The sequence below is a fragment of the Nostoc sp. PA-18-2419 genome, assembly GCF_005869855.1.
Taxonomy (GTDB): Bacteria; Cyanobacteriota; Cyanobacteriia; order Cyanobacteriales; family Nostocaceae; genus Nostoc.
This window is the reverse complement of sequence record NZ_SZNH01000037.1, coordinates 1-57,671: the sequence shown is the minus strand read 5'-3', so window position 1 is coordinate 57,671 and position 57,671 is coordinate 1. Positions and strand designations below refer to the sequence as shown.

Sequence of the window (57,671 nt, the reverse complement as noted above, 5' to 3'; positions counted from 1 at the left end):
TAGTTCGCGTTCTAAAGATGAAGCGGTGAAAAATGCTCATTTGAAACGGGATTTAAAAACAGCAGCTGAACAAGGTGATATTGAAAAAGTTAAGCAGCTAACTTTAGCAGATTTTGTCGTTACAAATGCACAAGCTGACGTAACCAATACTACACAATCTGCTGATGAGGCTAAGACTTGGGCAAATATAAAATTTAAAAATAGAGAGACGAAGCTTTAAGTTTGCTGTTCATCTTTGTCAGCATCTCCCAAGTACAGCCTGATAAACTCTTCTGCTGCGGCTGGATTAATTTTCTTCAGTGCATCTCGAATTTCTAGCAGCGTCTCAGCAACAGGATCTCTAATCTCGTTTACCCATCGGTGAACATTTGGTCGTCCTGTTCCTATCGTTACTGCTAACTTGTTTTGGCTAATACCGTAGATTTCCAACACCTGTTTCAGCGCTTTTCCTGCTTTTCCCATGCCTTTGATTGTGTCAAAGGCACATAACCAAGTAAATGTTACCTATTGGTAACTAAAAGTGTAAGATAGTTATGTTACCTAATGGTAACAGAGTATCTCACCAACAATCAGGTAAATCTCAATGACTAAAAGCTTTTTGGCAGATACCTTTCCAACTACCTCGCCACTTGTTTGTGCCAACGAATCTCAGGAAACAACACCAAGGAGAGAGTCTGTAAAAATAGTAATTTATGGTTCTAAAACAGGTGTTAACAACACAATTTTCACCCTTCACAAGTTGGGTTTTGCTCAAGTTAATGAATGGAGTCCTTTATTACCTAGTCCCAACCCTGGAGAAGTGATGAGTATCTTAACTAAGCACATTATGACAACGTGACTGTAATTCGACTAGTAAAAAATATGGTAGGGTGGGCAATGCACACCCTATAAAAATAACGGGATAATATTGGGTGAATTTCATTGGCCATATATTTTATTCTTAAATATCAATGATATTTCTTGAACTTGTACTACAAAACTTTGGCCCTTACTCTGGAAGACAAGTAATCAATCTTGACCCAAGAAAAGATGAAAATCCGCGCCCAATTATCCTTTTAGGTGGGATGAATGGTGGGGGAAAAACTACACTGATGGATGCTATTCGTCTAGCTCTTTATGGTCATCGTGCTCAATGTTCTACCCGTGGGAATTTGAGTTATAGCGATTTTCTGAACCAATGTGTTAATAGTAAAGCTAACCCTGCTGACAAAACCCGGATTGAATTAGTTTTTGAACACATTGAAGATGATAAACCAGTAAAATATCGGATTGTCAGAACTTGGGCAAAAAATCCTAAAGATGGTAAAGATTCTTTGGGAATTTTAGGCGATGATGATACTTGGCCTGTTGAATCTTTGGTGAATACTTGGGATGACTATATAGAAAATCTACTGCCATTAGGAATTTCTAATTTATTTCTTTTCGATGGTGAACAAGTAAGAAATCTTGCAGAACAGGAATCACCACCACTAATTGTAATTGAAGCTATTCGCGGACTTTTAGGACTAGAATTATCTGACCGATTAGCAGTTGATTTGGAGATTTTAGTCAACCGCAAACGTAAAGAAATGGCTGATACTAAAGATTTAGCTAATATAGAAGAAATTGAAAAAAGGTTAACGCAGCAGCAAGAAGATTATTTAGTTAGAGAAGAGAAATTAGCCCATTTAAAAAGTCAACTTGAAGAATTAGAAACCATACAGCGAGAAGTTTTAGATAAATTTGTTTCGGAAGGGGGTAAAATCGCTGCTGAACGCAATCAACTAGAACAACAACAAAAAGAGAAAACTGCCGCAGCAGAAAACATTCGGCAGTCAATGTGTGAATTAGCTGCTGATGTGCTACCTTTAGAGCTAATTTCTAATTTACTGAATCAGGTACAAGCACAGGGAGCAAATGAATTTCGCTATCAACAGGTACAGTTAGCTAGAGATGTTTTACTTGAACGAGACAAACGGTTACTCAACTGGCTAAGTGAATTAGCGATCGCTTCTGATAAAGTTGATAAAATTAACTCTTTTTTAGCTAAAGATATTGATAGCTTATATACAGCCAACTCCCAATCAGAATCACCTTGGTTATTAGCTGATGAGGAAAGTTTGAGTCAATTAGATAATGTAAGATATTATTTGCAAAATGCTTTAAATACTACCAAAGAAAAATTAAATGTTCTCAAAATTTTAGAAGAAGAAATTATCAATTTAGCAAGACAAGTGCAAACAGCAGCAGAACCAGAAACCTATAAAAAGCTGCGCGAAGCTGTGGAAGAAGCACAAAATAAAGTTTCTGAAGCTAAAGTAAATTATGAGATAACTCGCCAGAAGTTAGCTGAGTTAGCAACTGCACTTGACAAGACCAAAAAAGAATTACAAGAATATACTGTAGAAAATATTGAACGTAAAAATAAAGATCATATTATTACCTCAGTGGCGAAAGTTCAAGAAACGCTCAAGATTTTCCGGGAAAAATTAACCTTAAGAAAGCTTAATAAATTAGAGGAAGAAGTTAAAAATTGCTTCCTTTATCTCCTCCACAAATCAGATTTAGTGCATCGCATCGCCATTGATAGCAATACTTTTGGACTTCACTTGTACGATTTCAATGGTAAACCAGTCCCTAAACATCGCCTCTCGGCGGGCGAAAAACAACTACTAGCGATCGCCTTCCTCTGGGGTTTAGCCAAAATCTCTGGACACCGATTACCAGTAGCAATCGATACGCCACTAGGTAGACTAGACTCTTCCCACCGCAGTAACTTAGTTGAACGTTATTTTCCATCTGCTAGTCACCAAGTAATTTTGTTATCTACCGACACCGAGATTGGAAAGAAAGAAGTTGAAGCACTGCGAGAAAACGAAGCGATCGCCCGCGAATACCTACTCAAATACGACTCCTCCAGCCGTCAAACAACAGTCATAAAAAACCAATATTTTTGGTAGTAGATATCGTCTAAAAAAGATATTTACAATATATTTAACAACCATTGAAAAGTAAATAAGCAATCATGAACTCACCACATTTACTAAAAATAGAGCGTGACCTACGTGGTTTGTCATTATAAGAATTAGAATGGATATTAAAAATTATTACAAGAAAAGTGCAAGAAAAGAAGCAAATTATAGATAAATTTATTAATGTCAAATATATGAATGAACAATTAGCTTTAACGGCTAGTGATTTAGATATCAAAACAGAAATTATCTCTATAAATAATGAATAAAAATTTTTAGGAAGATTATGGAATTCCCCATCGAAAGAATAAAACTATCCCAAACAGCCAAAGACCAACTTACCAAACTCAGACGCAGCACCAAAATCGACCAATGGAATATCCTATGTCGTTGGGCATTTTGTCGTTCCCTAGCAGAAGTAACCGCACCCTCACCTGTCCCAATTCCCCAGGATAGCAACGTCGAAATGACTTGGCGCGTCTTTGGCGGCGAAATGTCTGATATTCTCCTCCTCGCCCTCAAGCAACGCTGTCACAACGACGGTTATCCCACCGATAAAGAAACCCTCGCCACCCAATTTCGCTTACATTTGCATCGCGGTATTGGCTATTTAGCAGGCGATCCAAATATCAAGAAAATTGAAGATTTAATTGAACTGGCCATTAAACCTTGAAAGAATATTAGCTGCTGGGTGTCTTAATTACGAATTACGAATTACGAATTACGAATTAGTATTATGCCTGAAGCGCTAGAAATCGAGCGTCATAGAGCTGCGATCGCTCGTACTGATTTATCTCGCCCCGTGCGATTGGCAATAGAATGGGCAATCCTGAATCAAGATACCACTTTTTTTGATTACGGTTGCGGCTATGGTGGTGATGTCCAGCGAGTAAAGAACTTAGGCTATACCAGTGCAGGCTGGGACCCTTACTACCATCCTGATGTACCACGTACCAGAGCCGATGTGGTCAATTTGGGTTACGTCCTCAACGTCATTGAAGACTCAGAAGAACGCCGTCAAAGCCTCCGCCAAGCCTGGGAACTCACCGGGAAAGTTTTAATTGTCGCGGCTCAAATTCTGATTAACGCTCCCAGCAAAACCCAACTTGCTTACAATGATGGCATTGTGACGCGCCGCAATACTTTTCAGAAATATTACCAACAAGAAGAACTCAAAACTTATATTGATGAGGTGCTAAATGTCGATGCAGTACCGATAGCACTAGGTGTCTACTTTGTTTTTCGAGATGAAGCTGAAAAAGAAAGTTACAAAGCTATCCGCTTCTTTTCTGCAACTTCTACACCGCGAGTCCGCATCCCCATTAAGCGGTTTGAAGACTATCAAGAACAACTGCAACCATTAATGGCTTTTTTTACCAAACGCGGTAGACTACCTGCCAAAGGCGAATTGGAAAATGAACAGGAATTACTAAGCGAATTTGGTAACTTTCGCCGCGCCTTTGGGGTAGTTTTACAAGCTACCGACGAAGCAGAATGGGATGCGATCGCTTACCGTCGTTCTCTCGATATCCAAGTTTATCTCGCTCTCACCCACTTTGATAAACGTCCTGCATGGCAAAAGCTAGCGCCAGAAATGCGTCACGATATTAAAGCCTTTTTTAGTAGCTATGAAGAAGCTTGTCAAGTAGCTGACCAAAAGCTTTTCAGCTTAGGCAAATCTGGGGTGATTCAAACTGCTTGCGAAAAAAGCAAAATTGGTAAACATACGCGCGCTGCCCTCTACGTTCATGTTTCGGCACTTGCTGCACTTGACCCCATACTCCGAATTTGTGAAGGCTGCGCTAGCCGTACCATTGGGCGTGTCGATGAAGCCACATTAATCAAATATCACACAGATAAGCCGCAAATATCCTATCTGTCTTACCCGAAATTCGACACCGATCCGCATCCAGCATTAAAAGCCAGTATCAGTATTGATTTAAAAACCCTCTTTATAACTCATCGAGACTACGAAAATAGGGCAAATCCGCCAATTTTACACCGTAAGGAAACATTTGTTACCAGCAACTACCCATGCTATGAAGAATTTGCTAAACTCACCCAACAAGAACAAGAATTAGGGCTGCTCAAAGACAAAAGCGACATTGGCACTCGTGAGGGTTGGGAAAAATGCCTTGCTGCCCACGGGGTAGAAATCAGGGCACATCAGGTTTATTCAATTAAGGAAAATTAAGGAATAATCACACTGTTAAAGTATTGCTGATATGTATTTTAAATAAAGTAAATCTTAGCAGATTTGTGTGCTTACAGGAAATTAGATAGTAGTTATGGCAAGATAACTCCAATTCAATTAAATAAAAAGGAATCTTCAAGATTGTGCAAGTAAATAATTCGCTGCTACAAATTTTTGGCAGCCCGAAGATGGGAGCTTTATTATTTCTAGGCTTTTCATCAGGGTTGCCGTTATATTTAACCAGTCAAACATTACAAGCATGGTTGACTAAAGAAGGAATCAGCTTGGCAGCGATCGCCGCTTTTAGTTTAGTCAAGCTGCCTTATTCTTTAAAATTTCTCTGGTCGCCTTTATTAGATAGATTTGTACCGCCTTTTTTGGGGCGGCGTCGAGGTTGGCTGGTAATTACACAAGTAGCATTACTATTAAGTATAGCTGTCATGGCTCTACAACACCCATCCCAAGGGCTACAACCTTTAATAATTGCTACTGTGGCCGTTGCCTTTTTGAGCGCTAGCCAAGACATTTTAGTTGATGCTTACCGCACTGATGTAGTGGAAGTAGAAGAAACAGGTGCTGGAGCATCTATTTACTTATTGGGTTATCGCATTGCCATTCTTGTAACCGGTTATGTCACCCTATTTTTGGCAGACAGAATGCCTTGGCAAGCTGTTTACTTGTTGATGTCGCTGTTGATGCTCGTAGGACTAATAACTTCTATTTTTGCACCAGAACCAGCTCAACGCGATCGTCCGCCTCAGACTTTATCTGCCGCAGTTAAATTACCTTTTATTGAATTTTTTCAGCGTCATGGCTGGCTACAAGGACTTTTAATCCTGATATTCATTGTAATCTACAAGTTGGGGGACTCTTTACTAAAGAATGTATCTACCCCATTTTTGTTAGATAAAGGTTTACATTTCACTCAAACCGATATCGCATTTCCTGGTGCATTAGGAATTTTCGCCACTATTGTTGGCACTTTGGCAGCAGGAGCAGTCATGACCAAAATTGGTGTTAATCGATCGCTCTGGATATTCGCCATCATGCAAGCTCTTGGTAACTTGGCTTTCTTTGCGTTAGCAGTAGTAGGTAAAAACTTTTATCTAATGTTAGCTGCCGTTAATATAGAACAATTCTGTGCAGGTTTAGAAACAGCTGCTTTTGTCGCATTTTTGATGAGTCTTTGTAACCAAAGCTTTTCAGCTACACAGTACGCCTTGCTTTCCAGTTTACAGGCTTTTAGTAGAGATATTCTCACGGCTCCAGCAGGTACATGGGCACAAACTACGGGCTGGTCTATATTCTTTCTACTGACAGCGATAGCTGCTTTACCGGGATTATTATTATTGCCATTCTTTGCACCTTGGAATCCGAAGCCAGTGGTAGTATTATCCAGACCAGGATTAGAGAATGAAGACGAGGATATATGGGGAATCAAGTAGTTATTGCTGTCGGCACATTTATTCTCTTACTCACTGGTTTATTACTTGGGTATGTTCTCTCACAGTTAGTTCTGGGATTTCTAGCATTTAACCTCCTAACTTTTTTGGGAACACTCAGCCTAATTTTAATTTTTGGCACACTGTATTACGTTTTATTTTGGCAATTGCGGAGAGAGCAGTCTCGCCCATCATTATCACCTAATCGCACAATACCAAACCAACCACAAGAGGATGTATCTGATAGCTATCTCAAAAACAGGTTAATTGCGAGGTTATCTGGTGATACCGCTGCTGCCGAAAGGTTAATTGAACAGGCAAAACAGACTTATCCAGGGATGCCAGAAAATTGGTATTGCGAGAGAGTGCTTGATGACCTAGAGCGCGGACAATAGTAGTGGGGACTGGAAAGATGGGGAGATTGGAAGCAGAAAAGCACAGGGAGATGAGGGGATAGGGAGATGGCGACAAAGAAAATAATTCCTAACCGGAGCTTTCGGAGTCTCCGGTGAGGCTCAACACTCAACAGTCATCAGTCAACATTTCCAAAGTTAACAGTCATACCATTTTCCAAAAATAATCATACAGATCCAAACTCAGGAACCGAGATTAAATCAGACTTTCTTAATTACGAATTACTGTCTTCGAAGCGGTAGCGATAGCGAAGCGTTAGCGACGGAGGAGCGTCGGAACGAGCGTCATTACGAATTGGTATCACTATTCCCAATGCCCCATTCCCCATATCTAGAAAATCGCTAAAATAAACCAAGAATACTTTACAAATCTTCAGCTAGGTTCTCATAAAAGCTGTTAACTAAGTAGAATAGTCTGGAAAAACAAAACTATGTTAAGAAAAATTAAATAGACTTAAACCCTCTTCCCTCCTGCCTCATCCCAACGATAAATATTCACACCGACCTACTTATCTGCAATTAAAATATGGCTATTTTCCGTCAATACATTGCCCCACTGCTTGTAGTTTTGGTATTTGTGTTTGCTCTAGTAGCAGTCAGCGCTCGGATCTTTTTACCCTCCGATATGGCAGCACCAGCACCAATTGAAGAGGTGGGCATAAATTCTCAACCTACTGCTAGTGATATACCACCAGCAGTACAAAACTCAGCTAACTAAGTCAATCAACGTCACAAGTGTCTGAGCAATTACTAACTGGGTATTTTATTCGCCGTGGCTCAACTTTGGATCGGGCGCTGCTGCTGAAATTTATGCAGCGGACTTACCAAGATATTTTTCCTAATCAGGATTTTTCCCACTTAGAACAAACAGTTAGGCAATACTTCTCCAGTGACACCCCCTTGTGGTGGGTAGATGAAGATCAGGAGCAGGGGAGATGGGGAGCAGGGGAAGTAAATTCTTCCTCATCTCCCTCATTTCCCCATTCCCCCATCGCCTGCGTCTGGGTAGGCAATGCTATAGATCAAGTACAGGGTAACCGTCATGCTCATATATTTGTCCTCTATGTTGCACCAGAATATCGGCGGCGAGGTATTGGTACGGCCTTGATGCAATATGTGGAAAATTGGGCTATTCAAAGGGGCGATCGCCAAATCGGCTTACAAGTTTTTCAATCAAACAAGCCTGCATTAAATCTTTACGATCGGTTAGGTTATCAAACCCAATCGCTATGGATGGTAAAATTCCTGAGTGCAGAAAAATAAATTAGAGAATAGCGATAAAATACTTTAGCGTCTTTTGTTATGGCGGTTCTCGTTTGGATCGAAGTCAACGACGGACAAGGGATGTACAATAACGCAACTGATATATATAAGGCATTAACTGATTGGCGCGGGGGATTATATCTTAATCCCCAAAAGGGATTGAAATGAAATTATGTATGACGAAGACGATCTAAGCCTACTTGATACACAGGAGCTAGAAAGCCCCTTAGATAAGATAGAGCCGCTAACTGCTTCCTCAGAAGTGCCCAAGCCCGATCCAGAAGTAATGTTAGCCCTGCTAAATAATCCCCAGCCCCAGCAACGAATGTTAGCGGCGCGTGCTTTTTGCGATCTTGAAGATGCTCGCGCTACTCCCCATCTGATTCGTTTGTTAACTGATACCTGTCCTTTAATTCGGGTGAGTGCAGCTTATGGCATCGGACGCAATCCGAGTTCTGAGGCGGTAAGTCCGTTAATCGCTCAATTGGAGCGGGATTGGAATGGCTATGTGCGTAAAGGCATTGTTTGGGCTTTAGGAAACTGTCGCGATCGCCGTTCTTTAGCACCCCTAGCAGATGCCTTAAGAACTGACATTTCCGCAGTGCGTTTGTGGGCTGCTAGTGCCTTAGCACAAATGGCACAAGTGAGTTATGAAGCAATTATTGGGGCAATACCGCCATTAATAGAAGCTTTAGTCCAAGATCCAGTTGCAGCAGTACGGAGCAACTGCGCTTGGGCAATTGGTCAACTGTGCCGCGAACTGCCTTCTAACGTAGTTTATGCTACAGCGATCGATGCTCTAATTCAAGCTTTTGCCGAAGACCAAGATTTGGGAGTACGGGAAGACGCCAAAGCCTCACTCTTAGGAGTAGGCGATCCCCGTGGCTTGCAGTTGATTGAAACTCTTGAACAAGAAGGGTGGTTTTGATTTGGCCATAAGCCAAACAAGGAGTGTTACAGGAGTGGTCGGGATGGGAAACTTTTTTATAATCTCCCTATACTCCCTACACTCCGTCATTTCCCTGTTGGTGAGCGTTTGCGTACCGTCTCGTAGAGAAGTCGAACCACATCCCCCTCATTCTTTAGTCACTATCACCTACAGACTTAATCAAATTTAGATCGTAGGGGCGTTCTGTGTCGTCCTCACCCAAATATTCACCATTTTGAATTTCCAAAATCACTAACGGAATATGACCTGGATTTTCTACCTTATGCAGTGTTGCAGCAGGAACATAAGTTGACTGGTTGCGATTTAGTAGTGTTTCCTGGTCTCCACAAGTTACTTTTGCTACACCTGAAACTACAACCCAATGTTCATTACGATGATAATGAATTTGCGGTTTAATGCTGTGCCTGGGCTTAATTTCAATGCGACTAATTCTATAGGTTTTTCCTTCCTCAATCACCTCCACATTACCCCAATATCGCGTACCTGAATGTGAAGACGCTTCATTAATATTTGATTGAGTATTATTTTCATTCATAGCCATAACTAATTTCTCAACTCAATGATTATTAATATTTTTCAAAAATCTACCGTAAAGAAGATGAAAGTGGATAAGCAGATGGTCACTATATTTCTGTTGATTTGTAACTGTTGTAAATTTACCCCAGTTAGTTCATTTGCCGACTGAAATTTGGAATTTAGAATTGTTCACTCTCCTGTATACTGAATCCGATAAATCCGGTTATTGGCTTCTTCTGTGACTAATAGACTGCCGTCTGGCAACACAACTAAACCCACGGGTCGTCCCCAAGTAGTTGGTACAGAAGGATTGAGCAAAAATCCGGTCAGAAAATCTTCATAGTAGCCTTGGGGTCGTCCTTTTGCATCAAAGGGAACAAACACAACTTTGTAACCAGTACCGCGATCGCGGTTCCAAGAACCACGAAAAGCAGCAAAAGCACCGTTACGATATTTTTGGGGAAATGTTTTACCATCATAAAACTGCAAACCCAATGCTGCCGAGTGGGCTTGAAAAAGCACATCAGGCGTTTTAGTACGGGCTGCTAAGTCGGGGCGTTTACTTTGGTCTTTATTTTTTTGACGCGGATCGAGGTTTTTTGGCGTCAGGTAAGCATAAGGCCAGCCATAGAATTCTCCCTGTCGAATGCGTGTAAAATAATCTGGCACCAAATCATCACCGATTCCATCCCGTTCGTTGACAGTAGTGTAAAGTTCTTTAGTTACAGGATGAAAGTCTAAACCAACAGGATTACGCAAACCAGAAGCGAAGGTCTTTTGCTGGGAACCATCCAAATTCATTACCTGCACCGAAGCCCGTGGTGAGGATTCTTCAGCCACGTTGGTTCCCGAACCAATTGAAACATATAATTTATTTCCATTAGGTGAGACAACAACATTACGCGTCCAATGATTGTTATAACCTTGAGCGGGTAAGTCAGCAATTTTTTGTCCCTTGCCTGTAATCCGGTTTTGATTTGGAGTATAGGGAAAACGTAACACAGCATCTGTGTTCCCAAGAAAGAAGGAATCACCTGCAAAAGCCATGCCAAAGGGTCGATTGAGTCCGTTGTCCCTATTAGCAAAGGTTTCTTTAACATCGGCTACACCGTCGCCGTTGCTGTCACGCAATAAACGAATGCGGTTTTGCCCAGTTTCAGTGACCAGTACATCACCACTGGGGGTCAAAGCAAGCCACCGTGGAGCATCTAGACCTTCGGCAAAAACGTTAACTGTAAACCCTGGTGGTACGCGTAGCACTGGGTCTTGCGGAATTGGTACAACGTCAGGTCGCTTGGAGGCACTTTCTGTTGCGAAAGGTGCTGGTAAGTTCTTAAGATTGATTCGGATAGGTTTAGGTGAAAATACTTCAGTCCGGATAGTATTTTTCGACTGTGTAGGATTTTGTGCTAGTTCTGCATTAGGTACAGATGTTTGCGGTGGAAAATTATCTGAGTCAGCGCGAGTCTGGTTACATGCTACTAAGGTGAGTAAAAAAACTGGCAGCAAGAAACGCGCAGGAGCTTTCATGGCAGTAAACACTAGACATAATTTTCTAATTTAGACTTGCGACTCAAGAATTGTCGCCAGTCTAAAGTCCGATTTTTATTAGAAATATTAGGGAGTAAGGAGTAAAAAATAAATATTTAGGCATACTTTACTCAGTCCTCAATCCCACTCTTTATACATATAAACATTTATTGGTCAACAAAAAATTTTCAAATTCGGCTGCTGGTAACGGACGACTAAATAAAAAACCTTGCATAAAATTACACTTGTGTTGGCGCAAAAAAGCTAGTTCTGCTTCTGTCTCTACACCTTCAGCAACTACATTTAGGTTGAGGTTATGAGCCATTTGAATTAATGCCTTGGTAATCGCTGATTTTTGAGGATCAGTGGCAACATTATGGATAAAATAACGGTCGATTTTTAAAGTATTAATTGGTAAACTTTTCAGATAAATTAGAGAAGAATAACCTGTGCCAAAATCATCTATCGCTATTTTTACACCCAAAGTTCGTAATTTGTTCATAGTAGCAACTGCACTATTTACATCTTGCAGAATCATGCTTTCTGTAATTTCTAATTCTAGACACTCTGCTTGCAAATCATTGGTTTCAATAAAATTAATTATCTCTTGAATAAAATTTTTTTGATTAAATTCAATAACTGATAAATTTACAGCAATATTTAATGAGTAAATTCCCAGATTACGCCAATTTTTAATTTGTTCACAAACTCTTTTTAATACCCATTTACCAATCGGAATAATTAAACCTGTAGACTCAGCTAAGGGAATAAATTCTGTAGGATAAATTATTCCCAATTCTGGACTTTGCCAGCGCAACAAACTTTCAGCAGCTACTATTTTTCCAGAAGCAATATCCACTATTGGTTGATAATAAATCTCAAACTCTTGAAATTTTTTTTGTTTAATTGTCTGATGTAAGCTAATTTGTAATAACTGCATTTTCGGAGACAAGTTGTCAATTGCAGTTAGCAAAGAAAAATATCTTTTTAAAGTAGTATGCTTTTCCAATCTGTTCATGATGGCACTTAATAACTCAGTCCGAGTGAATGGCTTAGTTATATAGTCGTCTGCACCCATATCCATGCCTCGACGAAAGTCTGATTTGGCAGATTTAGCAGTAAGAAAAATGAAGGGAATTGTTGCTGTCATTGCGTCTTGACGTAATGCTGTTAGCACGCCATAACCGTCAAGTTCTGGCATCATCATGTCACACAAAATTAAATCGGGAACTTCAGAAATAGCTAAATGTACCCCGATTTTGCCATTGGCAGCACCAAGAGTTTCAAAATCTTCAGCTTCTAATAAATCTAAAATATTTTCTCTAACTGATTCTTCATCTTCAATTATTAAAATTTTTGGCATAATTAACCTCTATTTATATTTGATTATTTAATGATATAATCACAGAAAATTTAGTCAACCGAACCCATAAGCTGTACAAGATCGTGCTTTGTCAAGTACTCGACTAACTGCGAACAAGAGCCTACCAAGACACTTTTGCTCTGTGTTGCCATCAAAGCGATCGCATCTGATAATCATTAGCAGCAAACAGTCAATTATTGACTCTAAGCTTTCTAGTCCGACAAACTGAGATAAAGCTTGCATAGATTATTACTATAGCTATTATCAAACGATAGTTATCTAAAGCCGCTCACTTAGTATTTTCTAATATTTTGACGTTAAATAATTAGTAATCTTTGAAGTATAAACACTGGAAAAGTAGTGAAGAAATACAAAGTAGTTTCTACTTAGTTGTGAATTGAGCATGGAATTCATCGGCTCTAAGGGTGCAGAGGAGAAAACTTTTCTCCCCCACTCTTAAGTTTTCTCATTGCTACTAACGCAACTCTATCCGCCTTTCGCCGTAACGCAATAGCCTTTCTATAGTTGCAAGACGATTTTCCCAGACTTTGACTTGATAAAAATTTGACTTGAGTTGTTGCTTCATCAATACTCGAAATTGAGACTCAAAGCGAGTCAAGGAGGCTTTCGCTACTAGTAGTTTACTACCAGAAGGCGCGGTGGCAAGCTGATTTAAAGCAATACGTAAAACTTCTGCTTGGTTGTTAAAATCTGAAATCGTTTGAGCAGGCATTGGTAGTCCATCGTTTTGCAAAACAAATTTCCATTCCCGTTGTAGCGCTGCATAACGAATTGCAGCACTTTGAAAAGGCTGACGCTCAGGAATAGGTTCATTTGCTGTAGATTGAACTCTACCTTGGGTGCTAATAAAAAGTTTTTCTAGCTCGTTGTTAAAATTATCTGCGGCAAAGAGTGCATAACCGCTAACCGGCAAATCTCTGACTAATTGGAGTTGGTCGAATGCCCCAATTGTTGGCAAAGAAAGTAAGCGAATTCCTGGTACTAATAAGGTGGCTCCTAATTGTTTAGAGGCAATCCAAGGTTGAGCCAGTCGTTGAAAGCGCGATGTATCCAAAGCATAAGTCATGGGAACGATTAAATCTACATCCCCTCGCCTTGCCCAAGTTTCCCAGTTTTGTTGAATTTTTTGAATCCGCTCCATTTGTGGTAGCGGAAAGACTGCAACCGATAAAATTAAATTTGCTCGCTTTTGTCGCAACTGCTGTGATACTTGAGCAACAAAGCTATCAACTTGTTCGGTACGAAATGTTGTCCATTTTTGCCACAGTTCTGGCTGGCTGGGAGAAATACTTACTGGATCTACACCAGTTAGTTGCTGAAACTGCACTCTTGCAGCTTTACCATAACCGTAGGTTCGACCTGCAAGTGGGTCTTGGAAGGGATAACGAATGTAATCTAGCTGTAGGCCATCCACATCATAGCGAGTGACGATTTCTGTGTAGAGTTTGAGCAAATACTGGCGCACTTCCGGGTTAGCTGGGTCTAAGAATGGCTTAGTCTGACCAATAGGAATCATGTTGCCCAGGTTATCGTAGTTTGCCCAATCGGGATGAACTGCCAGTACTGGCCCTGGGTAATTAAGATTAACGTTGATAATCTCATTGTGACGTTGGTTACCAGCCGCAAAAGTCCAAACCCAAGCGTGTAATTCCATATTCCGCTCATGGGCTAGTTTGACTGCATCTGCTAAAGGGTCCCAACCGCGAATMAATGGGTTTTGTTCTTTGGCAACTTGGCTAGGATAAATTGTATAGCCAGCATTCACAGTTTCAAAAAAGACAGTATTAATCCCGGTTGCTGCCAGTCGGTCAAAAACCTGAGCTAGTCCTGCCTTACTACCAGCCCGGACAATCGTCCCTCGGTCTAACCAAATAGCCCGGATTTCTGGCTGAGCTAGCCTTCGATCTACAGGAAACTGCTGCCACAAAATTTTCTTTGCAACTAGCCACTGCTGACGAGCCAAAGCGTAGTTTTTTTGGGCAATCAATTGGGGTAAGTTTTTAACAATTACTTTCGCCTGTGCTAAGGCTTGCTCTTTGCTGTTAACTAATGCCCCTGGTCTGGTAGAAGCTAATTGTGTTTCCTGTTTGACAGACTGGACATCTACACTCCCCAAATCTCCAGAAACTTCTCCAAGATTAGCAGCATTAGCTGAGACTGCCGCTAAATTGGCGCTTTCTACCCGACCAATCAGATTTTCTAACTCCTGCTGGAGAGCGATCGCTTCGTTTTGATTAATCGGCTCATTCGAGTTGGGTACAATATCTAGACGCACTGCTTGTTCTAATTGGTCAATGGCCTCTTGGGAAGTTGGCGGTTTAACTACAGGAAGCGGCCTCGGTTGGGGAGCAGTGGCAGTTTTTGGAGGAATGGGGGACGGAGATGAGGCAGATGAGAAAGATGAACTGCCCCTCTGCCCCTCTCTCCCCCCTATCCCCAGAGGGGACCCCGAGTCCCCCCTGCCCCCCTGCCCCCCTACTGCCGCCACAGTGGTAGAGCAGGTTTGAGAAGCTCCTTCTATTTTTTTCATCCGATTTGATGGTGCTAGTGCCATCAAATAGTAATTGACGCTAGATTTTAACCAAGCACTATCTAACTCTGCTGCTGAGGCTGTATTTGTTCCCCAGCGCCAGCCCAAAAATGTGGAACGTTCGGTTGTAACTACTGCCGCAGGATTATCTTGGGAATTCCAAGTGGCAGGAGATTGAGCGCCCACATCATTGGGAATTACAACACCACCACGCACTTTGCCAAAGAGTTCAGCTTGATTTGTCCATCCTGGGATTTTGGTTTTTGCAGGTTTGATTTCTTGTGTATCACTGAGGCTAAATCCCCAGTAACCTCCCAAGAGCGATCGCAATAACTGGCGCACTCCTGGAGCTGACAAACTACCCATCGGGCCGGTAGCAATTAAGCGCCCTCCCTTACTCATCCATTCTTCTAGGGCAATCGCTTGGGTTGGGTTTAATGTCTCTAGATTTGGCAAAAATAATATCCGGCGATCGCCCCAATCCGCCACATTTCTGACATTATCTAGAGGAATTACACAATATTTCACCCCAGCTGTTTGTAGGCGATCGGTTATCCCTGTCCATTGATTTGCATTTTCTTGGCTATACACTACGCTCAATACAGGTTCTTCTGTTACCGCCTTTACTGGTAAAATACTAAATAAATTTAAAATTAAAATTTCTAACCCAAAAATCAATAGTTTTCTAGTTTTTTTTATTTCTAATTTTAGATATTTTCGGTTTTGCTGATGCTTCACCCTTTACTCCTTACTTAATAATTAATTTATTTATTAATCATAATTCATTCAAGACATAATAGACTATTAGTAAAGCTACTTAGCGAATCTGGCTAATTAATCTAGTGGCTCAATCATCATCAAAAATGCCAAGCTAGATATTCAAATTTTCACAGGCGATTACACATAAATAGTCAGCTATTGCATTGTAAATTTAATTCTGTTCTTAACTAACTGTTTATAATTATTTTCATTTATAAATTCTCATAGGTGCTTGTGTAATTGCAGATAATTTTCACTAAACTCTAAAATTAAGAATGTTATTTTTGTTAGAGTTATTTGCTTTTGTTCGTTGGAATTTAAAAAAGTAATAAGTAGCTAAACCTTGAAAAACGTCAGATATAATCTTTGCGATTACTTAGCTACCCTTCTCTTCTCTACCTTGGGCTGCGCCAACGAGACAGTACGCCCAGCCTTGCTTAACAGTAGGGGTACGGGAAGCCGCTTCTCTACACTCCGTTTTTCTCGTAATGACATTTTACAGTTTAATTAGGTTGAGCTACTTACTATTACTACCTGGAACGATACCAAATAGAGAGTTAATACTTTGAATAATTACCTGCTAAAGTAAAGCTTTTTGTCGTTATTTTAACACTCAGAAAAAACAGTATTTAATTAATAAAAATAAAAAAATTATACAAATATTTAAAGGTAACTAATGGCAATCGCCACAGCTAAACTTCCAATAATTTTTAATCGATATTTCCAGTGATTATTGGGTAGTGAGAATACAATCAACTGAAAATTTACAACTCCTGTTACCACAATTAGTAAGTCTTAATTTTGCTTAATTAATTTTCTAAAATACTAAATAATAAAAGTTCCAGGTTCCAGAATCTTGTTAAATTGTATATGCTAAGAATCTAACAAAAATCAGCTAAGCAATACAAGTATTAATTAAATCTTCCACCCCTGCTACTGGTAAGATATTTGTCTTTAATTTACTTGCTAAATCTGCAACACCCATATCATCTAAAAATACTAATTCACCATGCTTTAACATGACTTTTGGTAGCAAAATACCATCACCTAAATCTTGCCCTGCTAAATTCAAAAGCAAGTCATGACCAGTTAGTAATCCTGTAACACTAATATCTTGTCCCCAGTAATCACTAGATAAAGCACGCATATTGACTTCTAAACCTTCAACCAAATTTAAACGCTTCAAAATCGGTTGAAATGCTTTTTCTACAGTATTACCTACTACCCAAGTAAGTTTTCTTTGAGGATAGATTTTTACTGGTAATAATTCTGCCGCAGCGGTAGCAAATTGTTTGAGAAATAATTGAATCGAACCAACACCGTTATCAATTTGGGGATATTCTTCATATTCAGATTCGCTTGGTAATTCCTCGCCTGCAATCAAAAACCACTCATCGGCTAACCAAGCAACGCTAGAGTCGAATTGCTGGCGAAATTGTTGCGAAAGCATTTTGACTTGGGAAATCACTTCTTTAGCTTTTTCCCTAGTTACAGGTATAAGTTTATCTTCTTGGGGACGAAATCGTGTCAATCCAACTGGTACAACCGCCACTGATGCCACTGTAGGCACTTCACTAGTATGAAAGGAGGCTAAATCTTTGAGAGTTTGTTCGAGATGTTCGCCATCATTTATGCCAGGACAAACAACGACTTGGGCATGAATTTGGAGTCGCCTTTGTTGAAACCACTTAAGTTGTTGCAAAATTTGTCCTGCACGCGGATTTTTTAGCAATCTAATTCTTACATCCGCCTCCGTGGCATGAACGGAAACATATAACGGAGACAAACGCATTTGTTCAATGCGTCGCCATTCTCTTTCTGGTAGATTGGTGAGAGTCAGATAAGAGCCGTACAAAAAGCTCAGGCGGTAATCGTCATCTTTTAAATACAAACTAGAACGCTTACCTGGTGGTTGTTGGTCGATAAAGCAAAAGGGACAGTGGTTATTGCACTGAATTAAGCCATCAAATAAGGCAGTTGCAAATTCTAGCCCCAAGTCTTGGTCATAGTCTTTTTCGATTTCAATGTGATGGGTTTTACCAACAGCGTCTAAAACTTCTAGTTCCAAGACTTCATCAGCACATAAAAATTGATAATCAATTAAATCGCGGGGACGCGTACCATTAATAGCAACGATCGCATCCCCCGCTTCAAAGCCAATCTCTGCGGCTATGGAATCAGGTAATACTCTGGTAATGCAGGCAGGTTGAATGGTAGTCATTGGTCATTAGTCATTAGTCATTGGTCATTCTTACAAAGTTATGATCGGAGGAAACCTCCGCTCAGACTTTGCGCTTGGTCATTGGTCATTAGTCATTTGCTTTGGACGAAGGACTAATGACAAAGGACTATTAACTATTTTGCAAAAATCCTCTAGCGATCGCACCCAGGATTACCGCCCCAAATCCCAAGCGATACCACACAAATATCCAAGTGTTTTTAGTTTGAAGATATCGCAACAACCAGGCGATCGATATATATGAAAATACAAACGCTGATAGAGTTCCTACTAATACCACTACTAAGTCAATTTTTCCCAGCGCCTCTTTAAAAAATTCATATAAAGTAGCAATTGTTAAGGTGGGAATTCCTAATAGAAAGGAAAATCTCGCTGCTGTTTGCCTCTCTAGCCCCAAAAATAATCCAGTTGTTAAGGTTGAGCCAGAACGCGATACACCCGGTACTAAAGCTAACATTTGCCCTAGCCCGATTAGCAATCCATCAACAATTGTTACAGAGTTAAAATCTCGTTTGCGACTGCCTAATTTTTCAGCTGTACCTAGTAAAAGCGCCATCACGATTGAAGCGATGGCGATGGTAGTCATACTATTAATCGTTGAATTTTCGTCGTTTAGTGCTTTTTTAAGGATAAATCCCCCGACTAAAGCAGGCAAGGTTCCTATTGCTATCCCCACTAATAATTTCCATTCTTCTCGCTGCCAGTCTTTTTGACGAATAGCTTTCCAGCCTCCTGTCAATATCAGGGTAATATCTGTCCAAAAATAGATTAAGACTGCAATCACACTGCCAAATTGAATTGTTGCTAGAAAAGCTTTCGATCCGAGTGTTTCCCAGTGAAAAGCCTGAGTGAACACTTGCAGATGAGCTGTACTACTAATCGGCAAAAATTCTGTGATTCCTTGAACAATGCCTAGAATAAATGCTTGAAACAGTTGCTCTATTAAGTTAACTGGACTGGAAGCTACAGCTAGATGCTCCCCTCCCACATGTAGCAGTTGGGGGAATAGCGAATTTGTCACCATTAATTGAGACTCCTAAATATACATACTTTTGTGAATTATCCAACTTTACGTTGTTGTCATCAGTTCTTCCGGGCGACATCCAACCTACATAAAATCCAGGTAAAATAAAAATGCCCCCCAAGGGGATTTTGATTTATGATATTTTAAGTAAAATAAAGTTTAGTAACAAATATTAAAAATTTTGATTAATAATACATTGTCCTCTTATATCACTGCTACTAATTGTACTGATACAGAGTTGGATGTATCTGTAACTAAGCATAGAGATATCGTGCAATTGGAGTCTACACTTTCGTCTTCTCCTTCTTTGGCTTTATTTATCTCTACTCGACAAACATGGCTAGTATTTGTGGTGGCGGTATTTTTGGTATCAGTGCCCGTATTTATAGAAGCACCAATAGTGCGATCGCTACCAAGTTTGAGTTTAGCGCTGACAGGATTTTGGGTGTGGCTAAGTTTTAGATTAATGTCACGTCCTGCAACATATCTCTGGGGAGATTTGCTCTTTGGGTTTAGTTGGAGTTGGTTAGCAGGAGCAATTTACTGGGGTTGGTTACGTTGGGAACCTTTATGGCATCTACCAGTGGAGTCTATCGGTTTACCATTTGCTTGTTGGTGTTTGGCAAGGAATTGGGGAAAGGTAGGTAGCTGGTTTTATTTAGGTTCTCTATTCGGTACAGTTTTAACAGATGTATATTTTTATATTGTAGATTTGCTGCCTTATTGGCGGCAAATCATGATAGCAGATGCAAATACTACGTCACAAATTTTACAAAATGCTTTAATACAGGTAGAAACACCTTGGGGACAAGCTTGGGCAATAATTCTTGCCCTAGTGCTGCTAACAGTGGGAATTTTATCTTTAGGCCGAACCCAAAGACACTGGTATGCCTTTGGTGGTGCGGTTATAAGCACAATTTTAGTAGACAGCTTATTTTTGCTAGCGGCGATCGCTGCGTGAAAATAACAAAACTTTTTCTAAACGAATCTACGGCACATCAGTTATGATGCTGTAGATAATTTCTAAATTAAGAAATATTACAATAATTATTCCCCAGCATAAAACCACCTTTACTAGAATTTACGGTATTAGACATCCTAGAACCTCGTATCCGCCTGGGAACTAGAATCAGCCGCCCCGAAAAGATTTAGTTTAGCCTAGGAATGATACCGTAATTTATAGATGCAAGGGTGTTGCCATTAGAGCAGGCACTCTTACCAGTAAAAAAATTTTAGCAAAATTACAGTCAAACCCAGTAACAGTAAATATTGTGGATATTAATACGCTGTATATTAGTTTCTGATGACTGCTGTGTTGATTAAGCTATCAGGTTTTGTCCTTTGTCCTCTAACGTAGACGCATTAGCGGCTTCTCTACGAGACGCACTCGCGTTCGCTCAGTACAAGTGACTAATGACCACTGACAGATGTTAGCTTAAAACTTTTATTTCTGTTTGATGAAAAGAGGTAAAAAAATCGTGAAAGGATTGATGCGTTTATTAACAGTGTTTAGCTTGTTACTTGGTTGTTGGGGATGGCTGGGAACAACTCAGATAGCCCAAGCTGCTAGTTTCAACAGCTTTGCTTTTCCCCAAGTTCCAGTTCTGGCAATTGAGCGGCAGAATAGGGCAGACAAGAAGTTAGCAACGGAATTCGGTAAAAAAATTGATTTGAATAATACCAATGTCCGAGCTTTTCAACAGTATCCAGGGCTTTATCCCACCCTTGCAAAGCTGATCATTAAAAATGCTCCCTACCAAAGCATAGACGATGTATTAAATATTCAAGGATTGAGCGATCGCCAAAAACAAACCCTGCAAACCAACTTCGATCACTTCACCGTCACAGAACCAGAGTCTGCCTTCATTGAGGGAGATGATCGGTTTAACAACGGTATCTACAGATAACTGCATATTGCAGCTAATGTAGCAAATAGTAGCCCACTCCTGATTCTAAAGAGTGGGATATTCTATTAGAAATAAGGAGGATGAGGTAGTATTTATTTTCTTCTTTATTTCCCCTACTTCCTCATCTTTCCCTACTCCCTCATCCCCCATTTCCCCCTCCCCTTAACCTTGCCTCAAATAGATATTCCAAGCCAATTTGATGTTTTAGTAGTCGGCGCTGGAGCCGCTGGACTTTATACAGCGCTGTGTCTACCAGAGTCCTTGCGAGTCGGGTTGATTACCAAAGAAACTGTGGCTTTGTCTGCTAGTGATTGGGCACAAGGTGGTATTGCCGCAGCGGTTGCCCCAGAAGATTCTCCAAAGCTGCACATTGAAGATACAATCCGGGCAGGTGCAGGTTTATGCGATCGCGCTGCTGTGGAATTTCTCGCTGAACATGCCCCTAGCTGCATTCAGTCTTTAGTTAACTTGGGGGTTGCTTTTGACCGTCACGGTCAAGCTTTGGCTTTAACTTTGGAAGCCGCCCATTCTCGCCACCGCGTTCTCCACGCCGCCGACACCACAGGACGAGAAGTTACCACAACCCTCACCGCCCAAGTTCTGCGCCGCCAAAATATTCAAGTCATTCAGCAAGCTTTGGCTTTGAGTTTGTGGATTGAACCCCAAAGTCATCACTGTCAAGGAATTAGTCTGTTTTATCAAGGTAAAATCACATGGGTAAGAGCTGGTGCTGTGGTATTAGCAACTGGTGGCGGGGGTCAGGTATTTGCCCAAACCACAAACCCGGCTGTGAGTACAGGTGATGGCGTAGCGATCGCATCTCGGGCTGGGGCTATCCTGTGCGATTTAGAATTTGTCCAATTTCATCCCACTGCGCTTACTAAACCGGGTGCAGATCGCTTTTTGATTAGCGAAGCTGTACGCGGCGAGGGGGCACACCTAATCGATAACCAAGGGCGGCGTTTTGCCTTTGACTACCACCCAGCTGGTGAACTCGCGCCCAGAGATATAGTCAGTAGAGCGATTTTTAGCCATTTACAACGTACTGCCTTGGATCTGGCCACTGCCCATGTGTGGTTAGATATGCGCCCCATTCCCGCCGACAAGATTCGTCACCGCTTTCCTAACATCATCAAAGTTTGTCAGCATTGGGGTATTGATGTCTTCAATGAACCAATTCCTGTAGCCCCTGCTGCGCATTACTGGATGGGTGGGATTGTTGCAGATTTAATGAATCGCACTAATATTCCCGGTTTATACGCAGTCGGTGAAACTGCCAGTACCGGAGTACATGGAGCCAATCGCCTTGCGAGTAATTCTCTACTAGAATGTATTGTGTTCGGTGCCCAGATGGCTAATATTGAGTTGGCAGACATTGGGCTACCCTTAGAAACACCAGTACTACCATTGCGGAAATTTACGGCTGATGCCAGCGAGTGGCAGACTCAGCAAGCACATTTAGAAACACTTAGGGAAAAGTTACCGCGTTTAGTGTGGCAACATGCTGGTATTTGCCGGGAACAGTCAGGGTTAGAAACTGCGATCGCTACTGTAGAATCTTGGCAGCAAGATTTCGCTGCCTTACCTTTAACTCAATTTTTGCTAGCTTTACGTCCAGCAGAACCAGCTAGTTTTGACCTCCCAGATGTTGAAGCGCAATTGCGACTTTGGGCAGAAACCCGCAATTTATTAGATGTAGCTAATTTAATTCTCAAAAGTGCGGCTTTTAGAACCGAAAGCCGGGGCGGACACTATCGTTTAGACTATCCTCAACCAGATTCAAATTGGCAAGTCCATACACTTGTACAAACACACCACTGGTGGAAATCTTCACTATTGCTTGAAATTTCAGGTACGGCGTTGTAGCCAAGTCGCTGATAGGTAAGTCTATATTATATTCAGTTGAAGGCGTGCCATCAGGGCTGAGACTCTGATATAAAAATTTTTGTAATAAGTGATTAGCCAAACTCGTAAAGAAGTTGAGGTTCTTGAGAGCTGAGTGTTAATAGTCAACCGTCACCGATGAACAGCCAACACAAAAATATAGCAGTTCCCAGTGTAGATTAGGACATAATGACAAGCGTTAATCTCAGGAATAGTAAGGTTTTTACCTTCTGCCTTCTATCTCCTGCCTCCTGCTATATATACTTTTTTAAATGTGGAACAGCTTAGCAAATAATAAGTGTATTTAAGCCCGCTTCTTTTAGAGATTTGCAAAGGGGTTGTGAAGAATCTATCGAACTCAGATTAAGTTAGGAGCGTCCTTGGAGACTTTGAAAGCTCCGTTAGAAATTATATATTCTCCTTCGGTCCCCCAATCCCCAGTCCCTTTTCATCTTACTTGCCGCAAAATCCAAAATTAATCTTAGCGAGTACCACTACCATGCTGACTGTCAGGACCACCATAATTTGGCGGGATATACGTGTCTTTTAAATCCGGAGAATTGACTTTGCGAGCGATTAAAGTATTGTTGGCATTAGGGCTAAGACTAGTAGCACTTGCGGTACTGAACACACCCGTATAACCCACAATTTTGGGTATTGCTATGTAAATACCTATACAAATTATTATAAACTTTATTATTTGTAAGTTAGTTTTCATTATCATCAGTATTTTTACTAATTTTTATTTAGGAAAGTATCATTTTTTAAGTACGTATATTTACTAAAATAAATTTAGAATATTCTAAAATTTATTAGTTTATGCTCGTAATCGACAAGTAATTGTGCTATTAATTTGCAGAGTAAAATCAATTTGCTGGTATTAATTATTCTTAATACTTAAGAAATATTCCTAAATGTCTTATTTATGCATCAGCCTTAAGTTAGATATTTTGATTAATTGCCATGAGCAGTTTACCTAATTCACTATTTATTAATAATATCTTAATAATTTTAAGTATAAACACTAAGTTCATAAATAACTACCCCTAAAATGATATAAAATAATACTTTAAAGTTTTAATAGTGTTCTCTTAAATAAAGTAAAGAAATATAAAGCTAAAAATCTATAAGTCTTACACTTCAAGCTTTACAGAAGTTGCTTAACTGTTTATATATGTAATATTTTACTTAAGTATATAAAATTATTTTATTGTAAAAATACTTACTTAAAAAAATTAGATGTTTTAATTACTGATATTAACTAATTTCTTTCTTACCTCTTCGCGCGACTTGAGCTTGAAGAGATAAAAGCCTTGTTAGGTTTGGATTTTGGCTAAAAAGCTACCTCTGAAATAATATGCAATGCTTTGACAAAACAGAGCTTGGGATGCCTCTCAAGCTAAAGTTGCCACAAAATTTGTATAAATAATTACTCTAATATATAAAATTTAGGAGCTTAGCTCGTGCAAAATTAGGCAAATTCGTAGCGATTTTTACCTGAGCGTTTAGCACGATACATTGCTGCATCTGCTTGTTTCATCAAAGTTTCACTGTCTTGACTGTTGTATGGATAGACACTAATACCAATACTGGCAGAGACTCGGATTGCATACCCATCTAAAACAATAGGCGTGGTAATACCGCTTAAAATTTTTTCGGCGACTTTAGCAGCTACTTGTACATTGGGAATTGCTCGTAGAATCACAGTAAATTCATCCCCACCCAACCGAGAAACTGTATCACTAGCCCGCAAAGAATTGCTGAGTCGGTCAGCGATAGTCATCAGCAGGCGATCGCCCATCTCATGCCCTAAAGTATCATTAACTTGCTTAAACCCATCTAGATCGATAAACAGCAGTCCCAGTAACAAGTTATTATGTTGCGCCCAGTGGAGCGACTCGTAAAGTTGTTCGGCAAAAAATTTGCGATTGGATAAACCGGTCAGGGGATCGTGATATGCTAAATAACGCAAATGGTCTTCTTTGAGTTTTAATTCATTGTTAGAGCGAAATAACTCAGCAGCAGTACGCTTGAGTTCTTCCTCCATCAACTTACGTTGAGTAATATCTCGGATTACCCCAACTAAAAAGAAATTGCCAGCTGAATCTTTGTGGAGCGATCGCTTAGTGGCAATTAGATGAGTCTGACCATTTGCATTTGTAAATTCTTCTTCGTTTTCGTGGGGTTGCTGAGTCCGAAAAACCAGCTCATCCTGTTGTCGAAATACATTGGCTTCATGCTTAGGGAAAAAGTCATAATCTGACTTTTCAATTAATAACTTATTCGGATAACCGATGAATCGACAATATGCCTCATTTAAAACAATCCACTGATGTTGTTCATTTTTCACAAAGATTGGATCGGGAATCGTGTTGATTACGTGATGTAAAAACTCCCTAGAGCGTTTCCACTCTTCCTGTATATGGGCGATATGACTCGTCATCCAAATAGCTGAAATCCCAAAAGTAAATAGCCCAGGAATCAGCGGTATCCACCAACCAGATAAAAAAGCTACATAGGCACTGATGGTTAATACAAAGCAACAAACGAGGACACTGAGGAAGCTTTTGGTTACATCTTGTATCCGCCATGTCGTAATAGCGCCTGCATAAGACCAGACAAAAATCCACAAGTATTCCAGTAATTCAGCCCAGACTTTGAGTAATGGTCTTCCTTCAAGAGCTGCTGAGATTAACTCACTAATAAAATAAGCTTGTAATTGGATACCAGCCACAGGCTTTGCTGTACCCATCAAGCTGCTGGAATAAGGAATAAATACAAAATCCTGGAGACTAGGTGCAGTAGAACCAATAAGTATAATCCGATCTTTAATTAAGTTTCCTGAGACTTTATCTGCGAGTACATCGCTCATTGATACCTGGCGAAAATGAGAAAATTCTACAGATGGATTTTGAGATTTGGGTTTGGGAAAATTAGACAAAATTTGGTAGCCTCTGGCATCAGCTCCAACATAAGCACCATCATTAGCTTCAAAACGAGTAAATACCGCTTTACCCAATTGCAAATACTCAGGGTTACTTTTTGCTTGGGTAGGAATAATGTCCTCTGATTTTAAATACAATAAAGCCAGCTTCAAAGCAAAACTTTCGTGTACCTTATCCTTAACGTGCCAATACAATAAGCTGCGACGTACTTTGCCATCAGGGTCGTACAGCACGTTATTAAAACCCACTTGCTGCTTATTGAGTCCCAGTGGAGGTAAAACTGTAAGGTTTTTTTCATTTGTCAATAGTTCAATACCAATTAAATTTGGCATTGACTGATAAACATTACGTAATTCCTGATGACCAGGCTCTACTGGCAAGTTTCGGTAGATATCCAAGCCTATAGCACGTGGTTTGTGGACATTTAATTTTTCTAACAACTGGGCAATATTCCGATCTGGAATTGGCCAGGAACCTACTTGGTCTAAGTAGGCTTCATCAATCACAACGATAGTAATACGTTCTTCTGGCGGTTCATTTGGACGTAAACGAAAAAATTGATCCAAGCCTGCCAATTCTAAAGATTGTAATAATCCGATGGAGCGCAAAAGCAGGACACAGACTGCAACGCCAGCAGCAGTCATCATTTCCTTGTGTTCTCGACTAAGCGATTGTTTCAGTCCAATGATTAACTTTAGAAAATGCTTGCCTAGCTGTTGATTCATTAAGCCGCTCCCAAAGTTCTAAAACTCGGCTTGTAACTCGCATTCTGAAAACTTCCAGAAACATCTAGGGACTGTTCTTTGCTTCTACACAAATGTTGAGGAAGGTAATTTTGCTCATTGGATTTGCGTTTTTTCACTAATAACAAAAGCATATTGAGAGTAACTTCAACAGACACACTTTGGCGTTTGACCAAATAATTACTAATTCGTAATACTCGCCTTTGGCGAGAAGCAAGCTACGTAATTCGTAATTATTTGGGTACAAGCCCTCACCAAATATGCAGATTTGGTGGTCAACAAGACAGTGTACGAGGTAAGGCCCCCACTGATTGTAACTACGAATTACTGTCTTCGTAGCTAAGCCGTGTCCTCGAGCGTCATTATCAATTACGAATTATTTTGATGCTGACATAATTACACTCGAAGGCGGCTTCCATGTGCTGCAAAAATAAATTAAAGTACACATTGCATGAGAGCCGATATACTTAATCAAGTTCCTTCAGCTTGAGATGTTTGTAGGTGAAAGCCGCAAGAAAGTTGATACAGCGGATTCTAAGTTTTGAATTAGACAAACTTGGTCTGAAAGCAAAGCATTAAGCCTGTTTTACGTCTGAATACTCAATAAAGAATTGAGTATTGGATAACACTTATTACCTATGACCAATATTACCAAAAACAAAAAAGTTAACCGGAAACGGACTTGCTGTCTTTATCCAGTTAACTATGGAATCTAAAAGCCAAGTCGCCAGAAATAGGCTTGTTAGCAATTACTTAAAATATTTGAAGTTACGAGGGCCTGTGTAACCAGAAACTTTTGCTAGTTCCTCTAAATTTTGCACTCCGCTATAGCTTTTCGCATTAATAATCCAAGTCGGGAAGCCTTCAATTTTTGCAGCTTTGCACAATTCTGGTTGAGCTTTGAGTCCTTCGGGAGCACACTCTACCTTAATATTATTGTTGATTTCTTGATAAGCTTGTTTGCCAAACAGCATCTTTTGTTCGTGGCAGTGAGGACACCAATAAGCGACGTATTCCTTAGCACCTATCTTCACCAGATGTTGTGCTAGGGCTATTTCTGCCTCACCAGAAGTAGTGGTAATTTCCCACCCGCCTATTGCTGGGTTAGGATCTACGTTGGGAGCAAAGGAAATTTTTACAGGTTGTCCAGAAGTTCCAGGTGTAACATCTGATTGATTGACGCCAGCATAAATGCCCAAAGTACCAATCAGCGTCACCATCGCAACAATAATGCCAGTAAAAAAGATTTGTCCAATATCCTCCCAAGTACGACCAATAATTGTTAGTACCAAAAGACTAGTGGAGAACAAAGCTGAGCCGATACAGTAAGGACAAACGGCTTTGATTTGGAATGTTAGTAGGTACATTAAGTAGCCGCTAAATACACACATAGCGATCGCACCCACCAACAACAGCCACCAAGTCCAATTTTCCAGCTGCTTGCGACTATTATTCTCCTTTGAGTTAAATGCTAAGGGAGCCAAAGCGAATATCACCATACTGGTGTATGCCAAAAACCCAAACAAAGCTAATGGCTGACCAAAAACTGTTGCCCAAGGACTAGAAAGCACATCATTACAGCCTTTGACACCAGCCTGTGCCACACAAGCTGCACTGCCTCCTATTAACTTTTCTATAGTGAGATAACCTGTTGTCAGGGCACCACATCCAGCGATGGCGGCAATCAATGGACGTGACCACTTATGAATCCAAGGAGTAGAACGGCGGCGAATCATAAACTGCGTATTGGGTACTGGGGAAGGTGGGGCCCCTGAAGGGGATAAGGGTAATGGGGAAGGTGGGGCCCCTGAAGGGGATAGGGGGTAATGGGGATTGAGTACTGGGGATTGGGCATTCAGGAAACTTTTTCTAGTCACTAGTCTCCAGTCCCGATTCTCTACTCCCCACTCCCTAAGAATGTAATTTCACTTGTCCTGCTGACTTGCTTTCACCTTTGGAGTTCCAACTGCGACGTGCAGCTTCCACAAATTGACTGACACGAATCGGGTCAATTGGTTGCTCTATCCGTCCGTGACGTTTCAAAGAACTGGAAACTATGACACCATCTGCTGCCTGCATCAATGTATCAATATTTTCCCAATTAGCCCCACTACCGATGAACACTGGCGTTCCAACTGCGGCACCACAAGCTAGTTCCAAATCTTCTAAGTTAGGAGGGCTACCAGTAGCCCAACCAGACAAAATTACTCCGTCTGCTAAACCCCTTTCAATGGTGTCTTTCACGGCGACTGTGAGATTAGGAGAACTCAAAGGACGGGCGTGCTTCACTAACACATCGGCCAGGATTTTAACATCGCTGCCTAACTCCCGTCGATAGCGGAGTAGTTGATGGGCTTCTCCCTCTATTAATCCCTGATCGGTTGCCATTACCCCTGTGAGAACGTTAACACGGATAAATTGTGCCTGGACACAGCTAGCGATCGCCATTGCACTTTTGGCGTCGTTTCGCAACACATTTAACCCCACAGGTAATGTCACCAAATTCTGTATCCGCTGCACCACAATGGTCATAGCACTCACAACCACTGGATCTACTTGGTTTTTAGTAAAGGGCGCGTCGAAAAAATTCTCTATAATCATGCCGTCAACCCCTCCACTTGCCAAAGCTGCAGCTTCTTGTTCGGCACGGTCAATTACCGCTTTCAAGCTACCTCCCCAACGGGGTGAGGTTGGCAGTGGTAGCAGGTGAACCACGCCAATAATCGGTGAGCGAGTTTTAAATAGCTGATATAAGTCCACGTCTTTAATTATTGCGAGGGATTGGGGATTAGAGACTAGAGATTAGAGGCTAGTACTACAAGGACCCAAATATACCTACAATTCAAAATACCTGAAAAGCTTAACTCATCAGCTTTTTTAATTTTGAATGATTTTACATAAGTCAATTTTACAAAACTCAGAATTCAGAACTCACAAGTGAATAATTCAGAATTCAGCATTCCTAAATACCCCATTCCCTTCATTAACATTAAATCTGTTTTTATGTTGGTCAGTTTGCTGCCTCCTTCTTAAGATGGAAATTGGCGTCAAACATGTCATAAGATATGTTAAGATAAAACTTGGCTACAAGAGGAGTTTGCCACTCACAACATGCGAGGCAGCTTTCCGTGGTTTAGGCGTCTCGTCCGCGCCCAGTCGTAGGACTTAGCCATTCGCCAGGGTAGCATTACTGCTTTATGGGCCTAGTCGCGAAGGCGATTTCCCTGAGGGTAGCGACTTCTCACAACAAGCCTTTTAGGCGGCTTCCCGATGGGTAGATTAAAAACGCATACGCCGTGGTAATGTAAAATACCAATAGGCGAATTGTTAAATAACATTACAAGTGTCAAATGTACCCAAAGACACTTCAATATACCCTGGGGAACAAATTGATAGGAATATCATAACATGACCTCTATTTTTATTATCAATAGGGTTATAGCTTAATGGGCATTTGCTGACAGTGGGAATTTGCCGCTGTTAATGTTCTCATGAGGATACTGATAGTAAAAAAGTAAAGTTAGTACTAGAACGATTTGATTAGAAAAAAACTGAAGATGTTTTCAAAATATGGGTGAAAAGCCAACAATTGCCATTTCTCACTTGGGCTGCGAGAAAAATCGAATTGATACAGAACACATGCTGGGAATGCTGGTAGAGGCAGGGTATGGTGTAGATACAAATGAAGAGTTAGCAGATTACGTTATTGTTAATACGTGTAGTTTTATTGAAGCAGCAAGACTTGAATCTGTCAGAACTTTGGTAGAACTGGCAGAAGCAAATAAAAAAATTGTGATTACTGGCTGTATGGCGCAACATTTTCAAGAACAACTTTTGGATGAGTTGCCCGAGGCAGTAGCAGTGGTAGGTACAGGCGATTATCAGAAAATTGTAAATGTAATTGAGCGTGTAGAACAAGGCGAACGGGTCAAACAGGTTAGTATCGAACCAACCTACATTGCCGACGAAACTACACCGCGCTATCGCACTACAACAGAAGGTGTAGCTTACCTCAGGGTTGCTGAAGGATGTGATTATCGTTGTGCGTTTTGTATAATTCCTCATTTAAGAGGAAACCAGCGATCGCGTACTATTGAATCGATAGTCGCTGAAGCTGAGCAGTTAGTTAGTCAAGGGGTACAAGAAATTATTTTAATTTCCCAAATCACGACTAATTACGGTCTGGATATTTATGGTCAGCCAAAGTTAGCCGAATTACTGCGTGCTTTGGGGAAAGTAAATATACCGTGGATCAGAATCCACTATGCTTATCCCACGGGATTGACACTAGATGTAATAGCCGCAATCAAAGAAACACCCAACGTCCTGCCGTATCTCGATTTGCCCTTGCAACATTCTCATGGAGAGATTCTCCGCGCCATGAACCGTCCCTGGCAAGGGCGTGTAAATGATGGGATTATAAATCGCATTAAAACGGCGCTACCAACAGCCGTACTGCGGACAACATTTATTGTTGGTTTTCCCGGAGAAACAAGCGAGCATTTTGAGCATTTACTAGAGTTCGTCCAACGGCATGAATTCGATCATGTTGGCGTGTTCACCTTTTCGCCAGAAGAAGGAACCCCCGCCTACAAGCTGCCAAATCAGTTATCTCAAGAAGTGATGGACGAACGCCGAGACCAACTGATGGAACTCCAGCAACCGATTTCCCAAAAGAAAAATCAACTGGAAGTAGGCAAAATTGTCGATGTCCTGATTGAGCAAGAAAATCCTGAAAGTGGTGAATTAATCGGTCGTTCAGGTAGATTTTCCCCAGAGGTCGATGGTCAAGTCTATGTCCAAGGACAGGCAAAGTTAGGAACCATCGTGCCAGTAGCGATTCACCACGCTGATACATACGACCTATACGGTCAAGTCAATAACTAAATTGTTATTTGTCCAAAGTCCAGTTGTCAGTTGTCGTTTGTAAATAAATAATGACCAATGACTAATCCAAAAATCCTTAGAGAAAATTTAGGAGAATTAATGAATCTTTCGTTTCAAGAATTAGGTATTTCCCAAGAACGCGTCGAGCAATTAGAAAAAATTGGCTTTACTACACCTACTAGTATTCAAACCCAAGCAATTCCTCAACTGTTGGCTGGTCGTGATGTGGTGGGTCAATCTCAAACTGGGACGGGTAAAACAGCAGCATTTTCACTGCCAATTTTAGAACGGCTGGATATTAATCAAAAAGCTGTGCAAGCCTTGGTTTTAACACCAACTCGTGAATTAGCGATGCAAGTTCACGATGCGATCGCTCAGTTTATCGGTAATGAAGGATTGCGGGTGTTAGCAATCTACGGTGGTCAATCAATTGAGCGGCAAATTTTACAACTCAAACGTGGCGTTCATATCGTCGTTGGCACCCCAGGGCGGGTAATAGATTTGCTTGATCGGGGCTGTTTAAAGCTCGATCAAGTGAAATGGTTTGTCTTAGATGAAGCCGATGAAATGTTAAGCATGGGCTTTATTGATGATGTGGTAAAAATCCTTTCCCAAGCACCTACAGAACGGCAAACAGCTTTATTCTCAGCTACAATGCCACCATCGATTCGCCAATTGGTGAACAAGTTTTTGCGATCCCCAGCGACAGTCACCGTTGAGCAACCAAAAGCTGCCCCCAACAAAATTAATCAGGTAGCTTACCTGATCCCCCGCCATTGGACAAAAGCCAAAGCTTTACAGCCGATTCTGGAAATGGAAGACCCAGAAACAGCTTTAATCTTTGTTCGCACTAGACGTACTGCCGCTGAACTCACCAATCAACTGCAAGCTGCTGGTCATAGTGTTGATGAATATCACGGTGACTTGTCCCAACAAGCCCGGGAGCGGTTACTGAGCAGGTTCCGAAATCGTCAAGTGCGTTGGGTGGTAGCAACTGATATTGCCGCACGTGGATTAGATGTCGATCAACTTTCTCATGTGATCAACTACGACTTACCCGATAGCGTAGAAACATACGTGCATCGCATTGGTCGTACTGGTCGTGCTGGTAAAGAAGGAACCGCAATTTCTTTAGTACAGCCATTTGAGCGGCGCAAGCAGCAGACATTTGAACGTCATAACCGCCAAGCTTGGCAAGTGCTGTCAATTCCCACACGGGCACAAATTGAAGCACGGCACATTCTGAAATTGCAGGAGCAAGTTAGGGAAGCCTTGGCTGGCGAACGTTTAGCTTCATTTTTGCCGATTGTCAGCGAATTGATTGAAAAATATGATGCTCAGGCGATCGCCGCAGCTGCATTGCAAATCGCTTACGATCAAACTCGTCCTGCTTGGTTGCAATCTGAGGTAGAAATTCCTCAAGAGGAACCCGCCACTCCCAAACCGAGACTTGCCAAGCGCCAATCTTCTGGTGAGCGTCCCCGTTCTGCTTGGAAATCAGATAGTGTTGTTGGGGAAGAAGAAAGAAGTGGTACTCCCAAGCCTAAACTGCGGACAAGCCGTCGTGATGCTTCTGTCTCACCTACTCAAAAGTTAGGTTCACCTACAGCTAGGGAATCTGCTTCTTAGTTAAAAGTTAATAAGTTTTGGATTTTAGATTTTTACTTCAATCCAAAATTCTAAATTCAAAATCTAAAATTGACACAGTTAAGAGTTAAGAGTTAGGAGTTAAAATGTTGACTTTGGACTCTTGACTTTTTGACTTTTTAGCTAACTTTGCTGGGAACTTACAGTTTCACTAACTATAGTCCCCTGCTTTTATGTACTTCAAAAATACTACAGCCAAGGACGGCTAACTTTTTCTAACTCTTGAATTTCATCCTCGTTCAATCTCCAACCCAAAGCCCCAGCATTTTGACGTACCTGTTCGGCTGTCTTCACCCCTGCAATCGGAATGACGTTACCCTGAGAAATTAACCAGTTGAGAGCAACTTGGGCTGGGGTGCGATCGTATTTTTCTCCAAAGTTATGCAGCAAAGATATTACTGGTGCAATTTTTTGTAAGCCTTGTTTACTAAATCGTGGGTCTATTTTTCTTGCACCAGTAGGGGTTTCGGCACTATCAATACTGTATTTACCTGTCAGCAATCCCTGAGCTAAAGGACTATAAGCCAAAAGAGTCACACCCAACTCACGGGCAGTTGCGAGAATGTCCTTGCTTTCAATTTGACGACTGAGTAAAGAATAACGTACTTGGTTCACAGCCAAAGGTACTCCACGATCTGCCAATATTTGATGGGCATCTCGCATTTGCTCTGCTGAGTAATTACTCACACCGACTGCGGCAATTCTACCCCGCTTCACTTCATCGGCTAAGGCGTTCATCAGAGTTTTTTGACTTAAAAAGAAGGCAAAAGGCCAATGTACTTGGTAGAGGGCAATTTGCTCTACTTGTAGGCGTTTGAGACTCTGTGTTAAAGCATCACAGACAGATTGACCAGTAAATCGCCAGGGTAGGGGGCCAAATTTTGTGGCGATTTGCACAGGTTGTTGTGTCTGTTGCATAAATTGCCCCAACAATTTCTCTGATAATCCCATTCCGTAAACTTCGGCAGTGTCAAAAAAGTTTACACCAGCTTGTAGCGCTGCGATGAAGGCTTCTTTTAACTGTTCTGGACCGTAGTCATTGCCATAATTCCAAAAAAGTTTGTCGCCCCAAGCCCAAGTACCTATACACAAAGGTGTAACAACTGGGCCATTTTGCCCTAATGTAATAGTTTCCATGTTGGCAAAATTTAATTTATTTACATTTCTTTACTTTTTTAGTGTAGCGTTACAGACAAAATTGGGGACTTTGCTGTTTGAGAATATGAATTTATCTCACGCAGAAGCCCAGACCCCATAACCCTGTTCTGTCACTCTCCGAAAACATTTGCCATTTGTGAATTCTAGAGCTTTTATCTACCAGGCGATCGCTCGATTATTTTCTAATAACAAATACAAGACCTATTTTTTTCTAATAGTAAAGCCTGTATTGACCGACTGATATAGCTTTCAAAGATTGGTTACTCGGAAAGTGACAAAAGAGGGATAAGTTGGGATTTTTCAAAGCTAATCCTGCTTAGCTTGATTGCAAGGTCGTGGTTCACTAATCGAACCTGTACTTGACTTTCATGTGTGTTGTTTATAAAGTTAATGACTCTTAAAATCCTTAAGAAAAATTATGAAAAACTGGATTCCACCTATTCTCTTTTCATCCACCTCTAATAAAGAATTAGGTTTAGAATATGGGATTAAAAAAAATCCACAAAGTGGTGAAAGGTTTACCTACTGTATTGATAGAGCGCAATTTCAACCGTTAAATTGGGTTACAGGCAATTTAGAACTTAAAAAATATTTAGAAACTCAAGGCTTTAAAAATGTTGTAATTGAAGAGTTGAATGGTTGGATAGGCTTGGAAAAGATAGCTCTTGCAGATTTCGGTTGATAAATTAACACTAAAACTAGTTCAAAAAGTAAATCAGGAAAGCGCTTAAAAATTTGATAGTAGATGGAGTCTCGTTTCACTACTTCATCCTAAAATTCTCTAGTTATCCGATCGCAAATTTCAAGCAAGCCATAAAAATTAATCTTAACTAGGCTCTAGCGTGTGCTAACCGAGGTTTTGCTTATGTTGGGAAGATAAGCAGGGTACGTTCGCAACTTCCACTTTTCGTTCGCTCCTTTGCAACAGGTAGGGTTTATCTTTATTTAAAGAGAGAGATTAAGTCCTATTAAGCATACGAAAAAGTAGCTATGGCAAGCGGTGAAGTATTTGATACCCAAACAAAATCCCTATCTGTGCTAAGAGTAAACCTGCTGACCATGTTTCGGCTAGGTTTGTTTCAAATGGGGTTGAGCATGATGTCCATCTTGACTCTGGGAGTACTCAACAGAGTCATGATTCAAGAAATAGCAATTCCAGCAACGCTAGTCTCAGTAGTTTTAGCACTGCCCTTATTTGTTGCTCCTTCGCGTATCTGGTTCGGGCAGATTTCAGATGCCAAGCCGTTATGGGGTTCCCATCGCACGGCTTATGTTTGGGTGGGGGCGGCGATATTTGCGATCGCCGCATTTTTAGCTGTACAAGTAATGTGGCAGCTCGACTTTGCTGCAAGTAGTGCAGGCGGCTGGGTATGGACAACCCAAACAATTGGCTGGACAGCACTTCTGTCCCTTGTCTTCGCAGTTTACGGTCTAGGAATTTGTGTTAGTAGTACTGCTTTTGCTGCTTTGTTGGTAGATATATCTGAAGAAGATAACCGTTCTAAAGTAGTTGGTGTAGTTTGGTCGATGCTGATGGTGGGGATCATTATCGGGGCGATTCTCAGTTCCAGCTTGCTCAAACAATTAACACCCGAAGCAACCGTAGCCACCTTACAAGCATCAGTCAACAGATTATTTATTACCGTCCCAGTAATTGTATTGGCTTTGGCATTCATAGCGACATTGGGCGTAGAAAAAAAATATTCCCAATATTTAAGCCGTTCTACAGTAGTGAACCGAGAAGACAGCATTACTCTAGGCAATGCTTGGAAAATCTTGACAGCTAGTCGGCAAACAGGTTTGTTTTTCACCTTTTTACTGGTGATGACCATTAGCTTGTTCATGCAAGACCCGATTTTAGAACCTTACGCTGGTCAAGTATTTAAAATGCCTTTGGCTGAAAGTACTAAACTGAATGCTTTTTACGGAATAGGTATACTAATTGGSTACGTTATCACTGGGTTTTTGGTGGTGCCACTTTTGGGTAAGCGCAGAACTGCACGCCTGGGCTGTATTTTAGTAGCATTCGCCGCCGGATTGCTAGCTATATCAGGATTTTCTGCTAATCCAGGCTTCCTGAAATTTGGTTTAGTTTTGTTTGGTCTGGCCGCAGGTTTCTTAACTACCGCAGCAATTAGCTTGATGTTAGATTTGACAGCAGMCGAAGCCGCAGGTACGTTTATTGGGGCTTGGGGGTTAGCGCAGTCGATATCCAGAGGATTAGCAGTGGTCATCGGTGGTACCCTGTTGGATCTGGGGCGCAATCTGCTACCAAACTTAGTTTTAGCTTATGGACTAGTATTTGCCTTAGAAGCTGTGGGAATGGTGCTGTCGATTTGGTTTCTCAATCGGGTAAATGTCGCAGAATTTCAAACAAATACAAAGCTTGCGATCGCTTCTGTTCTAGAAAGTGATTTAGACTAAATTGGGGCATGAGGCATGGGGCATTGGGCATTAGTTATTAGACGATTGATAAATGACAAATGACAAATGACAACTAACCATGAATGATTTTTGGACAACAATTCTTGATTTTGCCCAAACTACCACTACCAGAGTGGGCAAACAGCTAATGCAAGATTTTGGACAAGTACAGGCTTCACAAAAAGCCGATGGTACTTTGGTGACGCAAGCCGATAAATGGGCAGATCAAGAAATTCGGGATGCGATCGCTTCTAATTTCTCTGGTTACGGCATTTTGAGCGAAGAAAGCGAACGCTCTTTTCCCGGTACAGAATGGTGCTGGGTAATTGACCCCCTCGATGGTACAACCAACTTCACACGCGGCATTCCCATCTGGTCAATTTCTCTAGGTTTACTGTATCAAGGCATTCCAATTTTTGGTTATGTTTACGCACCACCCCTGAATCAAGCTTTTCATGGTTTTTGGGCAGGTTCATCTGGTTTAGCAACACCAACTGGAGCATTTCTCAACCATCACCCCATCCACACCAGTAGTGATAGTCCTACCAATAATCATTTTTTTAACCTCTGTTCCCGGAGTACCGCAATTATCCGCAACGGCTTTCCCTGCAAAATTCGCATGTTGGGTGTGGCTAGCTATAACTTTTTGACAGTTGCAACTGGGGCGACTCTGGGTGGGATTGAGGCGACACCAAAAGTTTGGGACTTAGCAGGGGCTTGGGTAATTGTCCAAGCTGCTGGCGGTGTCTGGTTGTCACTTAATTCTGAACCGTTTCCGCTGTCACCGGGAGAAGATTATAGCGATCGCTCTTTTCCCACCCTCGTAGTTAGCCGCCCAGAATTGGTTCCGGTATTTGAACCTTTTCTAGAAAGCGTAAAAATTTAAGTAGCTAATTGGCTGCCTATAAACAAAATTTCTTTTGTCAAAAAGTTTTTTAGGCAGCATACTATACATAAAACTAAATGAAACCTTTGTTAAAGAGCGGTTTCAGTATACTTAAAACTCTTGTCCTTCATTTAGCAAGTGACAGTACCAGTATAAATGCTAATTTGCACTATGTTGGGCTTACTTTAGGCTAGGTCACTAAGTATATACAGCAAATTGCAAGTAAGTGAGGTACAAAATCCAAGACTGATTCATCACAGGTAAACAGTTTCTACCTCCTGTCTCCAGCAAGAACTGCCTCAAAACCCGTAACTTTGTACTTCATGCAAATGAAAACTGCTGTAAAACTTTATGTTGTCTAATCTCGATTTGATTCAAGAATTTATCCGAAACTCTATCCATAAAAAAGACATTTTGTTGTCAAACCCTTCTTTGACAGCGCAAACAGTTTATAAAACCAACCAACTAAGTGCAAAATCTGAGGGCATGATTGCGATCGCCCAAATATCTAATACACTATGTGAATTCTCAATTTATCCAAACTCATCCCATTGGGAATTAATAAATCAGGCATTAGCAGAATGTAGTTATCTTCTCAAAGGAGAAATTGATAGTCGGGGTTTCTATCAGTATCAATACTGTGAAATTCCCAAAGGCTATCAAATGCAGTGTACTAAATCTGTGCTGCTATGGCGGGCTTGGTGGAAATATCGCAAGTATACTTTGCGACCAGGAATTCCCTTGGAACTTTTGATTAGGACACGAGAGTCATGGTATCCAATCAGAGATTTAATTATTAGTGACGGACTTCTTTATATAAAAACCTTAGGAAGCGAGATAGCACTTGACTCGAATGACCTAGTTACTTGGTTAAAAAAAATCGAGGTAAGTTAATGCAACCTAATACTATTTTGGATTTTTTAATTTTAAATTTTAGATTGTAGATTATCTCTTTTAAGAAACAATCTTATACTATTTCACGAGCGGATATCGTGTGCCAACAACCATAGCTTAATAATATTTATTTCAGCTTCTTAATACTGCTATCTTGGTTTTGCTTCTTTCGCCCTTCTTGGAGGCGCGCTTGCATTAAAGACTCACATTTAATTACATTTATTTGGCTAAGTACGCTTTGATGCGAACAAATCTTGCTTCAACTGACCACAAGCCTTTTCTATTGCATCTATACTACCTGGATTCACTAGACCATAATAATCAAACATATAAATTCGGTTGTTTTGAGTCGCTTGTAATTGCTTCCAAAAAGCCTCCTTTTTTAAATAATCTAAAAGCCCTGCTTCCGAATTACCTTGTGGAGGATTAACCAAAATTATCACCTCTGGATTTGCTTCTAAAACTTTCTCAGCCGAAAGCGTCACATAGCCACCAACTGGACTTTTTCCTTGTAATTCTGCTGCCAGATTTTTCACCTTAAATTTCGTTAGTATATCTCCCGCCCAACTATTTTTATTCGGGGCTAAAATTGGTTGACGACTAACTAGCACCAAACCTGTAAGACTCTGATTAGGCTGTTCTATCAAGAAAGTTTTGTAACGATTTAACAAAGGCTGAGGATTAGCATTAATTAACTTAGCCAGTGTTTTAGTCAACTCTTCTAAAGATTCCCAGTTATTAACCTGAGTAAGCAAAGTTGGAATTCCTAATTGCTTAATTTTTTGAATTGGAATAGTAGAAAAACCTTCTGCGCCAATAACTAAATCAGGTTTTAGTGCTACAATTTTTTCTAAATTAGGATAATTTTGACCTTCACTAACACGAGGAATATTTTTAAATCGAGGGTCATTATTAAATAATTTACTACCAGTAATTCCAACTATTTTTGTTTGGTCGAGTTCAGCGATAATGTCAGCAGAAAGAGAAGAAAGAGCAACAACTCTTTTGGCCGATTCTTTTGGTAATTGCGGAGAATTTATATTAGTACTTTCAGTAGTATTTCCTACTTTTGGTTGTGGATACTGAGTAGTTGCAGTTGTGCAAGCAATTAAAACAATACTTAAAAAAATTGCTAAGGTAGATAAAAACCAACGACGATACATATTAAAATTCCTTTTAGTAAAAATGGCGTGAAAAACAAACTCAGCACCATATTTAAAAATAGCAAATACAACTTCTATATGATTTATATTTAATTTTTCTAATATATAAAATGTTTATGACTTAAGTAAAAGTTACTACTAATAATTAAGTTTAAAAATTTTTGAGTTAATAATATCAAATGCAATTTAACTGCAATGCGACTTATAACTGACGGTGCAAACATTAATAAAAGAAAACGCAATTGCTAGCTTTACTTAAGTGAATAATTTACTATTTAACTTACTTCGTCTCCATCCAATTTTCACCAACACGCGCATCCACTACTAACGGTACACTCAATTGTACTGCGTTTTCCATTACTGATTTAATTTGTGGTTGTAATTCTTCCAACTCACCAGGAGGAATTTCAAATACTAATTCATCGTGAACTTGTAATAATAAACGTGCCTGATATTTCTGCAACACCTCATGCAGTTCCACCATCGCAATTTTGATAATATCAGCGTTGGAACCTTGAATTGGTGCATTAGCAGCGGAGCGTAGTAAACCGGCATCATAAGCACCCAAATTCTTCAATTTACTCAAATCAATATCTTCTGGGTTACTGCCTTTTAATTTGCGTAAACTGTTGTTAGTAAATTCAAAATAACGACGACGACCAAGAATAGTTTCTACATAACCTTGAGCGATCGCTTGTTTTTTCATTCGCTCCAAATATGCAAAAACTTGAGGATATCGTTGATTAAACCGCTTAATAAACTCGTTGGCAATATTCTTATCTATCCCAGTTGAACGGGAAAATCTTAGAGAACCCATTCCATAAATTACACCAAAATTAATCGTTTTTGCTACTCCTCGTTCTTGTGAGGTAATATTTTCTTTTTCAAATACTAATCGCGCCGTCACAGTATGAACATCTTCATTTTGCTGATATGCTTGCACTAATATCGGCTCTTGACTCAAATGAGCCAAAATTCGCAATTCTATTTGTGAGTAATCAGCAGCCATCATTAACCAACCTGGTTCTGGCAAAAATGCCTTCCGAATTTGACGACTAAAAGCTGTACGGATAGGGATATTTTGCAAATTCGGATTAGAAGAAGATAATCTACCAGTTGATGTTGCTGCTTGATTAAAATCAGTATGCACCCGATAAGTATCTGGACGCACTAAAGCTGGTAATGCATCTACGTAAGTAGACTTTAATTTAGATAAAGTGCGGTACTCAGTGATGGTCTCAACAAATCCAGTTTGATCGATTTCTTGAAGTTTCTCTAACGTTGCTGCATCTGTAGAATAGCCGGTTTGAATTTTCCGAGAATATTTGGTACTTAATCCCAATTTTTCAAACAATATTTGGCTCAATTGTTTAGGAGAACCCAAGTTAAAGTTTTCCCCGGCTATTTCAGTAGCTTTCTGTTTTAATCTGACTAACTCTGTTTCTAAATGCTGTGAAAGTTCTTGTAAATAAGCTGAATTAATGCGGACACCTGTGTATTCCATTTGCGCTAAAACTGCTTCTAGCGGTTGTTCTACTTTCACTAGTAGCTTAGACAAAGCTGGAGTTTTCTCCATTTCTGCACGCAATTTCGGCACTAAACCAAAGGTAGAATAAACATCCATACCACAGTAATCTGCTACTGAGGGAATATCTATATCAGCGATGGTTTTGCCTTTCGGAACTAAATCTAAATAGCTTTTTGCCGTTATTCCCAAATATCGCTGTGCTAAATCCATCAAATTATGGCTAGAATCTGGATTTAGCAGATAACTTGCCAGCATTGGATCGAATACCACTCCATCTAAGTTAATTCCTTGACACTTGAAAACTAAACGGTCGAATTTCGCATTCTGTAAAGTTTTGGGATAATTAGCACTTTCAAGAATTGGACGTAGTGCCTCTAGCACTACATCTTGATTCAAATTTTCTCCGATTTTGTGACCAAGAGGAATGTACGCTACTTCATCTGGTTTCATTCCCCAGCAGCAACCAATTCCTACTAATTCAGCATCTCTTGGTTCTAAATCGGTGGTTTCAGTGTCCCAAGCAACAGGTATTTCTGGATTGGTGAACTTTTGCAAAACTTTAATTAATTTAGTCAGTTTGGCTTCAGTATTAATGATGCGCGGTTCGATTGATGAAGAAGTAGGTTTTTCTTGTGCAGCTTGTGTTTCAGCAAAACTAAAAAATGAAAGAGCCACGTCTTCAAATTCGGTTTCTACATCAGCTTTTTCTGCTTTTTGTGCTTCTGCAACTGTACCACCAAAACGTTGCTGGAGGTCGTTTATTTTACCTAAAAAAGACTTAAACTCTAACTTTTCTAAAATTTCTGAGAGGACGCTTGTATCAAATCCTTTTAATTTGCTATCTTCTAAATCAATTTCTAGAGGAACATCCAAAATAATAGTTGCCAAATAACGAGATTTCTGGGCATCTTCTTTACCTGCTGCCAACTTTTTATGAGTTGCACCGGGAATTTCATCTAAGGCAGCATAAACATTATCCAGCGAACCATAGGTATTTAACAACTGTACTGCTGTCTTTTCTCCAATTCCTTTAACTCCAGGAATATTATCCGATTTATCACCACAAAGAGCTTTGAAATCAATAATTTGTGAAGGTAAAACTCCTAATTTTTCTTTAACTTGCACTGCTTCAAATTCTGTAATACTATTTGTAGACCGCTTCAAGGCATCTGGACTAAAATTCAGAACAGTGATTTCTTTTTCAGCATCTATCAGTTGAAATAAATCGCGATCGCCAGTGAGAATCTTTACCCTATATCCAGCAGCAGTTACTCGTTGTGATAAAGTTCCCAAAACATCATCTGCCTCATAACCAGGAGCAGTGTAAATTGGTAAATTCAAGCCATTGAGCAACTCGTGCAGATTTTCTAAATCGGGAATAAAGTCTTCTGGTGTTTCTTTGCGATCAGCTTTATATGTATCATCAGTTTCATGCCTGAAGGTTGGCAAACCCAAATCAAAGGCTACAGCCATTGCTTGAGGCTGTTGTGTTGCCATTACCTCTAACAAGCACTTAATAAAACCAAAACATACACTTGTGGGAATACCCGTCTTTGTACGTAGTCCTCCATCTCGCCCTTTAGCGAAGGCAAAGTATGAACGATAAGCCAAGGAGTGTCCATCTACGAGGATGAACGTCGGACGTGTCGGGGTTGCAGTAACAGAAGTTTGAGACATAGCCTTATTTTAGCTAGAAGCTTCGTTATTTACATCTTGCATCAGTTGGTTTCTCGAAATTCGTATCTGCTGGGATAGCTTTCTTCACAAAATTTCATATAACTGCCAAAAATATATGTTTGTTAAAGCAAATTGAACATCAAAACTTTATATAAATTTCGGTGTATTTATCAAGCCTAGAAGCAAAATTTCCGAGTTACAAATAATTTAGTAATCCCGTGTTCACTCGGCTTATAAAAGCATCTTCCATTATGACAACAAAACTTTTGAACATTCTAGGTGCTGCCACAACTGTGGCAGGAATTGTTGCAACTTCTGGAATAGCTAATGCAGCTTCTCTCTCATACACTAATTCTACCAATTATCAATTTACAGATATCATTGATGCACCATTGAGTGTGCAAAAATTTAACTCATCTCTGGGCAAACTCCAAGGTGTAACCATAGAATTTACTGGTGATATCCTTGGTAATGCAGGTTTTGAAAATAGAAGTCCAACCCCAAGTCAAGCTACAGTAAATCTTGGCAGTCAATTGAACTTACAATTAAATAATCAATCTTTGTTAGCACTGAATCCACAATATACTTCCAGTTACCAAGTTGCTAAATATGATGGTGTCACTGATTATAGTGGCAAATCTGGCAAGACTTTTTCAGACTTAACTGCTACACAGTCTGGTACTAAGTCTTTCACTGATACGCAATTCTTGCAGTCTTTCATTGGTAATGGCAACGTAAACTTTTTGTTCTCGGCTTTAGCCGACTCGCTAGTTACAGGATCGGGCAACATGAGATCCTATATTGATACATATGCAAAAGCAAGTATTAAAGTAACTTATAATTATGAAGAGTTAAAGTCTGTACCTGAAGCATCAACTACCCTTGGAATAGGTTTAGTTGCTGGGCTTTGTCTATTGTCACAACGTAAAAAAAGCTCAATCAAGGTGTTAAATTCATAAACTTTACTAAAATAGGTAGTTTTCATTCAATCTATCAATCTAATTATCTAACTTAAATGTAAATCCCCGATTTTTTCGAGAATCGGGTTTTTTTATTGCGACTATAGCAATCCTGTTTGAGTTGTGAAATTAGTTGGTAGGCAATAGTCTTTACTGGTCGCTAGATAACTGCTAATACCAATTTGTAAGATGATTATGACAAATTCACTAAGGCTATTCCCAATCTAAATCTGTCTTGAAAAGTAACCTTCCTATCCTAAAAAGTGACGTGCCTGCGTTGAAGAGAGCTGATTAACAGTTCAGCGCAAGCCGGTGAGTTGTGACTTTTCGCAAAATCTCAAATCAAAAATGGTATAACCTCTTACTGGAACTTTAAATTTAAGGAATTTATGTATAAAGCATCTACCACACATCTGGAATCGACTGACAATCAAACTGCTGCACAAGATATTAAACTACTGGTTGTAGATATAGATGGCACAATCGCTGGACGCTCTAACACCATCACCCAACCTGTAAAGCAAGCGCTGATTGCAGTACAAGCACAAGGAATTCCAGTGGCGATCGCTACAGGTCGCATGTATCGTTCAGCCTTACGCTTTCACCAAGAAATTGGCTCTACCTTGCCATTAATGGTCTATCAAGGAGCCTGGATTCAAGATCCTACAACCCAAAAAATTCATCGTCATTTAGTACTTTCTAGAGAAATTTCTCACCAACTAMTCGACTATTTTGAACAACCCGAATTGCGACGGCTTTTATCTGTCCACTTTTACGTCAATGACCAACTCTACGTCCGGGAATTAACCAAAGAAACCGAAATTTATGCACAACGTTCTGGTATTACCCCAATTCCTGTAGGTGATTTGCGTCAAGTCTTAACGAATGAACCGACCAAAATTCTCGCTTTGTGTGATGACACAAATTTCATCAGCCAGGTATTGGGGAATTTGCGCCGCCAATACACACCTGCTGAACTTTACTTAACAACATCTGTTGCCACCTTCCTAGAAGCAACTAACGCTTCTGTAAATAAGGGAACTGCTGTACGCTACCTAACCGAAGAATTACTAGGATTACAAATAGCCAACGTCATGGCTATTGGCGATAACTTCAACGATTTAGAAATGCTAGAGTATGTTGGTTTTGGCATAGCTATGGGAAACGCACCAGTCCCAGTACAAGCGATCGCTCAGTGGGTAGCTCCTAGTGTAGAGGAAGACGGAGTAGCAGTAGCAATCGAAAAGTTTTTGCTTAACTGACCAAATAATTACTAATTTTTAATTCCTAACGTAAAGTTATAGCCCCTTAACTCGTTAATGGAGATTAAAAAATATAATTCCTTTTTTCAAGCCCCGACTTCAGTTGTGGGCTAACTAAGTACGAATTACGAATTATAAATTACGAATTATCTTGACAGCACTTTTTCAAACCTAATCCATATCAATCAGAAAGGACACCGACGACTGGCCGTGTTTCGTCTCGGTGCCCCTGCTGGTTCGCTCCTCACACACCTGCTAATGTAGCCGAGGTGATGCATTGAGTCAATAGCTGTGATGAAAGTTTTTATAACTCCAATGGCGCAAAAATTCCCAGGTTTTCCTCTAGGACAAATTTTAGTACTGACTGAGTAGCCATAAGCAATCCCAGCCTGGCTTGGGCTACCTCTGGCGAGACGATTTTGACTTCACCCCAAATGCGGCAATTACGCCAAAAGTTTTCAAAAGCTTGGCTCAAATTTAATGCTGCCTTTTCCCATTTCACAGAACCCCTAACATCAGGACACTCTATGTTGTCCACTATCCTCACTAACTCGCTGATTAGATGACGCTCATCTGGGTGATTTAGCCGCAATCTTTGATTGCAATTGACCCAAGGTATGGGGTTGGGGGAGATTAGACTCCAAATTGGACTGCTATTTACAAGTGGTTCTCTAAGTTGAATCAATCGTTCTCGGTGAGCCAGCAGCACTAGCGAACAGCAGCGCGCATGGGCATACTGAACAGGAAATAATGAATTGGGCATTGAGAGTGTGGCAGGGGTGGGGTGAAATTCTCTCCCTATTTCCCCACTCCCTAGCTCCCCCTTGCCAACTGCCAAACTTTGTAACCAAGTCCCTAAGGCTGAGTCAGTTAATTCAAAATGTATCCAACCAGGGGTAACTATCTGCACGTTAAAAACGTCGCCAAAGGTTGCCGATAGATGAAAGGCGATCGCCCTGGCAAGCTCCATCGCTTTTCGATTCTGAGAGTCTGACACTTGCAAGGCCACACTTGAGGTATACAAAATCTTGTTATTATTTCTATCTTTGTGTAGAGGTATTCTTTTTAGTTGTATGTCTTTATTTTTAATATCTTCAGTATTTATACTTAAAAATTCGCTTATACACTCATATAATAGCTGTTTTAATGATGTGTATTTAAAGGTTTGTATTTTTTTACACAAATGAATTTACGTAATTAGTTCTGTAAACTATATTTGTTAATTTGCTGTCACCTATCTCCGGATATAGGTTTAATCTAGATGAAGAAAAATGAGAGTAGGATAAAATTTGATGAATAATCGATGAACAGTGAGTAAACTTTACTACCATCATTGTACAGTAGGAAGTATAACAAAAGAATAGAGAGTAATTTTTTGCTTTCTATTCTTTGATGGCTGGCGCTGTTAGGCGTTAAGCCTGCATCGCCAACACAAAGACACTCCTTGCACCTTTTGATCACGTCTTTGTCTTCAGCCGAACGCTCTTTGTTACCTATGCAATCTCCATCCTCTTTTTCTGAGGCATCACGGCCTTTTTTAACTTGGCAACGGATTCTTGACTGGGCTCAAGAACACTATCGCTGCCGCACCTTCAGCAAAGATGAGCGCATTCCAGCCCGACCTGGATTGCTATATTTGGTGCAAAGGGGTGCGATCCGTATGGTAGGAACCGCCCAGGTTAGTGCGACTGCTAGCCAGTTAACGTCTCGACGAATCAATAGAACTCCAGAAGAAGCGTTTTTGGGTTTTGTTGGAGCGGGACAGCCATTTGAAATTGTTGCTCAGTCACCATTCACACTCCAGGCTTACGCCCATGTCGATCAAACTGCGGTGCTGTGGATGTACTGGCACGACCTAGACAACTGGCCTCACTTCCGCCGCGAAGTTATGGATGCCTTTAGATATCAGCACCAGCGCAAGCTGCTGTGGCTGAGTGCTTTGGGACAACGCCGTACAATTGACCGACTCTTAGGATTTCTCACATTGTTGATTGAGGAATATGGTGAGCCGGCAATGAGCGACACCGATCCTGATGTAATTCGCGGTTATTGTCTGCCTTTTCCCCTTACTCATGCCCAAATTGGTAGCGCGATTGGTTCGACTCGTGTCACCGTCACCCGCTTAATGGGCAAGCTGCGTCAACGCGGTTTAATCCTCACTCAAGGCGATAATCTTATTTGCTTACCAGCAGAGTCGATTAATAGAGCCAGCTAAAGCACACTTCAGAGCGGCGATTTCCGCCACTCTGTCTGAGTGCGATAGATTACGCCCGACCACAGGTGATCGCAGTGTCAGCGAATTTTGACAAACCCAGCTTGAGTAATCAGTTCTTGCCCCTGCTCAGTCAGCAGTAAGTTGGCGTAAGCGACACCTGCTTGCTGCTCAGTCTGACCATTCTGTTTAACCACCACAAACAGATTACGGGTAATCGGGTATTTTCCTGATTGGAAAGCCTCAGTGTTCAATTTGTTTCGTTTACCAGGACATTCAGACGGGAGGACAAATGGTTCTTGGTAAGGAGCAATATATTGTCCTTGTGTGCGCCCCAACGGCAAGGCTTTAATCGAACATTGAGGAATCACCTCTGGGGCAGAAGCGTAGTAAATACCACCAGGATTACCAGCCAGTTTTTGCAAGGCTTGGGTGGTTGTGGAGATAAACTCTACATTGGAGCTAAAAGCTTGACCACCCAAGATGTCTTGAGCGAAAAGTTCTACCGTGCCACCATCAACAATCCGCCGGGAATAAGGCTTAATTGGGATATTTGAACCGCCCACCTGGCTCCAATTATTGATTTTGCCAGTGTAAATTAACTTTAACTGGTCTACTGTCAGTCCTGGAATATTGAGGTTTGGGTTAACTGCGACTGCCAAACCATCAATTGCTACAGGAATTTGTTTCAAAGTAAACCCACGCTGCTGGGCGCGGTTAAACTCTTGGTCTAAAATTGGTCGAGAAGACTGGGCAAAAGCTAGTTGACCATCTATTAGCGACTGAATACCAGTACCAGAACCAGGAGATGCATTGCTCGGTTCTACATAACGCAGCCTAAATTCTGGTCGCGCTACTTGAATTGCCGGGTCAACTACTAATCGAATCGGCGCCCAAGATGTACTGCCTCCGTAATTGAATAATCCAGTCGGAACATCCTGCACTGAGGCGAAAGTCCTGGCACTCAGCTGTCCGGTTGCAGGTTGGGGTGTGTTGGTGCTAGGAGAATTAATTTGATTTAGGTTAACACCAGATTTTCTGGTGAACCACCAAAAACCACCAGCTATTAATCCAACCGTAATTAAGATAGATAAAACAAGAATAGGTATTTCATTTTTTTGGGACATAACAAATTTTCCCCGCGTCCATTTAATACCGGGTACTGGGTAGTGAGAAGACAGTTCCCTAATCCCTAATCCCTAGTCCCTAATCCCCAGTGCCCTCATCTCACTGGCTCAAAATCATACCCAGTACGAGAGCGAGAACCAGGAACAATTTTTACAAGTTGGACTGGGGCATTGCGATCGCCTGATGCTAAAAACCGAATTGTACCAGAAGCGCCAGTGGCAGAAAAGTCAGATGACAAAAGTGCTTGTTGGACTCCAGCTCGCGTGGGATTGCGTTCTAATGCTGCAATTAGAGCGACAGTGGCGTCATAGCTGAGGGCACTTCGCCAACTTACATMAGCGCCCCATAACTGCCGCGATTTCTGGGGAAAATCTGACTTCGGATCGCTATCAATATGCCAGGCAACTGCTAATACCATCCCCACAGCTTGTTCTCTGCCAATTTCCAAAGTTTTAGCGGTGTAAACATCATCTCCCCCCAGCAGAGTTAACCGTTTCTGGTTAATTTGAACTACTTGCAGCGCTTTATCCAAAGTTTCAGTATTAGCAGCTAACATCAACACTTGTGCACCTTGCTTCGTTGCTTGTTCTACGCTTTTAGCCGCGCTAAAATCCGCCCTGGATAAGTCAAATTCGCTGGCTACCTGTCCACCCTCTAAGGAAACGGATGAGACAAACTCTGACTTTAAAGACTGGCTATAGTTACTCTGAGAATTAAAGAAAACCACTGCATTTTTTTTCTGCAAGGTTCTTACCATGTAGTTAGCTAAAGTTCTCGCAGCCATAAAATCACTAGGAACCGTGCGAAAAACATAACCGCTAAAGTTAGAAATTTTGACAGATGTACTAGTCGGAGATATAGCTACAAGTTGTCCAGAAGTATAGATAGTACCTGCGGCTAAGGTGGAATCGCTAGTATTCGGTCCAACTACACCTAATACTTCGGAATTGCTGACTAGGCTGGAAGCGATTTGCTTGGCTATTTCTGGATTGTTGTCATCGCTAGCTATTCCTACTCTCAACGGTACTCCCTTGACTCCTCCAGAGCTATTAACTTGATTTTGGGCTTGGGCTATCCCACGTAAAATTTCTAAAGAAGTATTGGGATCAGTGCCGAATGGTACAGAAGCCACGATGGTATAGCTCTTGGAAGAACCGATACGGGCATTGTTAAGAAAAATTAACGTTTCTGGATCGTTTCGGTTGAGTTTTAGAGCAGCTGTGAAATTGGCGATCGCTTTCTCATAACTTTTAGCTGCGATCGCCTGTACTCCCTCTTTTTTTGCCGGAGAAATTTGACTTGGGATTAAAGTTTTTTCGCCAAAACTAATGCGGTCTTTTAAAGGTACATTGCTCGCTGGTTCTAGCGATTTCTCAGTGATACTATTACTAATATTGACCCCATTTTTAGTAAACCACCAAACACCAACCCCGACTATTCCAACTGTCAGCAAGAGAGCCAACACTAAAACTACGGTTTCATTTTTTTGTGACATGAATAAATTTTTATCAAATTCATTTATTAATTTTTATTGATTTTATTTATTTATAATTTTACAGTTTTAATGATTATAGAAAAAGTAGTAGAAAATTTTAAAGTATGAGAGATAGTAATTTATAAATAAGTCGAAATATCGCTGTCAGCGAAATTGCTACTAAGCTAGCTGCAACTGCTAAAACAACCACTGACTGAATATCAAGACCCCCTTGTAAAAAAGGTAGAAAAAAAATAATAGCAAAAGTAATTACCGGAATAATTAATAAATCGAACTTTTCAATCCACCGTCTAGTTTGGGCAAATATCAATATTCCCAAAATTAGCGATGCAACAATTAAAGTGATGATTGGTGATTTTACCAGACTGAAGAGGGCGATCGCTATCAATGCACCCTCAAATCCACTAAAGGCTGCTCCAGTTAATAATTCCAATGTCGAAAACGTCGGTTTAGTTGGACTACGGGTAACAGAAGGACTAGAACTTTTAGATGATTGTGGGGGAAGTGTTACAGAGGGTCGATTAATTTGTGTAGGCGCAAGAGGTGGTGATTTGAGTGCATCTAGAACTTCTTGTGCTGATTGGAAGCGTTGATTTGCAGCAGGTAGAAGCATATTGTCTAAAATGCTAGCAAGGTGAGGATTAACATTCACTTGCATTTGCCATTTCCACTGGTTGCTATAGGCATCAAACAGTTGAGTTGCTTCTTCATCTGTCAACAAGATAATCACAGTTACAGCCAAGGCGTACAAGTCGGTAGATGGAAATACTTGACCCCCAGTCATTTGTTCCGGTGGTGCAAATCCCAAAGAATAAATTCCTGTGGAAGAAGCAGCGCCGGATGCAACGTTTGCTACTTGCTTGACTGCACCAAAATCTAGAAGGAAGAGTTTTCCATCACGACGACGCATGATGTTAGAAGGTTTGATGTCTCTATGGATAATGCCTCTTTCATGCACAAACTTGAGTATCTTTAGGATTTCTGGCAATACTTCCAAAACTTTTTGTTCAGAAAATTTTCCCTGTTGAGCTAGTTCTTCTTCTAAGTTTTGCCCATCAATGTATTCTTGTACTAAGTAAAAAAATTGGTCTTGCTGCCGTGGTTGCAAGCTGTTAACTATCACTGGAAAAAAGGCAAATAAGTCAGGAATTTGCTCGTGTTCGTTACCTATTTGGGCTAAAACTTCTGCCTCTCTCTCAAACATTTTTTGTGCTTGTTGCAGTTGAGTTGAGGTTAAGTTTCCCGATGGTTGAAACTGTTTTACTACACATTGACGCATTCCAGGAATCCGGCGATCGCGTGCTAAAAATGCTGCTCCAAATCCGCCTCTTCCGAGCAACTTTATGGTCATATATCGACCATCTAGTAACAATGGCATACCACAACTCGTACAATACTTTTGCTGCATTGTTTTCAGGGTTGTAATATCGTCTAAATCAGCAAAATAGTTTTGTGGCCGTGGGCAACGTGGACGAGTACAGTAAACTTCCATTTTCGTGATCAGTCATTAGTCAAAATAATTCGTAATTGATAATTCGTAATTCGTAATTAGTTCAGCCTACAAACAGACTAAATTTCTTTATCAATACAGAAAACTTTGTCTTTATATTAAATCCCTAGCTTGTTTACAGTGTATGGGTAATAACTACCGAATTACGAATTATTTGGTCATTTACAAAAAAACAGAGGACAAATGACATAAACGCCAGAAGGGCAGCTTCCCATTGGCGAAGCGACCCATAGGAAAGGGTAGGACTAATGACCAGATTTTAGTCTTCGCCGGCAGAGGTGGGCGTTGCTGTATCCAATGTAGTTAATACTATGTTTTTTTGTGTAAATGTTAACACATCTTGGTTCCATCCAGGGTTAGCAAACTGGGGCAAAATTTCTTTACTAAAGGCTTCTGCGGCTTTGGATCTATAGCGATTAGGATTAAAAATCAGCCATAGAGTCCGTTTGACAACGACGCTTTCAATGTTGGCACAGTGGAGAACACCCATTTGTAATTCCTTAGCGATGGCGCTAGTGGATACAAAGGCAGCTCCCAAACCAGATTGCACAGCATTTTTAATTGCTTCAATAGAATTGAGTTCCATTTCAACTTTAAAACGCCTGGTATCAATTTCACAACGAGCTAACACTTGGTCAATTACTTTGCGGATTGTCGATTGGGAATCTAAAGCAATAAACTGTAATTTATATAGGTCTTCTTTGTGGATTTTTTCCACTTTTGCTAAGGGATGAAAGACAGGTAAAATCAGTGCTAGTTCATCTTCAGCGTAAGGAATAATTTCCAAAGATTCTCCCAGTTCACCAGGAATTTCACCACCAATGATGGCGAGATCGACTTGTCCGTTAGCGACACTCCAAGCAGTACGTCGAGTAGAGTGGACGTGCAGTTGTACTGCTACATCTGGATATTTTTGTCGGAACATACCGATCATTCTTGGCAACAGATAAGTGCCAGTGGTTTGAGAAGCACCGACAATTAAAGTACCGCCTTGGAGATTTTGTAAATCCTCAATCGCACGACAGGTTTCCTGACACAGGCTAAGGATTTTTTCGCCATAGCTTAACAGTAGATGACCAGCTTCGGTTAATTGTGCCCGTCGTCCTCCACGGTCGAATAAAGGAACATCGAGCTGCCGTTCGAGATTTTGCACTTGCAAGCTGACGGCAGGTTGGGAGACATAAAGGCTATCAGCAGCACGCTTGAAGCTCCCTTCTTGTGCGATCGCTTTCAGAATACGTAACTGATCTAAAGTGAAAGGAAGGTCAGACATAAGGCTCAACCCACAAACTTTGAAAGGAGCGGATGTAGGCAACAAATCACCTTTGCTGGCAATCAGCCGAGCGTGATTTGTTGCATCTTAAACTTGAACGCTTGACTCGAAAAAGACAGTAGCACAACATCTTGACTAAAGTCCTCTTTTGAATACTTTGTGGTATTGGTTGTACTGAATTTAGTTTTCTTTAAATTACTTCACCCGTGTATTATGATGCCGATTTTTTGGTTGACACCCAGTCATTTTGTCATACTGGGGTTACAAATAGTTTTTGCGATCGCTCACAGTGGGGGTGCTGCTTTGCGCCCTTGGGCAGAAAAATACATTGGGCCAAGGCTTTATCGTATTCTTTTTGCATTAGTCAGCCTACCATTGGCTGTAATCTTAATTATTTATTTTTTAAGGCATCGCTATGATGGTTTGCAACTTTGGCAGGTACAAGGAGTGCCGGGAGTACGAGAAGTTGTTTGGGTTTTGTCAGCAATCTCGTTTTTGTTTTTATATCCTGCTACCTTCAATCTACTAGAAATTGCTGCCATTCAAAAGCCTCAAGTTCATCTTTATGAAACAGGAATTATTCGGATTACTCGTCATCCCCAGATGGTAGGACAAATAATATGGTGTATTGCCCATACTTTATGGCTGGGTACTACTTTTACCCTTGTGACCTCCATTGGGTTGGTATTGCATCACTTGTTTGGGGTTTGGCACAGCGATCGCCGCTTGAGCTTCCGCTATGGTTCAGCCTTTGAAATTGTCAAACAACGGACTTCAATTATTCCGTTCGAAGCGATTATTGACGGTCGTCAATCTATCAAATGGCAGGAATTCTTCCGCCCTGCTTATTTAGGAGTTGCGATTTTTGTGGTTTTGCTTTGGTGGTCGCACCCTCTATTGCTAGAAGCAAGTGGTACGATAAGATGGGAATTTTAAACGATCCCCATTGTCAGCATAAAATCCAAAGTCGATGAAAATTTCAGCTTATCAATTGCCCCAAATCAATGTACGATAAATTAAAACATTTATCTGTGGGGGTATATTCAATCAACTTGAAATTTTATATCGGTAAGTGTTGGTCAGTTGTTATTGCTGGGAAGTAAACGCCCGATTCAGTCTCAATTCTTAGGCAGCGACCGCAATTGCAAATTTAGGATCAAAAAAAGCTACCGTCAAAGTTGTGCAGGCTTTTCGCTCGCAGACACATAAACACGCTAAATTTATGTCTAAATCATTACTGTGTTCTGAGATTTATGTGCTAAAAGCAGCGATTCCTACGGCGGGCTTTGCCAAAGCAATTTACTGGCTTGCCAATCTTTACAATGAACTAATGCCAAGCAATGAGTTATGATTACTGAGTAAAATAAAGTAAGTTAGTACTCATTGTTTGGTAAGTAGTACTTATCCCCCACTTGAGTCGTAAACAAAAACAAACGACCTCATTACAATCTCTTAACTTTAGTTAGAGAGTTCCACTCAACAACGCCACTTGCTCCACATTTGGAGACCAAATTACCGCAGTGGCTCCTCAGAACTCGAAACTCAGCACTAATGAATTCAGTGCAGATAGATAGTTTAATATAAAAACCCTATAATCCAAGAGGCGTCATGGTGTTGTCGGTTAGTGAGCGGACATTTACTCAAGAAGTTTTAGAATCTCCAATTCCTGTTTTAGTTAATTTTGAAGCCCCTTGGTGTGGGTTGTGTCGGATTATCCACCCACTTTTGCTGCAATTTCAAGCCCAATGCGGCGAGGAAATTAAACTGGTTGTGGTTAACGCCGACCAAAATTTTAAATTGTCAACTACTTATAAGCTTAAGTCACTGCCGACTTTACTATTAATTGAAAATGGCAGCATTCGGCATCGCTTGGAAGGTTTTCGCGGTAGAGAAGATTTACGTCTAGCTTTAGAAGATATCAAAGTCAGCTACAGTAGTCGCCCTAAAATCTACAAGGGTTCCAAAACGGTTGACTTGGAGTGTCGGTCAGCTTGACGGAAATAGGCAGAGGGGCAGGGGGCAGGGGGCAAGGGAGAATATCCTCTTTTCTGCTCCCTGCTCCCTGCTCCCCTGCTTCTTGCCATACCCAAAGACCAAATCTAAAACCATGCTTAATACCCCACCCAATCAGCTTTGGGTGGGTTATTTTATCCTAAAGGGTGTGTGTCACAATTGTTAACAGTTCCGACACGCTAATTAATAATTCTAAAAGTAGGCGTCAGTGATGGAAGTAATCTATCAGTATGCCTGGCTGATTCCCGTGTTACCTCTTTTGGGGGCAATGCTGGTCGGTCTAGGGTTAATCTCGTTGAATCAGGTGACAAACAGCCTGCGGCAGTTGAACGCTATAGTAATTATCTCCCTAATGGGAGCGGCTATGGCGTTGTCGTTTGCCTTGTTGTGGAGTCAAGTTCAAGGGCATCCGGCTTATACCCATACCCTGGAGTGGGCTGCGGCAGGCAATTTTCACCTGAGCATGGGCTACACTGTTGACCACCTGACAGCCCTAATGCTGGTGATTGTGACAACAGTAGCTTGTTTAGTCATGGTTTACACTGATGGCTACATGGCTCACGATCCCGGTTACGTGCGGTTTTATGCTTATCTCAGCTTATTTGGCTCTTCAATGTTAGGTTTGGTGCTTAGTCCCAACCTAGTACAGATTTATATATTCTGGGAACTAGTCGGGATGTGTTCCTACTTGCTGGTCGGCTTTTGGTATGATCGCAAGTCAGCAGCAGATGCCGCTCAAAAAGCATTTGTAACCAATCGCGTGGGTGACTTTGGTCTCCTGCTGGGAATTTTAGGGCTGTTCTGGGCAACAGGAAGCTTTGATTTTAATATTATGGGCGATCGCCTCGCCCAACTCGTAGAAACAGGTAGTATCAGCAATTTTCTCGCTGTCCTGTTTGCGATTTTAGTTTTCTTGGGTCCAGTGGCGAAATCTGCCCAATTTCCTCTGCACGTCTGGCTACCAGATGCGATGGAAGGCCCCACCCCGATTTCTGCCTTGATTCACGCGGCAACAATGGTGGCAGCGGGTGTTTTCCTGGTAGCCCGGATGTACCCAGTATTTGAAGATGTCCCAGCAGCAATGAACGTTATTGCCTTTACTGGGGCATTTACGGCGTTTTTGGGGGCAAGCATTGCTATTACCCAAAACGACATCAAAAAAGGCTTGGCTTATTCCACCATTTCCCAACTCGGTTACATGGTGATGGCAATGGGAATAGGTTCGTATAGTGCTGGACTATTCCACCTGATGACCCATGCTTATTTCAAAGCGATGCTGTTCTTGGGTTCAGGTTCAGTAATTCACGGTATGGAAGGTGTCGTCGGTCACGACCCTGCCTTAGCCCAAGATATGCGGCTGATGGGCGGACTGCGGAAGTACATGCCAGTCACAGCAACTACCTTTTTGATTGGTTGCTTGGCAATTTCCGGTATACCCCCCTTTGCTGGGTTCTGGTCAAAAGATGAAATTCTTGGTCAAGCTTTTGCTGCTAACCCATTGCTTTGGTTGATTGGTTGGGTAACCGCCGGCATTACTGCTTTCTATATGTTCAGGATGTATTTCATGACATTTGAAGGCAAATTCCGCGGAAATGACGAGAAAATCAAGGAAAAACTGAAGAAGGCGGCGACCATCGTCCTAGAATTAGAGTCAGAAGAACCAGTCCCGAATTATGGCCCTGGGGCGATGAAAAAAGGAGAATTGGCGGCAACTGGTGACCACCACTCCCTTGACTCCCACGGACATCACAGCGATTCTCCTCACGAGTCACCGTGGACAATGACTCTGCCTTTAGCGGTTTTGGCAGTGCCTTCGATTTTGATTGGTTTGGTAGGAACTCCCTTCGCTAATTACTTCGAGGAGTTTATCTTTTCTCCCACGGAAAGCCTCTCGGAAGTTTTAGAAAAAACTGCCGAGTTCGACCCGACAGAGTTTTATATTATGGCGGGTGCTTCAGTGGCAATTTCCGTGGTTGGCATCACCTTGGCTTTGTTAATGTACTTGTGGAGAAAAATTGACCCGGCGGCGATCGCTGTGAAAATCAAACCACTTTACGAGTTATCTCTTAACAAGTGGTACTTTGATGACATTTACCATCGCGTCTTTGTTCTAGGCTTGCGCCGCTTAGCCAGACAAGTTATGGAAGTTGATTTCCGCGTTGTCGATGGTGCCGTTAACCTTACAGGCTTTTTCACCCTTGTCAGCGGTGAAGGTCTGAAGTACCTAGAAAACGGTCGCGCTCAATTCTATGCCTTGATTGTATTTGGGGCTGTTTTGGGCTTAGTGATTGTTTTTGGTGTTACTTGATTTCTGTAGCGGCTAAGCCAACGAAGCCCGCCTGCGCTGACTAGGAAAAATTAAGTTTTTGAAACCCGCGCAGGCGGGTTTTGTGTTTGTAGACACCGTTTCTAACCTGAAGACTGGCAAGATGATGATATGTGGTTAGGTTATCTCAAAGAATATCCTGATTATTGGACTCAGGTTGAAACCGAAGACAAGCTAAGAGAAAATCTACTCGATATTTACAGTGAATCAACAAGTGGAACTATCTAAAATATTCGCACAGTTGCAGAACTTGAAGTCTTACAGCAGTTTTCAAATGAATAGACCACAATGAGCAAACCAGCCGCAAGCATCATCGGAGGAAATATGCTCAGTCACAATCTGTGTTAATACTTGGTTAAGTTGCTCACAAGTACGGGCTTTTGCAGTACGTAAACACTGTTTGAGTTTTGACCAACACAATTCGATAGGAGACAAATCAGGCGAATAGGGAGGTAAAAAGACAAGCCGCGCACCAACAGCTTCAATAGCTTCTCGAATTACTAGGGCTTGATGTACTGGTAGATTATCCATGACTACAGCCGCTCCCACCCACAAT

At 41.0% G+C, this 57,671-nt stretch carries 46 protein-coding genes and 1 pseudogene (1 of these 47 running past the window's edge); 26 read left to right on the top strand and 21 right to left on the bottom strand.

Annotation, left to right across the window (positions count from 1 at the left end):
• A protein-coding gene (gene dndC, locus FCR06_RS26680) for a DNA phosphorothioation system sulfurtransferase DndC (RefSeq protein WP_138505151.1) crosses the window boundary here: on the top strand, nt 1-220 show its 3' portion. The gene continues 1,415 nt to the left of window position 1, outside the view; only the last 220 of its 1,635 coding nucleotides appear in the window; the start codon falls outside the window, past its left edge; the stop codon is at nt 218-220.
• On the opposite strand, the gene FCR06_RS26675 is transcribed toward dndC, so the two are convergent.
• Entirely contained in the window at nt 217-462 is a 246-nt protein-coding gene (locus tag FCR06_RS26675) for a helix-turn-helix domain-containing protein (protein ID WP_138505149.1), read from the bottom strand. The genes dndC and FCR06_RS26675 overlap by 4 nt on opposite strands.
• A gap of 121 nt (nt 463-583) precedes the next feature.
• Between FCR06_RS26675 and FCR06_RS26670 the strand changes: the two genes are divergently transcribed.
• The 9 genes from FCR06_RS26670 (at nt 584) to FCR06_RS26625 (ending at nt 9,191) form a co-directional block, all read left to right on the top strand.
• A complete protein-coding gene (locus FCR06_RS26670) occupies nt 584-838 on the top strand; it encodes a hypothetical protein (protein ID WP_138505147.1) in 255 nt (84 codons plus the stop codon).
• A 112-nt stretch (nt 839-950) separates the two neighbouring features.
• Nucleotides 951-2,939 (top strand): DNA sulfur modification protein DndD, encoded by a 1,989-nt coding sequence (gene dndD, locus FCR06_RS26665; RefSeq protein WP_138505145.1) that lies wholly within the window; start codon nt 951-953, stop codon nt 2,937-2,939.
• A 298-nt stretch (nt 2,940-3,237) separates the two neighbouring features.
• A complete protein-coding gene (gene dndE / locus FCR06_RS26655; RefSeq protein ID WP_138505143.1) occupies nt 3,238-3,624 on the top strand; it encodes a DNA sulfur modification protein DndE in 387 nt (128 codons plus the stop codon).
• A 63-nt stretch (nt 3,625-3,687) separates the two neighbouring features.
• The gene (locus FCR06_RS26650; protein ID WP_138505141.1) at nt 3,688-5,145 is read left to right on the top strand and encodes a DNA phosphorothioation-associated putative methyltransferase; all 1,458 of its coding nucleotides are present in this window, start codon (nt 3,688-3,690) and stop codon (nt 5,143-5,145) included.
• Nucleotides 5,146-5,288: 143 nt separating this feature from the next.
• Nucleotides 5,289-6,590, top strand: a complete 1,302-nt coding sequence (locus tag FCR06_RS26645; RefSeq protein ID WP_138505139.1) for an AmpG family muropeptide MFS transporter — start codon at nt 5,289-5,291, stop codon at nt 6,588-6,590.
• Nucleotides 6,575-6,982, top strand: coding sequence for an ABC transporter permease (locus tag FCR06_RS26640; RefSeq protein ID WP_138505137.1), 408 nt, complete (start codon nt 6,575-6,577; stop codon nt 6,980-6,982). Before FCR06_RS26645 ends, FCR06_RS26640 begins: the two co-directional genes overlap by 16 nt.
• 544 nt (nt 6,983-7,526) lie before the next feature.
• Nucleotides 7,527-7,718 carry a hypothetical protein gene (locus FCR06_RS26635; RefSeq protein WP_138505136.1) on the top strand — a complete coding sequence of 64 codons (192 nt, stop codon included), beginning with the start codon at nt 7,527-7,529 and terminating at the stop codon, nt 7,716-7,718.
• A gap of 17 nt (nt 7,719-7,735) precedes the next feature.
• Nucleotides 7,736-8,263, top strand: coding sequence for a GNAT family N-acetyltransferase (locus tag FCR06_RS26630; RefSeq protein ID WP_138505134.1), 528 nt, complete (start codon nt 7,736-7,738; stop codon nt 8,261-8,263).
• A gap of 172 nt (nt 8,264-8,435) precedes the next feature.
• The gene (locus tag FCR06_RS26625) at nt 8,436-9,191 is read left to right on the top strand and encodes a HEAT repeat domain-containing protein (protein WP_138505132.1); all 756 of its coding nucleotides are present in this window, start codon (nt 8,436-8,438) and stop codon (nt 9,189-9,191) included.
• Between the two features lie 154 nt (nt 9,192-9,345).
• Here FCR06_RS26625 and FCR06_RS26620 read toward each other — a convergent pair whose 3' ends face one another.
• From FCR06_RS26620 to FCR06_RS26590, 7 genes are all read right to left on the bottom strand, one after another.
• Nucleotides 9,346-9,753, bottom strand: coding sequence for a phosphomannose isomerase type II C-terminal cupin domain (locus FCR06_RS26620; protein ID WP_138505130.1), 408 nt, complete (start codon nt 9,751-9,753; stop codon nt 9,346-9,348).
• A 164-nt stretch (nt 9,754-9,917) separates the two neighbouring features.
• Complete coding sequence (locus FCR06_RS26615; RefSeq protein WP_138505128.1) at nt 9,918-11,258, bottom strand: PQQ-dependent sugar dehydrogenase; 1,341 nt, start codon at nt 11,256-11,258, stop codon at nt 9,918-9,920.
• Between the two features lie 151 nt (nt 11,259-11,409).
• Nucleotides 11,410-12,621, bottom strand: coding sequence for an EAL domain-containing response regulator (locus FCR06_RS26610; RefSeq protein WP_138505126.1), 1,212 nt, complete (start codon nt 12,619-12,621; stop codon nt 11,410-11,412).
• A 54-nt stretch (nt 12,622-12,675) separates the two neighbouring features.
• Nucleotides 12,676-12,864: a hypothetical protein gene (locus FCR06_RS26605; RefSeq protein WP_138505124.1), complete on the bottom strand. Its 189-nt coding sequence runs from the start codon at nt 12,862-12,864 to the stop codon at nt 12,676-12,678.
• Nucleotides 12,865-13,096: 232 nt separating this feature from the next.
• Entirely contained in the window at nt 13,097-15,910 is a 2,814-nt protein-coding gene (locus tag FCR06_RS26600; protein ID WP_138505122.1) for a family 10 glycosylhydrolase, read from the bottom strand.
• A 916-nt stretch (nt 15,911-16,826) separates the two neighbouring features.
• Nucleotides 16,827-18,152, bottom strand: coding sequence for a TIGR03279 family radical SAM protein (locus FCR06_RS26595; RefSeq protein ID WP_138505120.1), 1,326 nt, complete (start codon nt 18,150-18,152; stop codon nt 16,827-16,829).
• Between the two features lie 130 nt (nt 18,153-18,282).
• The gene (locus FCR06_RS26590) at nt 18,283-19,194 is read right to left on the bottom strand and encodes an undecaprenyl-diphosphate phosphatase (RefSeq protein WP_138505118.1); all 912 of its coding nucleotides are present in this window, start codon (nt 19,192-19,194) and stop codon (nt 18,283-18,285) included.
• Between the two features lie 181 nt (nt 19,195-19,375).
• On the opposite strand from FCR06_RS26590, the gene FCR06_RS26585 reads away from it, so the two are divergent.
• From FCR06_RS26585 to nadB, 3 genes are all read left to right on the top strand, one after another.
• On the top strand, nt 19,376-20,155 hold the full coding sequence (locus FCR06_RS26585; RefSeq protein WP_138505116.1) for a DUF3120 domain-containing protein: 780 nt from the start codon (nt 19,376-19,378) through the stop codon (nt 20,153-20,155).
• A 517-nt stretch (nt 20,156-20,672) separates the two neighbouring features.
• The gene (gene psbU / locus FCR06_RS26580) at nt 20,673-21,101 is read left to right on the top strand and encodes a photosystem II complex extrinsic protein PsbU (protein ID WP_138505114.1); all 429 of its coding nucleotides are present in this window, start codon (nt 20,673-20,675) and stop codon (nt 21,099-21,101) included.
• 168 nt (nt 21,102-21,269) lie between these two features.
• Complete coding sequence (gene nadB, locus FCR06_RS26575; protein WP_138505112.1) at nt 21,270-22,967, top strand: L-aspartate oxidase; 1,698 nt, start codon at nt 21,270-21,272, stop codon at nt 22,965-22,967.
• A 499-nt stretch (nt 22,968-23,466) separates the two neighbouring features.
• On the opposite strand, the gene FCR06_RS33875 is transcribed toward nadB, so the two are convergent.
• The 4 genes from FCR06_RS33875 to btpA form a co-directional block, all read right to left on the bottom strand.
• On the bottom strand, nt 23,467-23,616 hold the full coding sequence (locus FCR06_RS33875; RefSeq protein ID WP_223280305.1) for a hypothetical protein: 150 nt from the start codon (nt 23,614-23,616) through the stop codon (nt 23,467-23,469).
• 840 nt (nt 23,617-24,456) lie between these two features.
• The gene (locus FCR06_RS26565) at nt 24,457-26,655 is read right to left on the bottom strand and encodes a CHASE2 domain-containing protein (protein ID WP_138505108.1); all 2,199 of its coding nucleotides are present in this window, start codon (nt 26,653-26,655) and stop codon (nt 24,457-24,459) included.
• A gap of 767 nt (nt 26,656-27,422) precedes the next feature.
• Nucleotides 27,423-28,409, bottom strand: a complete 987-nt coding sequence (locus FCR06_RS26560; RefSeq protein ID WP_138505161.1) for a vitamin K epoxide reductase family protein — start codon at nt 28,407-28,409, stop codon at nt 27,423-27,425.
• 175 nt (nt 28,410-28,584) lie between these two features.
• Nucleotides 28,585-29,433 carry a photosystem I biogenesis protein BtpA gene (gene btpA / locus FCR06_RS26555; RefSeq protein WP_138505106.1) on the bottom strand — a complete coding sequence of 283 codons (849 nt, stop codon included), beginning with the start codon at nt 29,431-29,433 and terminating at the stop codon, nt 28,585-28,587.
• Between the two features lie 810 nt (nt 29,434-30,243).
• Here btpA and rimO point away from each other — a divergent pair.
• A complete protein-coding gene (gene rimO / locus FCR06_RS26550) occupies nt 30,244-31,560 on the top strand; it encodes a 30S ribosomal protein S12 methylthiotransferase RimO (protein ID WP_138505104.1) in 1,317 nt (438 codons plus the stop codon).
• Between the two features lie 99 nt (nt 31,561-31,659).
• Nucleotides 31,660-33,189, top strand: coding sequence for a DEAD/DEAH box helicase (locus tag FCR06_RS26545; protein WP_138505159.1), 1,530 nt, complete (start codon nt 31,660-31,662; stop codon nt 33,187-33,189).
• Between the two features lie 207 nt (nt 33,190-33,396).
• Here FCR06_RS26545 and FCR06_RS26540 read toward each other — a convergent pair whose 3' ends face one another.
• Entirely contained in the window at nt 33,397-34,344 is a 948-nt protein-coding gene (locus FCR06_RS26540; protein WP_138505102.1) for an aldo/keto reductase, read from the bottom strand.
• A 439-nt stretch (nt 34,345-34,783) separates the two neighbouring features.
• Here FCR06_RS26540 and FCR06_RS33035 point away from each other — a divergent pair, with 439 nt between their 5' ends.
• The 4 genes from FCR06_RS33035 (at nt 34,784) to FCR06_RS26525 (ending at nt 38,569) form a co-directional block, all read left to right on the top strand.
• Nucleotides 34,784-35,047 carry a hypothetical protein gene (locus FCR06_RS33035; protein ID WP_189523590.1) on the top strand — a complete coding sequence of 88 codons (264 nt, stop codon included), beginning with the start codon at nt 34,784-34,786 and terminating at the stop codon, nt 35,045-35,047.
• A gap of 308 nt (nt 35,048-35,355) precedes the next feature.
• On the top strand, nt 35,356-36,789 hold the full coding sequence (locus FCR06_RS26535) for a BCD family MFS transporter (RefSeq protein WP_138505100.1): 1,434 nt from the start codon (nt 35,356-35,358) through the stop codon (nt 36,787-36,789).
• 79 nt (nt 36,790-36,868) lie between these two features.
• Nucleotides 36,869-37,675 carry an inositol monophosphatase family protein gene (locus FCR06_RS26530; RefSeq protein WP_138505099.1) on the top strand — a complete coding sequence of 269 codons (807 nt, stop codon included), beginning with the start codon at nt 36,869-36,871 and terminating at the stop codon, nt 37,673-37,675.
• A 351-nt stretch (nt 37,676-38,026) separates the two neighbouring features.
• Nucleotides 38,027-38,569, top strand: coding sequence for a hypothetical protein (locus tag FCR06_RS26525; protein WP_138505097.1), 543 nt, complete (start codon nt 38,027-38,029; stop codon nt 38,567-38,569).
• Between the two features lie 227 nt (nt 38,570-38,796).
• Here the strand turns inward: FCR06_RS26525 and FCR06_RS26520 are convergent, their stop codons facing one another.
• The gene (locus tag FCR06_RS26520; protein WP_138505095.1) at nt 38,797-39,732 is read right to left on the bottom strand and encodes an ABC transporter substrate-binding protein; all 936 of its coding nucleotides are present in this window, start codon (nt 39,730-39,732) and stop codon (nt 38,797-38,799) included.
• 280 nt (nt 39,733-40,012) lie between these two features.
• A complete protein-coding gene (gene polA / locus FCR06_RS26515) occupies nt 40,013-42,937 on the bottom strand; it encodes a DNA polymerase I (protein WP_138505093.1) in 2,925 nt (974 codons plus the stop codon).
• A 251-nt stretch (nt 42,938-43,188) separates the two neighbouring features.
• Between polA and FCR06_RS26510 the strand changes: the two genes are divergently transcribed.
• Nucleotides 43,189-43,896 carry a choice-of-anchor E domain-containing protein gene (locus tag FCR06_RS26510; RefSeq protein ID WP_138505091.1) on the top strand — a complete coding sequence of 236 codons (708 nt, stop codon included), beginning with the start codon at nt 43,189-43,191 and terminating at the stop codon, nt 43,894-43,896.
• Nucleotides 43,897-44,285: 389 nt separating this feature from the next.
• A complete protein-coding gene (locus tag FCR06_RS26505) occupies nt 44,286-45,158 on the top strand; it encodes a Cof-type HAD-IIB family hydrolase (protein ID WP_138505089.1) in 873 nt (290 codons plus the stop codon).
• Between the two features lie 304 nt (nt 45,159-45,462).
• Here the strand turns inward: FCR06_RS26505 and FCR06_RS26500 are convergent, their stop codons facing one another.
• The gene (locus FCR06_RS26500) at nt 45,463-46,155 is read right to left on the bottom strand and encodes a DALR anticodon-binding domain-containing protein (protein ID WP_317616846.1); all 693 of its coding nucleotides are present in this window, start codon (nt 46,153-46,155) and stop codon (nt 45,463-45,465) included.
• 498 nt (nt 46,156-46,653) lie between these two features.
• On the opposite strand from FCR06_RS26500, the gene FCR06_RS26495 reads away from it, so the two are divergent.
• On the top strand, nt 46,654-47,373 hold the full coding sequence (locus FCR06_RS26495) for a Crp/Fnr family transcriptional regulator (protein WP_096536235.1): 720 nt from the start codon (nt 46,654-46,656) through the stop codon (nt 47,371-47,373).
• A 77-nt stretch (nt 47,374-47,450) separates the two neighbouring features.
• Here the strand turns inward: FCR06_RS26495 and FCR06_RS26490 are convergent, their stop codons facing one another.
• The 4 genes from FCR06_RS26490 to FCR06_RS26475 form a co-directional block, all read right to left on the bottom strand.
• The gene (locus FCR06_RS26490) at nt 47,451-48,497 is read right to left on the bottom strand and encodes a PstS family phosphate ABC transporter substrate-binding protein (RefSeq protein ID WP_138505085.1); all 1,047 of its coding nucleotides are present in this window, start codon (nt 48,495-48,497) and stop codon (nt 47,451-47,453) included.
• A 95-nt stretch (nt 48,498-48,592) separates the two neighbouring features.
• Nucleotides 48,593-49,993, bottom strand: coding sequence for an ABC transporter substrate-binding protein (locus tag FCR06_RS26485; protein WP_138505083.1), 1,401 nt, complete (start codon nt 49,991-49,993; stop codon nt 48,593-48,595).
• 97 nt (nt 49,994-50,090) lie between these two features.
• On the bottom strand, nt 50,091-51,485 hold the full coding sequence (locus FCR06_RS26480; RefSeq protein WP_138505081.1) for a serine/threonine-protein kinase: 1,395 nt from the start codon (nt 51,483-51,485) through the stop codon (nt 50,091-50,093).
• A 277-nt stretch (nt 51,486-51,762) separates the two neighbouring features.
• The gene (locus FCR06_RS26475; RefSeq protein WP_138505079.1) at nt 51,763-52,776 is read right to left on the bottom strand and encodes a LysR family transcriptional regulator; all 1,014 of its coding nucleotides are present in this window, start codon (nt 52,774-52,776) and stop codon (nt 51,763-51,765) included.
• Nucleotides 52,777-52,989: 213 nt separating this feature from the next.
• On the opposite strand from FCR06_RS26475, the gene FCR06_RS26470 reads away from it, so the two are divergent.
• The 4 genes from FCR06_RS26470 (at nt 52,990) to FCR06_RS26460 (ending at nt 57,097) form a co-directional block, all read left to right on the top strand.
• Complete coding sequence (locus FCR06_RS26470; protein ID WP_138505077.1) at nt 52,990-53,712, top strand: NnrU family protein; 723 nt, start codon at nt 52,990-52,992, stop codon at nt 53,710-53,712.
• Between the two features lie 286 nt (nt 53,713-53,998).
• Nucleotides 53,999-54,127: a hypothetical protein gene (locus tag FCR06_RS34435; protein ID WP_262984715.1), complete on the top strand. Its 129-nt coding sequence runs from the start codon at nt 53,999-54,001 to the stop codon at nt 54,125-54,127.
• Between the two features lie 257 nt (nt 54,128-54,384).
• On the top strand, nt 54,385-54,771 hold the full coding sequence (locus FCR06_RS26465) for a thioredoxin family protein (RefSeq protein WP_138505076.1): 387 nt from the start codon (nt 54,385-54,387) through the stop codon (nt 54,769-54,771).
• Between the two features lie 229 nt (nt 54,772-55,000).
• Entirely contained in the window at nt 55,001-57,097 is a 2,097-nt protein-coding gene (locus FCR06_RS26460; RefSeq protein ID WP_138505074.1) for an NAD(P)H-quinone oxidoreductase subunit 5, read from the top strand.
• Between the two features lie 374 nt (nt 57,098-57,471).
• Here the strand turns inward: FCR06_RS26460 and FCR06_RS26455 are convergent.
• Nucleotides 57,472-57,671: pseudogene (locus tag FCR06_RS26455) on the bottom strand (transposase); the annotation flags it as partial.

Bases quoted from the DNA above. Each gene is read 5' to 3' on its own strand.
- FCR06_RS26675 (WP_138505149.1), bottom strand. From the start codon at position 462: ATGGGAAAAGCAGGAAAAGCGCTGAAACAGGTGTTGGAAATCTACGGT.
- FCR06_RS26670 (WP_138505147.1), top strand. From the start codon at position 584: ATGACTAAAAGCTTTTTGGCAGATACCTTTCCAACTACCTCGCCACTT.
- dndD (WP_138505145.1), top strand. From the start codon at position 951: ATGATATTTCTTGAACTTGTACTACAAAACTTTGGCCCTTACTCTGGA.
- dndE (WP_138505143.1), top strand. From the start codon at position 3,238: ATGGAATTCCCCATCGAAAGAATAAAACTATCCCAAACAGCCAAAGAC.
- FCR06_RS26650 (WP_138505141.1), top strand. From the start codon at position 3,688: ATGCCTGAAGCGCTAGAAATCGAGCGTCATAGAGCTGCGATCGCTCGT.
- FCR06_RS26640 (WP_138505137.1), top strand. From the start codon at position 6,575: ATGGGGAATCAAGTAGTTATTGCTGTCGGCACATTTATTCTCTTACTC.
- FCR06_RS26635 (WP_138505136.1), top strand. From the start codon at position 7,527: ATGGCTATTTTCCGTCAATACATTGCCCCACTGCTTGTAGTTTTGGTA.
- FCR06_RS26625 (WP_138505132.1), top strand. From the start codon at position 8,436: ATGTATGACGAAGACGATCTAAGCCTACTTGATACACAGGAGCTAGAA.
- FCR06_RS26620 (WP_138505130.1), bottom strand. From the start codon at position 9,753: ATGGCTATGAATGAAAATAATACTCAATCAAATATTAATGAAGCGTCT.
- FCR06_RS26615 (WP_138505128.1), bottom strand. From the start codon at position 11,258: ATGAAAGCTCCTGCGCGTTTCTTGCTGCCAGTTTTTTTACTCACCTTA.
- FCR06_RS26610 (WP_138505126.1), bottom strand. From the start codon at position 12,621: ATGCCAAAAATTTTAATAATTGAAGATGAAGAATCAGTTAGAGAAAAT.
- FCR06_RS26605 (WP_138505124.1), bottom strand. From the start codon at position 12,864: ATGCAAGCTTTATCTCAGTTTGTCGGACTAGAAAGCTTAGAGTCAATA.
- FCR06_RS26595 (WP_138505120.1), bottom strand. From the start codon at position 18,152: ATGACTACCATTCAACCTGCCTGCATTACCAGAGTATTACCTGATTCC.
- FCR06_RS26590 (WP_138505118.1), bottom strand. From the start codon at position 19,194: ATGGTGACAAATTCGCTATTCCCCCAACTGCTACATGTGGGAGGGGAG.
- FCR06_RS26565 (WP_138505108.1), bottom strand. From the start codon at position 26,655: ATGAATCAACAGCTAGGCAAGCATTTTCTAAAGTTAATCATTGGACTG.
- FCR06_RS26560 (WP_138505161.1), bottom strand. From the start codon at position 28,409: ATGATTCGCCGCCGTTCTACTCCTTGGATTCATAAGTGGTCACGTCCA.
- rimO (WP_138505104.1), top strand. From the start codon at position 30,244: ATGGGTGAAAAGCCAACAATTGCCATTTCTCACTTGGGCTGCGAGAAA.
- FCR06_RS26545 (WP_138505159.1), top strand. From the start codon at position 31,660: ATGAATCTTTCGTTTCAAGAATTAGGTATTTCCCAAGAACGCGTCGAG.
- FCR06_RS26540 (WP_138505102.1), bottom strand. From the start codon at position 34,344: ATGGAAACTATTACATTAGGGCAAAATGGCCCAGTTGTTACACCTTTG.
- FCR06_RS33035 (WP_189523590.1), top strand. From the start codon at position 34,784: ATGAAAAACTGGATTCCACCTATTCTCTTTTCATCCACCTCTAATAAA.
- FCR06_RS26530 (WP_138505099.1), top strand. From the start codon at position 36,869: ATGAATGATTTTTGGACAACAATTCTTGATTTTGCCCAAACTACCACT.
- FCR06_RS26525 (WP_138505097.1), top strand. From the start codon at position 38,027: ATGTTGTCTAATCTCGATTTGATTCAAGAATTTATCCGAAACTCTATC.
- FCR06_RS26520 (WP_138505095.1), bottom strand. From the start codon at position 39,732: ATGTATCGTCGTTGGTTTTTATCTACCTTAGCAATTTTTTTAAGTATT.
- polA (WP_138505093.1), bottom strand. From the start codon at position 42,937: ATGTCTCAAACTTCTGTTACTGCAACCCCGACACGTCCGACGTTCATC.
- FCR06_RS26510 (WP_138505091.1), top strand. From the start codon at position 43,189: ATGACAACAAAACTTTTGAACATTCTAGGTGCTGCCACAACTGTGGCA.
- FCR06_RS26495 (WP_096536235.1), top strand. From the start codon at position 46,654: ATGCAATCTCCATCCTCTTTTTCTGAGGCATCACGGCCTTTTTTAACT.
- FCR06_RS26490 (WP_138505085.1), bottom strand. From the start codon at position 48,497: ATGTCCCAAAAAAATGAAATACCTATTCTTGTTTTATCTATCTTAATT.
- FCR06_RS26480 (WP_138505081.1), bottom strand. From the start codon at position 51,485: ATGGAAGTTTACTGTACTCGTCCACGTTGCCCACGGCCACAAAACTAT.
- FCR06_RS26475 (WP_138505079.1), bottom strand. From the start codon at position 52,776: ATGTCTGACCTTCCTTTCACTTTAGATCAGTTACGTATTCTGAAAGCG.
- FCR06_RS26470 (WP_138505077.1), top strand. From the start codon at position 52,990: ATGATGCCGATTTTTTGGTTGACACCCAGTCATTTTGTCATACTGGGG.
- FCR06_RS34435 (WP_262984715.1), top strand. From the start codon at position 53,999: ATGTCTAAATCATTACTGTGTTCTGAGATTTATGTGCTAAAAGCAGCG.
- FCR06_RS26465 (WP_138505076.1), top strand. From the start codon at position 54,385: ATGGTGTTGTCGGTTAGTGAGCGGACATTTACTCAAGAAGTTTTAGAA.
- FCR06_RS26460 (WP_138505074.1), top strand. From the start codon at position 55,001: ATGGAAGTAATCTATCAGTATGCCTGGCTGATTCCCGTGTTACCTCTT.